Origin of the sequence: Streptomyces sp. NPDC006393, from assembly GCF_040628575.1 — a bacterium.
Taxonomy (GTDB): domain Bacteria; phylum Actinomycetota; class Actinomycetes; order Streptomycetales; family Streptomycetaceae; genus Streptomyces.
Map to the genome: position 1 here is coordinate 1 of NZ_JBEXZD010000043.1, position 56,533 is coordinate 56,533.

General features: G+C 71.5%; 50 protein-coding genes and 2 pseudogenes (1 of these 52 cut by a window edge). 20 read left to right on the forward strand and 32 right to left on the reverse strand.

All coding sequences use genetic code 11. The annotated features are described in order from the left end of the window. A pseudogene (locus ABZ484_RS19420) lies at positions 1–2,133 on the forward strand (AfsR/SARP family transcriptional regulator); the annotation flags it as partial. A gap of 23 nt (positions 2,134–2,156) precedes the next feature. Here the strand turns inward: ABZ484_RS19420 and ABZ484_RS19425 are convergent. The 4 genes from ABZ484_RS19425 to ABZ484_RS19440 form a co-directional block, all read right to left on the reverse strand. Next, positions 2,157–2,996, reverse strand: coding sequence for an ABC transporter permease (locus tag ABZ484_RS19425; protein WP_358867119.1), 840 nt, complete (start codon positions 2,994–2,996; stop codon positions 2,157–2,159). Then, entirely contained in the window at positions 2,993–4,018 is a 1,026-nt protein-coding gene (locus ABZ484_RS19430) for an ATP-binding cassette domain-containing protein (protein ID WP_358867120.1), read from the reverse strand. Before ABZ484_RS19430 ends, ABZ484_RS19425 begins: the two co-directional genes overlap by 4 nt. 509 nt (positions 4,019–4,527) lie before the next feature. Then, positions 4,528–5,367, reverse strand: coding sequence for a phosphatase PAP2 family protein (locus ABZ484_RS19435; RefSeq protein ID WP_358867121.1), 840 nt, complete (start codon positions 5,365–5,367; stop codon positions 4,528–4,530). Between the two features lie 104 nt (positions 5,368–5,471). Then, positions 5,472–6,506 carry a LacI family DNA-binding transcriptional regulator gene (locus ABZ484_RS19440; protein WP_358867122.1) on the reverse strand — a complete coding sequence of 345 codons (1,035 nt, stop codon included), beginning with the start codon at positions 6,504–6,506 and terminating at the stop codon, positions 5,472–5,474. Between the two features lie 434 nt (positions 6,507–6,940). Between ABZ484_RS19440 and ABZ484_RS19445 the strand changes: the two genes are divergently transcribed. The 6 genes from ABZ484_RS19445 (at position 6,941) to ABZ484_RS19470 (ending at position 15,161) form a co-directional block, all read left to right on the forward strand. Beyond that, the gene (locus tag ABZ484_RS19445; protein WP_358867123.1) at positions 6,941–8,215 is read left to right on the forward strand and encodes an extracellular solute-binding protein; all 1,275 of its coding nucleotides are present in this window, start codon (positions 6,941–6,943) and stop codon (positions 8,213–8,215) included. Positions 8,216–8,313: 98 nt separating this feature from the next. Next, complete coding sequence (locus tag ABZ484_RS19450; RefSeq protein ID WP_358867124.1) at positions 8,314–9,318, forward strand: sugar ABC transporter permease; 1,005 nt, start codon at positions 8,314–8,316, stop codon at positions 9,316–9,318. A gap of 19 nt (positions 9,319–9,337) precedes the next feature. Continuing rightward, positions 9,338–10,243: an ABC transporter permease subunit gene (locus ABZ484_RS19455; protein WP_358867125.1), complete on the forward strand. Its 906-nt coding sequence runs from the start codon at positions 9,338–9,340 to the stop codon at positions 10,241–10,243. Positions 10,244–10,405: 162 nt separating this feature from the next. Next, positions 10,406–12,088, forward strand: a complete 1,683-nt coding sequence (locus tag ABZ484_RS19460; protein WP_358867126.1) for a glycoside hydrolase family 13 protein — start codon at positions 10,406–10,408, stop codon at positions 12,086–12,088. 147 nt (positions 12,089–12,235) lie between these two features. Beyond that, on the forward strand, positions 12,236–13,609 hold the full coding sequence (locus ABZ484_RS19465) for an alpha-amylase family protein (RefSeq protein ID WP_358867127.1): 1,374 nt from the start codon (positions 12,236–12,238) through the stop codon (positions 13,607–13,609). Positions 13,610–13,826: 217 nt separating this feature from the next. Then, on the forward strand, positions 13,827–15,161 hold the full coding sequence (locus ABZ484_RS19470) for a hypothetical protein (RefSeq protein ID WP_358867128.1): 1,335 nt from the start codon (positions 13,827–13,829) through the stop codon (positions 15,159–15,161). Here the strand turns inward: ABZ484_RS19470 and ABZ484_RS19475 are convergent. Continuing rightward, the gene (locus ABZ484_RS19475) at positions 15,136–16,221 is read right to left on the reverse strand and encodes a hypothetical protein (protein ID WP_358867129.1); all 1,086 of its coding nucleotides are present in this window, start codon (positions 16,219–16,221) and stop codon (positions 15,136–15,138) included. The two genes, ABZ484_RS19470 and ABZ484_RS19475, sit on opposite strands and share 26 nt — an antisense overlap. A gap of 687 nt (positions 16,222–16,908) precedes the next feature. Between ABZ484_RS19475 and pulA the strand changes: the two genes are divergently transcribed. Continuing rightward, the gene (pulA, locus tag ABZ484_RS19480; protein WP_358867130.1) at positions 16,909–22,323 is read left to right on the forward strand and encodes a pullulanase-type alpha-1,6-glucosidase; all 5,415 of its coding nucleotides are present in this window, start codon (positions 16,909–16,911) and stop codon (positions 22,321–22,323) included. 39 nt (positions 22,324–22,362) lie between these two features. Further along, complete coding sequence (locus tag ABZ484_RS19485; RefSeq protein WP_358867131.1) at positions 22,363–22,719, forward strand: 5-carboxymethyl-2-hydroxymuconate Delta-isomerase; 357 nt, start codon at positions 22,363–22,365, stop codon at positions 22,717–22,719. Positions 22,720–22,742: 23 nt separating this feature from the next. Here the strand turns inward: ABZ484_RS19485 and ABZ484_RS19490 are convergent, their stop codons facing one another. The 3 genes from ABZ484_RS19490 to ABZ484_RS19500 all read right to left on the reverse strand — a co-directional run bounded on the left by ABZ484_RS19490 (position 22,743) and on the right by ABZ484_RS19500 (position 26,048). After that, entirely contained in the window at positions 22,743–23,468 is a 726-nt protein-coding gene (locus ABZ484_RS19490) for a TetR/AcrR family transcriptional regulator (protein WP_358867132.1), read from the reverse strand. A 95-nt stretch (positions 23,469–23,563) separates the two neighbouring features. Further along, complete coding sequence (locus tag ABZ484_RS19495) at positions 23,564–25,480, reverse strand: hypothetical protein (RefSeq protein WP_358867133.1); 1,917 nt, start codon at positions 25,478–25,480, stop codon at positions 23,564–23,566. A 49-nt stretch (positions 25,481–25,529) separates the two neighbouring features. Then, positions 25,530–26,048 (reverse strand): tetratricopeptide repeat protein, encoded by a 519-nt coding sequence (locus ABZ484_RS19500; protein ID WP_358867167.1) that lies wholly within the window; start codon positions 26,046–26,048, stop codon positions 25,530–25,532. Between the two features lie 136 nt (positions 26,049–26,184). Here ABZ484_RS19500 and ABZ484_RS19505 point away from each other — a divergent pair, with 136 nt between their 5' ends. Further along, positions 26,185–26,598 (forward strand): hypothetical protein, encoded by a 414-nt coding sequence (locus ABZ484_RS19505; protein WP_358867134.1) that lies wholly within the window; start codon positions 26,185–26,187, stop codon positions 26,596–26,598. A 104-nt stretch (positions 26,599–26,702) separates the two neighbouring features. On the opposite strand, the gene ABZ484_RS19510 is transcribed toward ABZ484_RS19505, so the two are convergent. The 6 genes from ABZ484_RS19510 to ABZ484_RS19535 all read right to left on the reverse strand — a co-directional run bounded on the left by ABZ484_RS19510 (position 26,703) and on the right by ABZ484_RS19535 (position 33,324). Beyond that, positions 26,703–28,286 (reverse strand): DUF1996 domain-containing protein, encoded by a 1,584-nt coding sequence (locus ABZ484_RS19510; protein ID WP_358867135.1) that lies wholly within the window; start codon positions 28,284–28,286, stop codon positions 26,703–26,705. A 213-nt stretch (positions 28,287–28,499) separates the two neighbouring features. Continuing rightward, on the reverse strand, positions 28,500–29,594 hold the full coding sequence (locus ABZ484_RS19515; RefSeq protein WP_358867136.1) for an NAD-dependent epimerase/dehydratase family protein: 1,095 nt from the start codon (positions 29,592–29,594) through the stop codon (positions 28,500–28,502). Between the two features lie 64 nt (positions 29,595–29,658). Continuing rightward, entirely contained in the window at positions 29,659–30,306 is a 648-nt protein-coding gene (locus tag ABZ484_RS19520; RefSeq protein WP_358867137.1) for a winged helix-turn-helix domain-containing protein, read from the reverse strand. Between the two features lie 330 nt (positions 30,307–30,636). Continuing rightward, on the reverse strand, positions 30,637–31,554 hold the full coding sequence (locus tag ABZ484_RS19525) for a hypothetical protein (protein WP_358867138.1): 918 nt from the start codon (positions 31,552–31,554) through the stop codon (positions 30,637–30,639). An 84-nt stretch (positions 31,555–31,638) separates the two neighbouring features. Continuing rightward, positions 31,639–32,667 (reverse strand): glutamine synthetase, encoded by a 1,029-nt coding sequence (gene glnII, locus ABZ484_RS19530; RefSeq protein WP_358867139.1) that lies wholly within the window; start codon positions 32,665–32,667, stop codon positions 31,639–31,641. Between the two features lie 153 nt (positions 32,668–32,820). Continuing rightward, positions 32,821–33,324: a helix-turn-helix domain-containing protein gene (locus tag ABZ484_RS19535; protein ID WP_358867168.1), complete on the reverse strand. Its 504-nt coding sequence runs from the start codon at positions 33,322–33,324 to the stop codon at positions 32,821–32,823. Positions 33,325–33,478: 154 nt separating this feature from the next. Between ABZ484_RS19535 and ABZ484_RS19540 the strand changes: the two genes are divergently transcribed. Further along, complete coding sequence (locus ABZ484_RS19540; protein ID WP_358867140.1) at positions 33,479–34,336, forward strand: alpha/beta fold hydrolase; 858 nt, start codon at positions 33,479–33,481, stop codon at positions 34,334–34,336. Between the two features lie 11 nt (positions 34,337–34,347). Here the strand turns inward: ABZ484_RS19540 and ABZ484_RS19545 are convergent, their stop codons facing one another. Both ABZ484_RS19545 and ABZ484_RS19550 read right to left on the reverse strand, forming a co-directional pair. After that, a complete protein-coding gene (locus ABZ484_RS19545; protein WP_358867141.1) occupies positions 34,348–35,073 on the reverse strand; it encodes a hypothetical protein in 726 nt (241 codons plus the stop codon). A 190-nt stretch (positions 35,074–35,263) separates the two neighbouring features. Next, positions 35,264–35,629, reverse strand: a complete 366-nt coding sequence (locus tag ABZ484_RS19550; RefSeq protein ID WP_358867142.1) for an arsenate reductase family protein — start codon at positions 35,627–35,629, stop codon at positions 35,264–35,266. A gap of 171 nt (positions 35,630–35,800) precedes the next feature. Here ABZ484_RS19550 and ABZ484_RS19555 point away from each other — a divergent pair, with 171 nt between their 5' ends. After that, positions 35,801–36,115: a hypothetical protein gene (locus tag ABZ484_RS19555; RefSeq protein WP_358867143.1), complete on the forward strand. Its 315-nt coding sequence runs from the start codon at positions 35,801–35,803 to the stop codon at positions 36,113–36,115. A 55-nt stretch (positions 36,116–36,170) separates the two neighbouring features. Here ABZ484_RS19555 and ABZ484_RS19560 read toward each other — a convergent pair whose 3' ends face one another. The 5 genes from ABZ484_RS19560 to ABZ484_RS19580 all read right to left on the reverse strand — a co-directional run bounded on the left by ABZ484_RS19560 (position 36,171) and on the right by ABZ484_RS19580 (position 39,935). Then, the gene (locus ABZ484_RS19560) at positions 36,171–37,355 is read right to left on the reverse strand and encodes a winged helix DNA-binding domain-containing protein (protein WP_358867144.1); all 1,185 of its coding nucleotides are present in this window, start codon (positions 37,353–37,355) and stop codon (positions 36,171–36,173) included. A gap of 74 nt (positions 37,356–37,429) precedes the next feature. Next, positions 37,430–38,071 carry a hypothetical protein gene (locus ABZ484_RS19565; RefSeq protein WP_358867145.1) on the reverse strand — a complete coding sequence of 214 codons (642 nt, stop codon included), beginning with the start codon at positions 38,069–38,071 and terminating at the stop codon, positions 37,430–37,432. Positions 38,072–38,073: 2 nt separating this feature from the next. Further along, the gene (gene htpX / locus ABZ484_RS19570) at positions 38,074–38,997 is read right to left on the reverse strand and encodes a zinc metalloprotease HtpX (RefSeq protein ID WP_358867146.1); all 924 of its coding nucleotides are present in this window, start codon (positions 38,995–38,997) and stop codon (positions 38,074–38,076) included. Between the two features lie 141 nt (positions 38,998–39,138). Next, positions 39,139–39,612 carry a hypothetical protein gene (locus ABZ484_RS19575; RefSeq protein WP_358867147.1) on the reverse strand — a complete coding sequence of 158 codons (474 nt, stop codon included), beginning with the start codon at positions 39,610–39,612 and terminating at the stop codon, positions 39,139–39,141. Between the two features lie 65 nt (positions 39,613–39,677). Continuing rightward, positions 39,678–39,935 (reverse strand): hypothetical protein, encoded by a 258-nt coding sequence (locus tag ABZ484_RS19580; RefSeq protein WP_358867148.1) that lies wholly within the window; start codon positions 39,933–39,935, stop codon positions 39,678–39,680. Positions 39,936–40,203: 268 nt separating this feature from the next. Between ABZ484_RS19580 and ABZ484_RS19585 the strand changes: the two genes are divergently transcribed. Beyond that, positions 40,204–40,563 (forward strand): hypothetical protein, encoded by a 360-nt coding sequence (locus ABZ484_RS19585; protein ID WP_358867149.1) that lies wholly within the window; start codon positions 40,204–40,206, stop codon positions 40,561–40,563. Positions 40,564–40,727: 164 nt separating this feature from the next. On the opposite strand, the gene ABZ484_RS19590 is transcribed toward ABZ484_RS19585, so the two are convergent. Next, positions 40,728–40,850: a hypothetical protein gene (locus ABZ484_RS19590; RefSeq protein WP_358867150.1), complete on the reverse strand. Its 123-nt coding sequence runs from the start codon at positions 40,848–40,850 to the stop codon at positions 40,728–40,730. Between the two features lie 52 nt (positions 40,851–40,902). On the opposite strand from ABZ484_RS19590, the gene ABZ484_RS19595 reads away from it, so the two are divergent. The 3 genes and pseudogenes from ABZ484_RS19595 to ABZ484_RS19605 form a co-directional block, all read left to right on the forward strand. Then, positions 40,903–41,211 carry a hypothetical protein gene (locus tag ABZ484_RS19595; RefSeq protein ID WP_358867151.1) on the forward strand — a complete coding sequence of 103 codons (309 nt, stop codon included), beginning with the start codon at positions 40,903–40,905 and terminating at the stop codon, positions 41,209–41,211. A gap of 239 nt (positions 41,212–41,450) precedes the next feature. Then, positions 41,451–42,020, forward strand: a complete 570-nt coding sequence (locus tag ABZ484_RS19600; RefSeq protein ID WP_358867152.1) for a S1 RNA-binding domain-containing protein — start codon at positions 41,451–41,453, stop codon at positions 42,018–42,020. Positions 42,021–42,382: 362 nt separating this feature from the next. Further along, positions 42,383–42,642, forward strand: a pseudogene (locus ABZ484_RS19605) (hypothetical protein); the annotation flags it as partial. 12 nt (positions 42,643–42,654) lie between these two features. On the opposite strand, the gene glnA reads toward ABZ484_RS19605, so the two are convergent. Continuing rightward, positions 42,655–44,064: a type I glutamate--ammonia ligase gene (gene glnA / locus ABZ484_RS19610; protein WP_358867153.1), complete on the reverse strand. Its 1,410-nt coding sequence runs from the start codon at positions 44,062–44,064 to the stop codon at positions 42,655–42,657. Positions 44,065–44,272: 208 nt separating this feature from the next. On the opposite strand from glnA, the gene ABZ484_RS19615 reads away from it, so the two are divergent. Then, entirely contained in the window at positions 44,273–44,740 is a 468-nt protein-coding gene (locus tag ABZ484_RS19615) for an RDD family protein (protein ID WP_358867154.1), read from the forward strand. Between the two features lie 99 nt (positions 44,741–44,839). Here the strand turns inward: ABZ484_RS19615 and ABZ484_RS19620 are convergent, their stop codons facing one another. From ABZ484_RS19620 to lipB, 4 genes are all read right to left on the reverse strand, one after another. Further along, positions 44,840–45,538, reverse strand: a complete 699-nt coding sequence (locus ABZ484_RS19620) for a DUF4191 domain-containing protein (protein WP_358867155.1) — start codon at positions 45,536–45,538, stop codon at positions 44,840–44,842. Between the two features lie 67 nt (positions 45,539–45,605). Continuing rightward, positions 45,606–45,806 carry a hypothetical protein gene (locus tag ABZ484_RS19625; RefSeq protein ID WP_358867156.1) on the reverse strand — a complete coding sequence of 67 codons (201 nt, stop codon included), beginning with the start codon at positions 45,804–45,806 and terminating at the stop codon, positions 45,606–45,608. A 267-nt stretch (positions 45,807–46,073) separates the two neighbouring features. Then, positions 46,074–47,039, reverse strand: a complete 966-nt coding sequence (gene lipA / locus ABZ484_RS19630; RefSeq protein ID WP_358867157.1) for a lipoyl synthase — start codon at positions 47,037–47,039, stop codon at positions 46,074–46,076. A gap of 115 nt (positions 47,040–47,154) precedes the next feature. Beyond that, entirely contained in the window at positions 47,155–47,952 is a 798-nt protein-coding gene (lipB, locus tag ABZ484_RS19635) for a lipoyl(octanoyl) transferase LipB (RefSeq protein ID WP_358867158.1), read from the reverse strand. A 244-nt stretch (positions 47,953–48,196) separates the two neighbouring features. Between lipB and ABZ484_RS19640 the strand changes: the two genes are divergently transcribed. Continuing rightward, positions 48,197–49,693 carry a regulator gene (locus tag ABZ484_RS19640; protein ID WP_358867159.1) on the forward strand — a complete coding sequence of 499 codons (1,497 nt, stop codon included), beginning with the start codon at positions 48,197–48,199 and terminating at the stop codon, positions 49,691–49,693. Positions 49,694–50,014: 321 nt separating this feature from the next. Here the strand turns inward: ABZ484_RS19640 and ABZ484_RS19645 are convergent, their stop codons facing one another. Then, a complete protein-coding gene (locus tag ABZ484_RS19645; protein ID WP_358867160.1) occupies positions 50,015–51,541 on the reverse strand; it encodes an NAD(P)/FAD-dependent oxidoreductase in 1,527 nt (508 codons plus the stop codon). 159 nt (positions 51,542–51,700) lie between these two features. Beyond that, positions 51,701–52,597, reverse strand: a complete 897-nt coding sequence (locus tag ABZ484_RS19650) for a TIGR01777 family oxidoreductase (protein WP_358867161.1) — start codon at positions 52,595–52,597, stop codon at positions 51,701–51,703. A 58-nt stretch (positions 52,598–52,655) separates the two neighbouring features. Between ABZ484_RS19650 and ABZ484_RS19655 the strand changes: the two genes are divergently transcribed. Next, on the forward strand, positions 52,656–53,153 hold the full coding sequence (locus ABZ484_RS19655; RefSeq protein ID WP_358867162.1) for a GNAT family N-acetyltransferase: 498 nt from the start codon (positions 52,656–52,658) through the stop codon (positions 53,151–53,153). 28 nt (positions 53,154–53,181) lie between these two features. Here the strand turns inward: ABZ484_RS19655 and ABZ484_RS19660 are convergent, their stop codons facing one another. Further along, positions 53,182–54,366 (reverse strand): MarP family serine protease, encoded by a 1,185-nt coding sequence (locus ABZ484_RS19660; RefSeq protein WP_358867169.1) that lies wholly within the window; start codon positions 54,364–54,366, stop codon positions 53,182–53,184. A gap of 239 nt (positions 54,367–54,605) precedes the next feature. Here ABZ484_RS19660 and ABZ484_RS19665 point away from each other — a divergent pair, with 239 nt between their 5' ends. Continuing rightward, the gene (locus ABZ484_RS19665) at positions 54,606–55,421 is read left to right on the forward strand and encodes a peptidoglycan recognition protein (protein WP_358867170.1); all 816 of its coding nucleotides are present in this window, start codon (positions 54,606–54,608) and stop codon (positions 55,419–55,421) included. Positions 55,422–55,554: 133 nt separating this feature from the next. Here the strand turns inward: ABZ484_RS19665 and ABZ484_RS19670 are convergent, their stop codons facing one another. Beyond that, on the reverse strand, positions 55,555–56,073 hold the full coding sequence (locus ABZ484_RS19670) for a DUF4240 domain-containing protein (protein WP_358867171.1): 519 nt from the start codon (positions 56,071–56,073) through the stop codon (positions 55,555–55,557). A 108-nt stretch (positions 56,074–56,181) separates the two neighbouring features. Then, positions 56,182–56,533, reverse strand: the 3' portion of a protein-coding gene (locus ABZ484_RS19675; protein WP_358867163.1) for a WYL domain-containing protein. 620 nt of this gene lie beyond the right edge of the window; the window shows 352 of its 972 coding nt (coding positions 621–972); its start codon lies off the right edge, out of view — the gene reads right to left on this strand; its stop codon occupies positions 56,182–56,184.

Consider the following 56,533-nt stretch of genomic DNA (forward strand, 5'->3'; position numbering starts at 1 on the left):
GAGCACGTCGTCGGCGCCGCCGCGCACCTCGTCGAGGAGCTGCTGGCCCGCTGCCCGCACCTCACCGTCCTCGCCACCAGCCGCGAACCCCTCGGCGTGCCCGGCGAGGTGCTGCGCCCGGTGGAGCCGCTGCCCGAGCCGGTGGCGCTACGGCTGCTGGCCGAGCGGGGAGCGGCCGTACGGCCCGGTTTCCGGATCGACGCGGACGAGGAGACGGCCGCGGCGTGCGCCGAGATCTGCCGGCGCCTGGACGGCCTGCCCCTCGGCATCGAACTCGCCGCGGCCCGGCTGCGCATGCTCACCCCGCGCCAGATCGCCGACCGGCTCGACGACCGCTTCCGCCTGCTCACCTCGGGCAGCCGTACCGTCCTGCCCCGCCAGCAGACCCTGCGGGCCGTCGTCGACTGGTCCTGGGACCTGCTCGACGAGGACGAGCGGGACGTGCTCGGCCGGCTGTCCGTCTTCGCCGGCGGCTGCGACCTGGCCGCCGCGGAGGCCGTGTGCGGGCCCGCCGCCTTCACCGCCCTCGGCTCCCTCGTCGACAAGTCCCTCGTGGTGGCCGCCCCCGGCCCCGACGGGGAGATGCGCTACCGGCTGCTGGAGACCGTCGCCGAGTACGCGGGCGAACGGCTCGACCAGCGGGCCGGCCGCGCCGACGCCGAGCGCGCCCACCTGACGTACTACCGCGAACTCGCCCGCACCACCGACCCGTTGCTGCGCGGCCCCGACCAGCGCCAGGCCATAGCCCGGTTCGAGCTGGAGTACGAGAACCTGCGCACCGCCCTGCGGCACGCCGTCGCCGAACGCGACGAGCAGGAGGCCCTGTGCCTGATCCTCTCGCTCTTCGCCTACTGGCACATGAGGGACGTGCGCATCGAGGCCCGCAACTGGTGTGTCGAGGTGATGGCGCTCGGCCCGGACCCGTTCACCGACCCGGTGCGCCACGCCGCCCCGGTGTGGCGGCCGTGCACGGACACTCCGCCGCCGATGACCGGCGAGGTGCTCGCCGAGGCCCGGCGCGGCGTCCACCTGGCCCATCTGGCCTGCATGGACACCGAACTGGAAGCGTGGGAGACCCCGGCGGCCAAACGCAAGCTCGAGATCATCTCCGAGGTCTACGAGCCCGGGATGCCGCAGACCTGCCGCGCCCCCGGCATGCTGTGGTTCTTCGCCGTGATCATGACCGGCGACACGGACCGGATGCGCGTCATCGCCGACGCCGCCGTACGCACCTGCCGCAGCGCCCCCGGATTCGAATGGGAGCTCGCCAACGCGTTGCAGATGCGCGCGAACCTGCTGGCCAACCGCTCCGACATGGCCGGCGACGCGCTGCGCGACGCCGAAGAGGCGCTGGAGATCCACCGCCGCCTCGGGGACTCCTGGGGGCTGACGGAGGCTCTCTCCGCGCGCGGTGAGGCCTACGAGCGCAGCGGTCAGTACCTCCGGGCCGCCGCCGACTTCGAGGCGGCCATGGAGCACGCCGAACGCCTCGGCGCGCCGTCCCAGGTCACGATGCTCGGCGCCCGGCTCGGCAGCGCCCTGCTGGAGGCGGGCCAGGGCGAACGCGGCGAACGACTGCTGCGCGAGGTGATCGAGCAGCAGGGCGGCGCCGCCGCCAACGAGGCGACGCCCTTCGCCCGGCTCTTCCTGGCCGGCTGGCTCAGCACCCGTGGCCGCGTTCCCGAGGCACGGGAACAACTGCGGCTGCTGCGCGTGGAGTTCACGCTCTCCCACTTCGTCGTCTTCGACGGTTTCATCCTGGGCATGGAGGCGTGGCTGGACGCGCTCGACGGCCGTCACGAGGACGCCCTGGACAAGGCCCGCCGGGCGTTCCGGCGGGCGCAGGAGCCGCTGTCCCTGACCATCGCGCCCCAGATGCGCTCCTCCTACCTGACCGTCGGCGCCCTGGCCCTCGTCGACGCCGACGGCGGCAGCCGCGCCCACGACGCCGCCCGCTGCCTGGCCGTGGCCGACGGGCTGCTGCCGCCCCAGCACATCCCCTCGGTCCTGGAGCGTCACTGCAGGGACCTGGTGGTGGCGCGGATCCGGGGCGTGCTCGGCGAGGGGGAGTACGAGGCCGCGTACGCCGACGGCGGCGGCCTCTCCCCGGAGGAGGCCGCCGCCCTGCTGTGACCCGTACCGGCCCGCGGGGCGCGTCAGGTCTTGGTACGGAACTTGTGGACGGCCACGGGCGCCATCACCGCCGTGATCGCCACCGACCAGCCCAGCGTCACCCACAGGTCGTGCGCCACGGGGCCGCCGATCATCAGTCCGCGCGACGCGTCCGCGAGCGTGGACAGCGGGTTGTAGTCGGTGAAGGCCTGCAGCCAGCCCGGCATCGACTTGGTCGGCGCGAAGATCGACGAGCCGAACTGGAGCGGGAACAGCACCAGGAAGCCCATCGCCTGCACGGACTGCGCGTTCTTCAGGATCACGCCCAGGGTGAGGAACACCCACATGATCGAGGAGGCGAACACCGCGGACAGGCCGACAGCGGCGAACAGACCGCCCCAGCGGTGGATGTCGAACCCGACCAGTACGGCGACGATCATCAGCACGGTGGTCGCGAACAGCATCCGCACCAGCTCCACCGTGATCTTCGCGAACAGCACCGAGCCGCGGCCGATCGGCAGGGACCGGAAGCGGTCCATGACACCGGAGTTGAAGTCCTGGCTGAAGCCGGTGCCGACACCCTGGGACAGCGTCATGCTCATCATCGCGATCATGCCCGGGATGACGTACTGCACATACCCGTCCTGACCGCCGCCCAGGGCCTGCCCGATCGAGCCGCCGAAGACGTACACGAACAGCAGGGTGAAGACGACCGGCATCAGCAGTGCGTCGAACATCGACTCGGGGTCCTGCTTGATCCACAGCAGGTTGCGGCGGATGAGGGCGCCGGTGTGGCGCAGATGCCCGCGCAGCGGGATCCGGACGTCGGCGGCGGTGGCGCCGGCGGGGGCGGTTGCGGTGGCGGTTGCGGCGGTCGCGCTCATACGGTGATCTCCTCGCGGGCGTCGGCGGGCCGGGCGTCCTGCGGGGCACTGGCGCGGTGGCCGGTGAGGGACAGGAAGACCTCGTCCAGGCTGGGCAGTTCGGTGGTGATGGAGGCGATGGTGATACCGCGCGCGGTGACCGCGCCGACCACGGCGGTCAGCTGCTCGTCGCTGAGGATCGGCACGACCAGGGAGCCGGTCTCGGTGTCCACGGTCGTCGAGGCCAGGCCGGTGATGCCCAGCTCGTCGAGCATCGCCGCGAGCGGGCGCAGCTCCAGCGGGTCGGCCGGACGTACGCGCAGGGTGCGGCCGCCGACCTTCGCCTTGAGCTCCTCGATGCCGCCGTTCGCGATGACCTTGCCGCGGTCGACGACGGTCAGCTCGGAGGCGAGCTGCTCGGCCTCCTCCATGTACTGGGTGGTGAGCAGGACGGTGACGCCGTCGCCGACCATCTCCTTGACCTCGTCCCAGACCTCGTTGCGGGTGCGGGGGTCGAGGCCGGTGGTCGGCTCGTCGAGGTAGAGGACGGCGGGCCGGCCGATCATCGAGGCGGCCAGGTCGAGGCGGCGGCGCATGCCGCCGGAGTACGTGCTCGCCGGGCGGCGGGCGGCCTCGGTGAGGGAGAAGCGCTCCAGCAGTTCGTCGGCGCGGGCGCGGGCGTCCTTGCGGGACAGGTCCAGGAGCCGGCCGATCATGTAGAGGTTCTCCCAGCCCGGGAGCTTCTCGTCCACGGAGGCGTACTGGCCGGTGAGTCCGATCACCCGGCGCAGCTGCCTGGGCTGGCGGACGACGTCGTAGCCGGCGACGGTGGCCTGGCCGGCGTCGGGGGCCAGCAGCGTGGACAGGATGCGTACGAGGGTGGTCTTGCCGGCGCCGTTCGGGCCGAGCACGCCCATCACGGTGCCCTCGCGCACGTCCAGGTCGACGCCGTCCAGCGCCTTGGTCTCGCCGTAGTGCTTGACCAGCCCCCGCACGGTCACGGCGTTGCCCGCGCCGCTGGGCTTGTTGTCGATTCGCGTCATGGCAATGACTGTCCCAGCCCCCACCGACAAAGCGCCGACATCCCACCGACAGGCTGCCGACAGCGTCTGCCGTTCCCTGGGGTGGGGCGCCTACGGGGTGTGGGGGGTGCCTGCGGTTCGTGGGCGGGGCGCCTACGGGGTGTGGGGCGCCTGCGGTCCGTGGGTGGGGGCGCCTGCTGTGTGTGGGTGGGTCGGGGGTGTGGGGGTGGGGTCGGCCCGCCGCACACGGACATACGGCCCGGAGGAGTGGGGTGGGCGGAGGAGGGACCGCAGTACGCGGCGGGCCGCGCCCCACCCCCACACCCCGCTCCCGCCGTCGGGCGGGTGCGGGTCCGTGGTGGCGCGCTGCGTCGGCTGCGGCCGTCGTGGTGGCTGCGGGCAGTGCCGTGCCCGCGGAGCTGCGGGCAGTCGTGCCGCAGGGCGGCACGGGTGGGCGCAGCGGCACCCCGCACGCGCGGTGAGCGCTCCCACCCCAGAGCAGCCCCCACTCAGGTGCACCGCCGAGTCGCCTACGCTCTCGCCGGCTGCCAAGCCCTTCGCGGCAGGGCGTGGGGCAGCGCCCCGTACCAGGTTCGGGCGACGGTGAAGCCCACGGCGAGGCACAGCACGCCGCCCACCGCATCGAGCCAGAAGTGGTTGGCGGTCGCGACGATGACGAGGAGGGTGGCCGCGGGGTACAGGACCGCGAGGACACGTACCCAGGGGACGGCGGTGAGGGCGAAGAGCGTCAGCCCGCACCACAGGGACCAGCCGATGTGCATCGAGGGCATCGCGGCGTACTGGTTGGACATGTGCTTGAGGTCGCCGGAGGCCATGGAGCCCCAGGTGTGGTGGACCTGCACCGTGTCGATGAAGTGGCCGCCGGCCATCAGGCGCGGTGGCGCCAGGGGGAAGAGGTAGTAGCCGAGGAGGGCGACTCCCGTGGTGGCGAAGAGGGCCAGGCGCGCCGCCGCGTAGCGGCCCGGGTGGCTGCGGTAGAGCCAGACCAGCACGCCCACGGTGACCACGAAGTGCAGTGTCGCGTAGTAGTAGTTCATGCCGATGATCAGCCAAGTCACCGAGTCGACGGCATGGTTGATCGTCTGCTCGGCGGCGATGCCCAGTTGGTGCTCCACGTGCCAGACCCGGTCCGCGTTGCCCAGCGCCTTCGCCCGCTGTTCCGGAACCGCGTTGCGGATGAGCGAGTACGTCCAGTAACTGACCGCGATCAGCAGGATCTCGAACCACAGCCGGGGGTGGCGGGGGGTGCGCGGACGACGGGTGGGGGCGGGCGGGGTGTCGTCCGTGGCGGGGTGGGGAAGGGCCTGAAGTTCCGGGCCTTCCGGTCGCGTCACCGTCGTGTCACCCATGGGCACAGAGTCTGCCAGAAAAGACTTCTTGCGCAGATCATCCCCCGGCCGGGTCCGGATCGCATGTCCTGGGGGCGGGACACCCCCTGGGGGCGAGACAGGAGCTAGGCGCGGTTGCGGTCCCCTGGGGCCGATGCCGTGGAGCCGCGTACCACCAGCTCCGGCATGAACACGAACTCGCTGTGCGGCGCCGGTGTCCCGCCGATCTCCTCCAGCAGGGTGCGCACGGCCGCCTGGCCCATCGCCGGGACCGGCTTGCGGATCGTCGTCAGCGGCGGGTCGGTGAAGGCGATCAGGGGGGAGTCGTCGAAGCCGACCACGGAGACGTCCCGGGGCACCTCCAGGCCGCGTTGCCGGGCCGCCCGTATCGCGCCCAGCGCCATCATGTCGCTGGCGCAGACGATCGCCGTGCAGTCGCGGTCGATGAGCGCCGTCGCGGCGGCCTGGCCGCCCTCCAGGGTGTAGAGCGAGTGCTGGACCAGTTCGGACTCGACGACGGCCGGGGTCAGGTCGAGTTGGTCCTGCATCGCCCGGACGAAGCCCTCGATCTTGCGCTGGACCGGGACGAAGCGCTTGGGGCCGAGCGCCAGGCCGATGCGGGTGTGGCCCAGCGAGACGAGGTGGGTGACGGCCAGGGTCATCGCCGCGCGGTCGTCGGGGGAGATGAACGGCGCCTGCACCTTCGGGGAGAAGCCGTCCACCAGGACGTAGGGCACGCCCTGGGCGCGCAGGCGCTCGTAGCGCTCCATGTCGGCCGTGGTGTCCGCGTGCAGACCCGAGACGTAGATGATGCCGGCGACCCCGCGGTCCACCAGCATCTCGGTCAGCTCGTCCTCCGTGGAGCCGCCCGGGGTCTGGGTGGCCAGCACCGGCGTGTAGCCCTGCCGGGTGAGCGCCTGGCCGATGACCTGGGCGAGCGCCGGGAAGATGGGGTTCTCCAGCTCCGGGGTGATCAGGCCCACCAGGCCCTCGCTGCGCTGCCGCAGGCGGACGGGGCGCTCGTAGCCGAGGACGTCGAGCGCGGCCAGCACGGACTGGCGGGTGGTGGCGGCGACGCCCGGCTTCCCGTTGAGGACGCGGCTGACGGTCGCTTCGCTCACCCCCGCCTGCGCGGCGATGTCGGCAAGCCGTGTGGTCACAGCACTGGACTGTACCGGTCGCGATCCCCCGTGCCCACCGATCGGGCGCCTGGTGCGTGCCGTTGTACGGCCCGCTGTGGGCTGCTGCGTCATCGCGTTCCCTCGTGTCGTGGTCGGCGTCCGGTCCCGACGTCCGGTCCGCAACGGGATGATTCCCCCCTCGCCACCGTATGGCAAGAGCTTGCAGAGTCTTGCACAAGTGTCCGAGGGGCCGCCGATCCGCGTGAATTCGGGGGCGCGGGGCCGGGACCGGCAGGTCACGGCGGGGTAACTGTCGCGGCTTCTTGCATTTTTTTTCTGCAAGGTCTTTCGCGCCGCTGACAAGCGCGGCTACTCTCACCGTCGCCCGGCGGCCGCAACGGCGCAGTCGGCAAGTCTGCAGGAGCGGGCGGGACCGCTTCCTGTTCACGGGCTTTCACCCTCAAGGAGAACTCATGCGGCGTGGCATAGCGGCCACCGCGCTGGTGGCGTCCCTCGCCCTCGCGGCGACGGCCTGCGGCGGGAGCGACAGCGGCAGCGACAAGTCCGACGGTCCGGTGACCATCACCTGGTGGGACACCTCCAACGCCACCAACGAGGCGCCGACGTACCAGGCCCTGGTCAAGCAGTTCGAGGCCGCCAACAAGGACATCAAGGTCAAGTACGTCAACGTGCCCTTCGACCAGGCGCAGAACAAGTTCGACACCGCCGCCGGCTCCAAGGGCGCCCCGGACATCCTGCGCTCCGAGGTCGGCTGGACCCCCGCCTTCGCCAAGAAGGGCTACTTCCTGCCGCTGGACGGCACCGAGGCCCTCGCGGACCAGTCCCAGTTCCAGCCCAACCTGATCACGCAGGCCCAGTACGAGGGCAAGACCTACGGCGTGCCGCTGGTCACCGACACCCTGGCCCTGGTCTACAACAAGGCCCTGTTCCAGAAGGCCGGCATCACCGAGGCGCCCAAGACCTGGGACGAGCTGAAGTCCGACGCCGCCAAGATCAAGGACAAGGCCGGCGTCGACGGCTACTGGGGCTCCACCCAGGCCTACTACGCCCAGTCCTTCCTGTACGGCGAGGGCACCGACACCGTCGACGCCGCCGCCAAGAAGATCACGGTGAACTCGCCCACCGCCAAGAAGGCCTACGGCACCTGGCTGAGCACCTTCTCCGGCAAGGGCCTGCACAAGGCCGACGCCACCGCCGACGCCTACGCGCACATCCAGGACGCGTTCGTCAACGGCAAGGTCGCCGCGATCATCCAGGGCCCGTGGGAGATCACCAACTTCTACAAGGGCTCCGCGTTCAAGGACAAGTCCAACCTCGGCATCGCCACCGTCCCGGCCGGCTCCACCGGCAAGGCGGGCGCCCCGACCGGCGGCCACAACCTCTCGGTCTACGCCGGCTCCGACAAGGCCCACCAGGCCGCGGCCCTGAAGTTCGTGAAGTTCATGACCTCGGCGAAGTCCCAGGAGACCATCGCCCTGAAGAACTCCACGCTGCCCACCCGCGGCGACGCCTACACCGCCCAGGTCAAGGCCGACCCCGGCATCGCCGGCTACCAGGGCGTCCTGGCCGCCGCCCAGCCGCGCCCGGCGCTGCCCGAGTACAGCTCCCTGTGGGGCCCGCTCGACACCGAGCTCCCCAAGATCGCCGGCGGCAAGGAGTCCCTGGACAAGGGCCTGAGCAACGCCGAGCTCGCGATCGCCAAGCTGGTGCCCGACTTCAGCAAGTGAGCCCGCGTGGCCGCCGGATTCCCCTGTAAGGGGGAAGGATCCGGCGGCCACCGGCCTGTGCCCAGGCCCGCCCCCTGATCTCCCCGAAGGTGTCGAACATGACAGTCGCCATCGACCGCGCCACCGGCAAGCGCCGCGGTGGCCGCGCGCCGCGGCCCGGCCTGGGCCAGCGCCTCAAGAACGGCTTCCACAGGAACTGGTACGCCTACGCGATGATCGCCCCGGTGGTGGTCGTGCTCGGCGTCCTCGTCGGCTACCCGCTGCTGCGCGGCGGCTACCTCACCCTCACCGACGCCAACAGCCTCAACTCGGCGCGCACCATCGGCGTCAACCACATCGACGCCACCTACAAGTTCATCGGCCTGGACAACTACAAGGACATCCTGTTCGGGCCGACGGCGTACGACCGCTTCTGGTCGCACTTCCTGTGGACCGTCTTCTGGACCGCCGCCTGCGTGGTCCTGCACTACACCATCGGCCTCGGCCTCGCGCTGATGCTCAACCAGAAGCTGCGCGGACGCACCTTCTACCGGCTGATCCTGGTGCTGCCCTGGGCCGTGCCGACCTTCGTGACCGTCTTCTCCTGGCGGATCATGCTCGCCGACTCCGGCGTGCTCAACCAGATCCTCGGCCAGCTCCACCTGCCCCAGCCGCAGTGGCTGGAGGACACCTTCTGGCAGCGGTTCGCCGCGATCATGGTCAACACCTGGTGCGGTGTGCCGTTCATGATGCTCTCGCTGCTCGGCGGTCTTCAGTCCATCGACTCCTCGCTGTACGAGGCCGCGGAGATGGACGGCGCGAGTCCCTGGCAGCGGTTCCGGCACGTCACGCTGCCGGGCCTGCGCTCGGTCAGCTCCACCGTCGTACTGCTGGGCATCATCTGGACCTTCAACCAGTTCGTCATCATCTTCCTGCTGTTCGGCAAGAACTCCGCCCCGGACGCCCAGATCCTCGTCACCTGGGCCTACCAGCTGGGCTTCGGACAGCAGCCGCGGGACTTCGCCCAGTCCGCCGCGTACGGCGTGCTGCTGCTGTCGATCCTGACCGTCTTCACCTCCTTCTACTTCCGCTGGCTGAAGCGCAATGACCAGCTCGCCGTCTGACGCCGCAGGAGCCGCCGCCATGAGCACCACGACCCTCGACAAGACAGCGGCCGGGCCGGCCCCCGCCCCGGCGCGGCCACGCCGCACCCGCCGGCGGGGCGAGCGCGGCCCGCTCGGCGCCGCCCTCCTGCACGGCGGCCTCGCCGTCGCGAGCCTCATCGCGCTGGCCCCGGTGGCCTGGCTCTTCTTCCTGTCGCTCGGTCCCGAGAAGGACGACTACCTGCACCCCGGCAAGATCCTGGGCAAGCTCACCTTCTCCAACTACAGCTTCGTCCTCGAGGACACCGCCTTCTTCGACTGGTTCAAGTCGACGATGATCGTGGCCCTCGGCACCACGCTGATCGGCGTCTTCGTCGCCGCCACCACCGGCTACGCCGTCTCGCGGATGCGCTTTCCCGGTTACAAGCAGCTGATGTGGGTCCTGCTGCTCACGCAGGCCTTCCCGATCGCCATCCTGATCGTGCCGATGTACGACATCTTCAGCGATCTGGGTCTCATCGACACCTACTGGTCCCTGATCATCATCAACTGCACCACGGCCGTGCCCTACAGCGCCTGGCTGCTCAAGGGCTACTTCGACACCATCCCCTTCGAGATCGACGAGGCCGGACGCGTCGACGGGCTCACCCCCTTCGGCACCTTCTTCCGGCTGATCCTGCCGCTGGCCCGCCCGGGCCTGGCCGTGGCCGCCTTCTACAACTTCATCACCGCCGTCGGCGAGGTCGCGTTCGCCACCACCTTCCTGCTGGACGACTCGAAGTACACCTTCGCCGTCGGACTGCAGAGCTTCGTCAGCGAGCACGACGCCCAGTGGAACTACATGGCCGCCACCGCGGTGCTGATCGCGATACCCGTGTCGGTGTTCTTCTACCTCGTGCAGAGGAACCTCGTCACCGGCCTCACCTCGGGCGGCACCAAGGGCTGACGCCCCGCCCACCGGAGCAGGACTCCCGCGTGCCCCGAGCGCGCGGGTAGGCGGCCGCGGTGCCCATCCGACCCCGCTGACACCGCGGCCGCCTCGCACCCCCGGCCCGCCCGAGCCGCCGTACCCACGCCCACAATGACCCTGTTACGTACCAAGGACGCCATGAGCCAGCAGCACACTGCAGCCCCGGCCGACGACTCCGCCGTCGCCACCGTCGCCGACCGCCGCGACTGGTGGCGGGACGCGGTGATCTACCAGGTCTATCCGCGCAGCTTCGCCGACAGCAACGGCGACGGCATGGGCGATCTGGAGGGTGTCCGCTCCCGCCTGCCGTACCTGCGCGACCTCGGTGTGGACGCCGTGTGGCTCAGCCCCTTCTACGCCTCCCCGCAGGCCGACGCCGGCTACGACGTCGCCGACTACCGGGCCGTCGACCCCATGTTCGGCAACCTGCTCGACGCCGACGCGCTGATCCGCGACGCCCACGGACTGGGCCTGAGGATCATCGTCGACCTCGTGCCCAACCACTCCTCCGACCAGCACGAGTGGTTCAAGCGCGCCGTGGCTGAGGGCCCCGGCTCCCCGCTGCGCGAGCGCTACCACTTCCGTCCCGGCAAGGGGAAGCACGGCGAGCTCCCGCCGAACGACTGGGAGTCGATCTTCGGCGGACCGGCCTGGACCCGGGTCACCGAACCGGACGGCACCCCGGGCGAGTGGTACCTGCACCTGTTCGCCCCCGAGCAGCCCGACTTCAACTGGGAGCACCCGGCCGTCGGCGACGAGTTCCGCTCGATCCTGCGCTTCTGGCTGGACATGGGCGTCGACGGCTTCCGCATCGACGTGGCCCACGGCCTGGTCAAGGCCGACGGCCTGCCCGACCTCGGCACCCACGACCAGCTGAAGCTGCTGGGCAACGATGTCATGCCGTTCTTCGACCAGGACGGCGTGCACGAGGTGTACCGGCAGTGGCGCAAGGTGCTCGACGAGTACGCGGGCGAGAAAATCTTCGTCGCCGAGGCGTGGACGCCGACCGTCGAGCGCACCGCGAACTACGTCCGCCCCGACGAGCTCCACCAGGCCTTCAACTTCCAGTACCTGGGCACGGACTGGGACGCCGGGCAGCTGCGTACGGTCATCGACCGCACCCTCGAGGCGATGCGCCCGGTCGGCGCCCCCGCCACCTGGGTGCTGTCGAACCACGACGTCACCCGGCACGCCACCCGCTTCGCCAACCCGCCCGGCCTCGGCACCCAGATCCGCACGGCGGGCGACCGCGCGCTGGGCCTGCGCAGGGCCAGGGCCGCCACTCTCCTCATGCTCGCCCTGCCCGGCTCGGCCTACGTCTACCAGGGCGAGGAACTGGGCCTGCCGGACGTCGTCGACCTGCCCGACGAGGTGCGCCAGGACCCGGCGTACTTCCGCGGCGCCGGCCAGGACGGCTTCCGCGACGGCTGCCGGGTGCCGATCCCGTGGACCCGCGCGGGCTCCTCGTACGGCTTCGGCGGCGGGGGCAGCTGGCTGCCGCAGCCCACGACCTGGGGCGAGCTGAGCGTCGAGGCCCAGCAGGGCGTGCCCGGCTCCACCCTGGAGCTGTACCGCTCCGCGCTGAGCGTCCGCCGTGCGCGGCCCGACCTCGGCGCGGGCGACTCGGTCCAGTGGCTGCGCGCCCCCGAGGGCGTCCTGGCCTTCCGGCGCGGCGACTTCGTCTGCGTGGCCAACACGACGGGCGAGTCCGTGACGACCCCGTCCTACGGGCGGGTCCTGCTCGCCAGCGGCGAGTTCACCGAGGCCGACGACGAGACGAAGGTCCCGGCCGACACGACGGTGTGGTGGACCACGGCCTGACGGCCGCTCCGCAAAACTTTTGGCCTCAACTTCCTCCGGCCCGCTGCCCTTTCCGGCAGCGGGCCCTTACCATCTGCGTCACGGAAATTCTTGCTGGAGCTTTCAGCAAGCGCCTTCAACGAGCCTTCAACGGAGAAGGACCCCCACATGGCACGCAGATCCCTTTCCGGCGCCCTCGCGCTCGCGGCGGCCACCATTGTCATGACCCCGACGACCGCCGACGCCTCCCCGCCCGGCACCAAGGACGTCACCGCCGTCCTCTTCGAGTGGAACTACGCCTCCGTCGCCAAGGAGTGCACCAGCACCCTCGGACCGGCCGGCTACGGCTACGTCCAGGTCTCCCCGCCCGCCGAGCACATACAGGGCTCGCAGTGGTGGACGTCGTACCAGCCGGTCAGCTACAAGATCGCAGGGCGGCTCGGCGACCGCGCCTCGTTCCAGAACATGGTCAGCACCTGTCACGCGTCCGGAGTGAAGGTCGTCGTCGACACCGTCATCAACCACATGTCCGCGGGCAGCGGCACCGGCACCGGCGGCTCCTCGTACACGAAGTACGACTACCCCGGCCTGTACTCGGTCTACGACTTCGACGACTGCACCGCCCAGGTCAGCAACTACCAGGACCGCTGGAACGTCCAGCACTGCGAACTGGTGGGCCTCGCCGACCTCGACACCGGCGAGGAGTACGTCCGCAAGACCATCGCCGGCTACATGAACGACCTGCTCTCCCTCGGCGTCGACGGCTTCCGCATCGACGCGGCCAAGCACATCGACGCGGCCGACCTGGCGAACATCAAGTCCCGCCTGACCAACCCGAACGCCTACTGGAAGCAGGAGGTCATCTACGGCGCCGGCGAGGCCGTCCAGCCCACCGAGTACACCGGCAACGGCGACGTCCAGGAGTTCCGCTACGCCTACGACCTCAAGCGGGTCTTCAACAACGAGAACCTCGCCTACCTCAAGAACTACGGTGAGGGCTGGGGCTACCTGAGCAACTCGGTCGCCGGCGTCTTCGTCGACAACCACGACACCGAGCGCAACGGCTCCACGCTCAACTACAAGGACGGCGCCAACTACACCCTGGCCAACGTCTTCATGCTCGCCTGGCCCTACGGCGCGCCCGACATCAACTCCGGCTACGAGTGGTCCGACCCGGACGCGGGCCCGCCGAACGGCGGTCAGGTGGGCGCCTGCTGGCAGGACGGCTGGAAGTGCCAGCACAAGTGGCCCGAGATCATGTCCATGGTCGCCTTCCGCAACGCCACCCGCGGCCAGGCGGTCACCAACTGGTGGGACGACGGCGCCGACGCGATCGCCTTCGGCCGCGGCAGCAAGGGCTACGTCGCCATCAACCACGAGTCGTACACCCTGACCCGCACCTACCAGACGTCCCTCCCGGCGGGCACGTACTGCAACGTGCAGAACAGGACATCGGTGACGGTGAACTCCAGCGGGCAGTTCACCGCCTCCCTCGGCGCGAACACGGCGCTGGCGATCTACGCCGGCAAGCCGAGCTGCTGAACCCGTCCGCGCCCCGGGGCCCACCGCGTCGACGCCGTGGGCCCCAGGGCCGACCGGAGCAACCGCGCGTGCGCGGTCCCGGCTCCGGTCCGAGGCTGGTCGCATGAGCATCCGTCCCTGGGTCGTCGTGGAGGCACCGGACGGCCGTGGCCTTCGCCGGGTCACCGTGGGCGGCGACACCGTGGGCAGTACCTGGTCGCTGCGTGAGCTGCGCGGCATGCTGGACCGTCTCGGTCACCCGGACGTGGACGTGACGGACCCGGCATCGGTGTACTGGCGCGGCGGGGACAGCGGTACGTGGCCCGACCGGGCCTGGAGACGACGCACGGCCGGCCTCCTCGTGCTGGCCGGACTGCTCGCGTCCGCGGTCCTGAGCGGATTGATCGGATGGCCGGACGCCTCCGGCGCGCTGACGTTCGCGCAACGGGTGACCGGGGCCCTGTTCGTCCTGTTCGGTCTGGTGCAGGTCGCGGCGGCGGTCTCGGTGCTCGACTTCTGGGGGAAACGGCAGTCGAGGATGTCCGGTGCGATCGTCCTGCTCGGCGTCCTCATATCGCTGGCCACCGACAGCCTTCTCCTCCTGATGTGGCTCGACGAGAGGCAGTACACGCCCTACCTGGCGGCCTTCGCGCCGCTGTGGTGCTGGTCGGTGTGGGCGCTCGTCCTGCTGCTCCGGGAGAGGCCGTGGAAGGGTGTTCCGCAACCGAGGAGATTCGCCGCCGGAGTGTTCGCATCGGTCCTCTTCACGACGCTCAGCCTTGCCTATTCCACCCTGTACCAGCCCACGGTCGCCCCCATGCACTTCACTCTGAAGGCGGAGTTCGGCACCGCGCGGGCGGACCGCCGACTCCCGTTCGTCCAGGTCCCGCTGAAACTCTCCGTCAAGAACACCGGAGCGTATGCGGTGTACATCATCATCGATGATTTCACGATCTACGGCAGAACCGCCACGTACTCGGAGCAGGGATCCTCGTCGGTGAAGGAGTGGAGGCAGAGTTTCGGCGAGGGGTATGAGGAGGCGGAACGCCACGTCGATCGACTCGCTTTCTCCCGTATGAGCAGCGGGCGATTCTACGAGCCCGGCACTCTGCTCGAAAGCGGGCAGGAAGACACCCGGGAGCACGTGTTCCAGCTCCCCATGGACGCGAAGTACGACCTGCTCGACGTCGAACTCCAGCTCACCTACATGAGAAAGGAACGGGGACGGATCGACGTGGAGGAGTTCAAGAAGAAGCGGGCGTCGTGGAAGGAGAGGAAGGGCACGACGTGCATCGCGAACCAGTGCGGGGACAGGCTCATGTACCTGGGCAGAGTGCGCCACAACAACAACCTGGTCAACGTGACCCGCGGCACGCATTACGTCCTGGCGACCTGGTCGCCGAAGGACGCTCCGGTGTACTCCATTTCCACCTACCACCTCGACGGCAGGGGGATCGACAATGCGGAGGAGAAGGAGGACCTGGCCAGGTTCGGTGTCTCGACGGTCGAAGCGGACTCAGAGGTGTCCCTGGCCGAGCTGATGAGGTCTATTCCTTCTCCTCGGCCTTCTTGACCCAGGTACCCGACTGGATCCCCGAGTCCTTGTCGAGCTGCAGAGCGGCCCGCAGGCAGTGGAGCGCCGGAGTGCCGAGGGTCCCGAAGAGTTCCCTTGCCGGTACCGTTTCGGCGAGCCCGGGAACGAGCCGTTCGACTTCCATCGGGGCGTCGGCGAACGCGTCGTTGCGCAACTGGGTGAGGACGTCGAGGACGTCGTTCCCCTTTTCCTTGGACTTCCAGAAGTCCTTGACGCCTTCCGTGCTCCACTTCTTGGGAAGCAGGGTCTTCAGATTCCTGCCGAGTGTGTCCTGCGGGGCGGAGTCGAAGACGGCGTTGGTGCAGACCTCGGCCGCCTTGCCGAGCGGGACGTCCGGCAGGCCGTGAGCGGAGATCACCTCCTCCAGCTTCCGCTCCATGCTGTCGATCCGCCGGTCCGCCTCTTGCCGGGCCTTGTCCCGTTCCTCGTCCGACGCCGTGGGGTCGTCGGCCTTGTTCACCGACGCGCTTGCCTCGTGCGCGCTCTGCGCCAGTTCCTTCTTCCCGTCGTCGGGCGTGCTCGGGTCGCTGCTCTCGGCCACCACCACCGCCACCGACTGCGCGGCTTCATGTGACTGTCGGGCGGCTTGCCGTAGCTGCTGGGTGGGTTCCCCCGACCGCCGGGCAGGCCGCTGCACGGCGGACAGCGCGCCGCTCGCGGCTCCGGCCAGATCGTTCCGCAGACCGTGCGGCGTCCTGCTGTCGCCGATCGCGCGGAGAGCGGGCGCCGTTCTGTCCGCGACGAAGAAGGCCGTGCGCCGGTCCTCGGGCGCCAACCCCGGGCGGTTCGCCGCGTCCAGTGTGGAGGTCACCTGTTTCACGAGTCCGGTCAGCTGTCCCCGCACCGCGCCAGGAGTCCCGGGATCGGCGATGACCTTCAGTGCGGAACTCACCGCCCGCGCGCTCCGGATGACGGCATCGCGTTCCTGCGGCGGGGTCTTCGGGTCCTGCACCGCCCGCAGACTGGCGGTCAGTTGCCCGACGCTCGGGACCAGCTCCTGGGGAACCTGCTCCTTCTGACGGTCCAGGTCCGCCGTCACCTTGTCGGTCTCTTCCTTCTGCCGCGTCGCGGCATCGGACGCCGAGGTGCCGTTCCCGCTCGGACCGGGCGACTCCTCGGTCTGTGACGTGCCGCCGGGGCTCGGCGTCCCGGTCGGTCGCGAAGGCGTGCCCGACGGCTGGGTCGGCGTCGTCGAGGGCGTGGTGACCGGCGTCGACGGGCCGGGTGGCGGCGTGGCCGGTGGAGCGCTGGGCGTCGGGTTCGCAGGCTCGGGCGAGGGGGGCGCCGACCCCCTGGGCGCGGCCGCTCCGGTCTCGCCGTGGACGTCGGGCGCGGGCCTCGCGCTCACCGGACCTGTGGGTGAGGCGAGTACCGCGGCCAGCGCGGACGCGCTGGTCAGGCGGAGGAAACGTCGCCGGGTGGTGCTGGCCATCATCGATCCGAACGGGCTCTGCGTCGCACTGCTTCGGCCGCCCCCTGCTGTCCACGCTCACTCCTGGAACAGCGTGGCGCAACCCGGACCGCCCGCAGCGGCGGCTGCCGCTTCCCGCAACTCCCTTCCCCCGCCACCTTCACGAGTGCGGTGAAAGTTCTTGCTGGGGCTTTCACGCCTCTTGCTGTAAGGCTTTCGCCAGCGATACGGTCACGCGGCGCGCCCGGCACCGCGGTCGTGCCGCGGCGCGGGGGTCGGACCCAGAAGAGCCGTAATCGCTAGGAGTTACCGCCTGTGATACCGAGATGGCCGGCGCCCCGTACGCGCCGTACCCCGCGAGCGAGAAGGGCAGCGGCCGTCACCGCCGCCGCCCTCGCCGCCGCCCTGATCCAGCCACTGGCGGCCCGGGCCGCCACCCCGCCGGCACCCCCCTCGGACGCGGCGCTCGCCGCCCAGCCCGCCCGGCACGACGACACCCGCGAGCAGTTCTACTTCGTCATGCCGGACCGTTTCGCCAACGGTGACAGGTCCAACGACAAGGGCGGACTGACCGGTTCCCGGCTCGCCACCGGCTACGACCCCACCGACAAGGGCTTCTACCAGGGCGGCGACCTCAAGGGCCTGACCGACCGGCTGGACTACATCAAGGGCCTGGGCACCACCGCCATCTGGCTGGCGCCCATCTTCAAGAACCAGCCCGTGCAGGGCACCGGCAAGGACGCCTCGGCCGGCTACCACGGCTACTGGATCACCGACTTCACCCAGGTCGATCCGCACTTCGGCACCAACAAGGACCTGGCCGGCCTCATCTCCAAGGCGCACGCCAAGGGCATGAAGGTCTTCTTCGACGTCATCACCAACCACACGGCCGACGTCGTCGACTACGAGGGCCAGTCCCACCAGTACCTCTCCAAGGGCGCCTTCCCCTATCTGACCAAGGACGGCCGGCCCTTCGACGACGCCGACTACGCGGTCGGCGGCCGCAAGTTCCCCGCCGTCGACGGCTCTTCCTTCCCGTACACGCCGACCGTTCCCGCCGCGAAGAAGAACCTCAAGGTCCCCTCGTGGCTCAACGACCCGACGATGTACCACAACCGCGGCGACTCCACCTACGCCGGCGAGAACGCCACCTACGGCGACTTCTCCGGCCTCGACGACCTGTGGACCGAGCGCCCCGAGGTCGTCAGCGGCATGGAGAAGATCTACGAGCGCTGGGTGCGGGACTTCGGCGTCGACGGCTTCCGCATCGACACCGTCAAGCACGTGAACATGGAGTTCTGGACCCAGTGGGCGACCGCGCTCGACAAGTACGCCGCCCAGCACGGCCGTAGGAACTTCTTCATGTACGGCGAGGTCTACTCCGCCGACACCTCCGTCACGGCCCCCTACGTCACCCAGGGCCGCCTCGACGCCACCCTCGACTTCCCCTTCCAGGACGCGGCCCGCGCCTACGCCTCACAGGGCGGCAGCGCGAAGAAGCTCGCCTCCGTCTTCGGCGACGACTACAAGTACACGACCGACAAGGCCAACGCCTACGAGCAGGTCACCTTCCTCGGCAACCACGACATGGGCCGCATCGGGTCCTTCCTGGAGCAGGACAACCCGAAGGCGGACGACGCCGAGATCCTCAAGAAGGACGAGCTCGCCAACGAGCTGATGTTCCTCAGCCGAGGCAACCCCGTCGTCTACTACGGCGACGAGCAGGGCTTCACCGGCTCCGGCGGCGACAAGGACGCCCGCCAGACCATGTTCGCCTCCAAGGTCGCCGACTACCTCGACGACGACGAGATCGGCACCGACCGCACCCACGCGAGCGACTCCTACGACACCGGCGCGCCGCTGTACCGGCAGATCGCCGATCTGGCGAAGCTGCGCAAGGACAACCCGGCCCTCACCGACGGCGTCCAGACCGAGCGGTACGCGGCCGACGGCGCCGGTGTCTACGCCTTCACCCGCACGGACGCGAAGAGCGGCGCCGAGTACGTCGTCGCCCTCAACAACGCCGACGAGGACCGGAGCGCCACCTTCGCCACCGGCTCCGCCGACATGGCGTACCAGGGCATCTACGGCACCAAGGCCACCGTGACCTCCGACGCCGCCCGCAAGGTCACCGTCACCGTCCCGGCCGGGTCCGCCGTCGTCCTCAAGGCCGCAGGCCGGCTCGAGGCCCCGGCCGTCAAGCCGGCGATCGGCCTCACGGCCCCGGCCGCCGGAGCCACGGGCACCGTCGACCTGAGCGCCGACGTCACCGGCGGACAGCTGAACCGGGTGGTCTTCGCCGCCCAGGTGGGCGACGGGCCCTGGAAGGTCCTCGGCTCCGCCGACCACGCCCCCTACAAGGTCACCCAGACCCTCGACAAGACCGTGCCGGCCGGCACCGCCCTGCGCTACAAGGCGGTCGTCGTGGACTCGGCCGGGCGCACGGCGAGCACCACCGCGGCCTCCACCACCGGCACCCCGCCCGCCCCCGAGGTCCCCACCGCCTCCTCCCGCGACTACGCGATCGTCCACTACAAGCGCGCCGACGGCGACTACGCGGACTGGGGCCTGTACGCCTGGGGCGACCTCGCCGACGGCGAGGCGACCACCTGGCCCGCGAGCCACCCCTTCACCGGCCGCGACGCCTACGGCGCCTTCGCCTACGTCAGGCTCAAGCCGGGCGCCTCGAACGTCGGCTTCCTGGTGATCGACAAGGACGGGAACAAGGACGTCTCCGCCGACCGGTCCATCGACGTCACCAGGACGGGCGAGGTCTGGGTCGAACAGGGCAAGGAGGCCGTCCAGACCACCCGGCCCGCCGACTACCCCGCGCAGGACACCACCAAGGCCGTCCTCCACTACCACCGCGCCGACGGGAACTACGACGGCTGGGGCCTGCACGTGTGGACCGGCGCCGCGAACCCCACCGACTGGTCGAAACCCCTCCAGCCGGTCAAGACTGACTCCTATGGCGCGGTCTTCGAGGTACCGCTCACCGACGGTGCCACCAGCCTCAGCTACATCCTGCACAAGGGCGACGAGAAGGACCTGCCCACCGACCAGTCCCTGGACCTCACGGCGGCGAACGGCCATGAGGTGTGGCTGGTGAGCGGGCAGGACAAGCCGCTGCTGCCGCAGCCCACGGGCAGCGCCGGCGCCCTGGACCTGTCCACGTCCAAGGCGGTCTGGATCGACCGGGACACCGTCGCGTGGAACGGCGCCGACGGCGCCGCCTCCACCCAGCTGCTCTACTCCGCCGACGGCTCGATCACCGTCAAGGACGGGGCCCTGACCAGCGACGACGAGCGCTGGCTGCGCCTTACGAAGACCACGCTCACGGACGCGCAGAAGGCGAAGTTCCCCCATCTGAAGGAGTACACCGCCTGGTCCGTCGACCCGCGCGACCGCGACCGGGTGCGGCAGGCCCTGCGCGGCCAGGTCGTCGCCTCCCAGCGGGCCGCGAACGGGGCCGTGCTCGCGGCTACGGGCGTCCAGCTCGCCGGCGCGCTCGACGACCTCTACTCGGGCAGCGCCACCAAGGCCCAGCTCGGTCCCGTCTTCCACCACGGCCGGCCCACCCTGAGCGTGTGGGCGCCGACCGCGCAGAACGTGGCCCTGGAGCTGGACGGCCACAGCGTCGCCATGCGCCGCGACGACACCACCGGCGTCTGGTCCGTCACCGGCCCGGCGTCCTGGAAGGGCAAGCCCTACCGGTACGTCGTGAAGGTGTGGGCGCCGAGCGTCCGCCAGGTCGTCACCAACAAGGTCACCGACCCCTACTCGGTCGCCCTCACCGCGAACAGCGAGCGCAGCCTCGTCGCCGACCTCGACGACAAGGCGCTGGCGCCGAGCGGCTGGTCGCACCTGGCCAAGCCGAAGGCCGTACCGCTGCGCGACGCCCAGATCCAGGAGCTGCACATCCGCGACTTCTCGGTCGCCGACAAGACCGTCCCGGCCAAGGACCAGGGCACCTACCTGGCCTTCACCGACAAGGACAGCGACGGCTCGAGGCATCTGCGGGACCTGGCGAAGGCGGGCACGTCCTACGTCCACCTGCTGCCGGCCTTCGACATCGCCACCATCCCGGAGAAGAAGGCCGACCAGGCGGTCCCGGACTGCGACCTGGCCTCCTGGCCGGCCGACTCCGAGCAGCAGCAGGCGTGCGTGGCGAAGACCGCCGCGAAGGACGCCTACAACTGGGGCTACGACCCCTACCACTACACGGTCCCCGAGGGCTCCTACGCCACCGAACCGGACGGCACGGCCCGCACCGTGCAGTTCCGCGAGATGGTGCAGGCGCTCAACCAGGACGGGCTGAGGGTCGTCATGGACGTCGTCTACAACCACACGGCGGCCAGCGGCCAGGCGGACACCTCCGTCCTCGACAAGATCGTGCCCGGCTACTACCAGCGGCTTCTCGCCGACGGCTCGGTGGCCAACAGCACCTGCTGCTCCAACACCGCGCCCGAGAACGCCATGATGGGCAAGCTGGTCGTGGACTCGATCGTCACCTGGGCCAAGGAGTACAAGGTCGACGGGTTCCGCTTCGACCTCATGGGCCACCACCCCAAGGCCAACATCCTGGCGGTCAGGAAGGCCCTCGACGCGCTGACCCCGGAAAAGGACGGCGTGGACGGCAAGAAGATCATCCTGTACGGGGAGGGCTGGAACTTCGGCGAGGTCGCGAACGACGCACGGTTCGTGCAGGCCACGCAGCAGAACATGGCCGGCACCGGCATCGCCACCTTCTCCGACCGGGCCCGTGACGCGGTGCGCGGCGGCAGCCCCTTCGACTCGGACCCGGGCATCCAGGGCTTCGCGTCCGGGCTCTACACCGACCCGAACTCCTCCACGGCCAACGGCACCAAGGACGAGCAGAAGGCCCGTCTGCTGCACTACCAGGACCTGATCAAGGTCGGCCTGACCGGCAACCTCGCCAAGTACCACTTCACGGACACCGACGGCAAGGAGGTCACCGGCGCGGAGATCGACTACAACGGCTCGCCCGCCGGCTACGCGGACGCGCCCGGCGACGCCCTCGCCTACGTCGACGCGCACGACAACGAGTCCCTGTTCGACGCGCTGACCTACAAACTGCCCGCCTCGACGAGCGCCGCCGACCGGGCCCGGATGCAGGTCCTGGCCATGGCGACGGCGACGCTCTCGCAGGGCCCGGCGCTCTCCCAGGCCGGCACCGACCTGCTGCGCTCGAAGTCGCTGGACCGCAACTCCTTCGACAGCGGCGACTGGTTCAACGCGATCCACTGGAACTGCGCGGACGGCAACGGCTTCGGGCGCGGACTGCCCATGGCCGCCGACAACAAGGACAAGTGGCCCTACGCCAAGCCGCTGCTGACCTCGGTGAAGGTGGGCTGCCCCCAGATCGAGGGCGCCTCGGCCGCCTACCGGGACCTGTTGAAGATCCGTACGGCCGAGCAGGCGTTCTCGCTGGGCACGACGGCGCAGGTGCAGTCGCGGCTGTGCTTCCCGCTGTCGGGGAAGGACGAGACCCCGGGCGTGATCACCATGAGCCTCGGTGACCTGGTCGTGGTGTTCAACGCCACGCCCGAGCGGCAGGAGCAGCGCGTCACCACGCTCGCCGGGGAGCACTACCGGCTGCACCCGGTGCAGGCCTCGGGCGCGGACCCGGTGGTGAAGACCTCGTCGTACACGGCGTCGACCGGCACGTTCAGCGTTCCGGCCCGTACGGTCGCGGTGTTCACGAACTAGGCTGAAGTCCAGGTTGCCGTAGAACAGGAGTGTGCTTTCATGCCGCAGATCACCGTCGACTACTCCGAGCGGCTGGCGGACGCCTTCGACCGCCGTGCCTTCGCGCGGGAGCTGCACGCCCGGACGGTCGAGATCGCGGCCGCCAAGCCCCCCGCGTGCAAGACGCAGTTCCGCCGGACCGAGGACACCACCGTCGGCCCGGACGCCGAGGGCCACGCGATCGTGCACGTCAGCATCGGCCTGCTGGCCGGGCGCACCGACGAGACCAAGGCGCGCCTGACGGAGGCCGTCCTCGAGGCGCTGCGCACGCATGTGAAGCCGGTCGAGGGACTGGCGCTGCACGCGTCGGCCGAGGTGCGCGACCTCGACCCGTCCTACCGGAAGTACGACGCCTAGGGCCCGCGTACTGGCGAGACGCTCTAGGAGGCGAGTGCGACGAGCCGGCCGACCAGGTCCCCGAAGGGGCCGTCGGCCGGCTCTTCCTTGAGGACCGGGCCGATCAGCGCGGCCATCTCCTGGTCGTAGGCGGCGCTGACCGATGCCAGCGCGGCGAAGTCGTGCACGAGCTGGAGCTCCAGCTCGGCGCGCGGGATGCGCCGGCCGTCCAGCCAGATCAGCGCCGTCGACTCGACCAGCGAGATCCACGAGCGGACCACCAGTTCCAGTCGTGGGGGCGCCTCGGTGACCCGCAGATGCGTGAGAATCTGGTCGTACGCGGCCTGGCGCACGGAGTCGATCAGCGCGTTGGTCGTGGAGACGTGGTTGACGTGGTCCTTTGAGCGGACTCCGTCCGCGGGGACCGCCGGGCCACCGCGCATCAGCGCCGAGAAGCCGGGTCCGTGCTCGTCCACGAAGTCGAAGAACCGGTGCATCACACGCAGCAGCCGCGCCCCCAGCGGACCCTCGTGCGGTTCCGCGAACCGGGCCGCCAGATCGTCCGACGCGCGCTTCAACGCCGCCTCGTACAGGCTGAGTTTGCCGGGGAAGTAGTGGTAGACCAGCGGGCGCGATATGCCCGCCGCCGACGCGATCTCGTCGATGGAGACGTCGTCGGGCGAGCGCCGGCTGAACAGTTCGAGGGCGACGCCGATCAGCTGCTGCCGCCGCTCCTCGACTCCCATTCTGCGGCGAACCCCGGTGCTCATGCGAACACCTTACCGATCGGATCCGGCCGCGAACCGGCCGGATCCAGCGCCCGGTTCACAGGCGCCGGTCGCAACGGGCAGTGCGCGCCAGGGCCCTAACGGAGCACGCCGAGCGTACGGCCGTCGGCCAGCGTGCCCTTCAGGTCCGCCCGTGCGCCCTGCCCGGCGCGCACGGCGAGCAGGTTGCCCCGGCCGGTGGCGCGCACCCCGCCGGACGCGCTGACCGACGCGGTCGCCTCGTCGCCCGCCGCGAGCAGGTACCAGGAACCCCCCGCCGACTTCCACAGCACACCGGCCAGCACATGCGGGTCGCGCGCGCCGCACGCGGGCACGTCACCGGCCTTCGCCGCGACCGCGCCGTACTTCCCGCCCGGCGCACGGAACTGGGCCAGCACCCGGGGACCGGCGCCGCGCCAGGTCTCGGCCCGCGTGCACACCCACGAGGCCGGACCGCTCGCGTCGGGCAGCGGCTGCTCGGCGTACCGCCAGGCGTTGACCGACCGCACGCCCTGCCCGCGCACCGCGCCCAGCGAGCAGGCGAACGGCGCCCAGGTGCTCAGCCCCGCCGCGCTCGACGCCTCGCCCGGGGCGGCCGGACGGCCCGTGGTGAGGTGGGCGGGTACCAGTTCCCCCAGGTCGCTCAGGATGTGCGTGCCGTCGTCGCCGGTCAGCTGGAGCACGTTCCACCGGGTGCAGGCGCCCGTCTGCTGGGCCGGACCGGCCAGGGGGCCGGTGACGCCGTCCGTCAGACCCAGGTCCACCGGAGCGGCCGTCGACCGCATGAGGTCCCGCCGGGCCGCCTTCGTCACCCAGGGCGCCGTCAGATAGCGGACGTTGCCGTCGGGGCGGTCCAGGACCACGGCGGACGCCTCCGCGCCGGCGGCGCCGTCGACACGGGCGAAGTCCAGGGCGGCCCCGGCCGTGGACCGCTTCGGCTCGGCATAACGGGCGATGCGCAGCCCGTCGTAGAGGACCACCACGTGCGCGTTGTCGATGTCGCCGGCGTAGAGCAGCTGCGGCGGCCCCGCAGGAGCGCCCGACGCGGTGCCCGGGGTGGCCGAGACATGGACGGACCCGCCGGGCCGGGCCCACACCGCGAGGGCCCGGCGCAGCAGCGCCGTGTCACCGGTCAGGTCGCCGCGCGCCGGCCACACGGAGAAGTCCAGACGGGCCGCGGTCCGCCAGGCGGTGGGCGCCGCCCTGGTCAGCTTGGCCGGGTCGAGGGCGGCCTCGGCGGACGGGTTCCGCGCGTAGGCGGGCGCGGCGGCGCCGTCCGGGCCCCACCCGCCGCCGGGCAGCGCGACCAGCGCACCGCACACGGCGAGCGCGGCGGCGGCGGCCAGCGCGGCCTTGGCGTGCTGCCTGCGCCGCACCAGGTCGGTGGGCCGGGCCTGAAGGGAGCAGGGGTCGAACTCGGGGGAGTCCAGCAGCGCGTACTGCGCGGGCACCCGGTCGGCCTGCCGCAGCGCGGCGCCCGGGTCGGCCACGCCCGCCGCCGACAGCACCTGGCCGACGGCGGCGTCCGGCAGCCGCTCCAGCCCGCGCAGCACATAGGCGGCGCGGGCCGGGCCGGACAGCGCCGCGAGCGTCTGGTCCAGGGCCAGTTCGTCGGCGCCGCCCGACCGCGGGAACAGCCTCAGACCCCACACCTGGGGCAGCAGCGGCGGCAGTTGGCCGCGCCGGGGCCACCGGCCGCGCCCGCGCGGACGGTCCGCGTCCAGTGCCGTCCGTACCACCGCCACCCGCAGGAAGGCATAGCCCGGGTCGGCGTCGCGGCCGGCCGGCTGGGCGGGAATCGCGGACGCCGACGCCCGGCCCCGGGGCAGCGCGCGCTGGGTGAGCGAGTGCGCGGTCAGAACGCGACGGCTGCGGCCGAGGCCCGGCGGGAGCACCAGATAGGCGAGCCGGACGAGCCGCGGGTAGTGCTCGACGAGCGCGGCCTCGGCCTGCTCGACGTCGACGACCGGCTCGGAGGAGGACGAGGGGCGCGGGGCGACATCCTGTGACTGCACGTTCAGCAGAACGAGCGAATCGTTGAATGGTCACCGCCAGACGGGTGACTCAGCCGTCCGGACTCACCAGCAGACGGGCGTAGTTCGCCATGGACCGCTGGTAACGCGGCAGGTGGGGTGCGAGGGCGCCCAGGACGAGCGACAGGCCCTCCCGGTCGCGGCCGAGACCGGACAGGCACAGGGCCAGACAGGCCCGCACCGCGTCGTCCAACTCGTCCGACGGGGCGTCCAGTTCGGGCGTCAACAGCTTGACGCCCTCCTCCGGCTGCCCGGTGTTCCGCAGGGAACTGGCCAGCTGGATCTTCGCCCGGCGGCCCCGGTAGCCGTCGAGACCGCGGGCCAGCGCCTCCCGGTACAGCGGCACGGCCCGGTCCGAGTGCCCGGTGGAGTCCCAGGCGCACGCCTGCTCGAACGGGCCGACGGGACTGTCCGCCGGCAGTTCGGCCACGAGCGCGTCGATCACCGCCCGGAACGCGGACGCCTCGCTCTCGGAGCAGTCGTCGAAACGGGCCCATGCGGCGGCCACGCGGTCTTCCCAGTCCTGGTTCACCGGCCCACCCTCGCACACACGTGCCCCCGGGGCCACGCGATTTGAGTGCTGTGCGCGGCAGAGCCGTATCGAAGGGCGGGGCCCGCGCCGGGGCCCTCCGCGGCATGCTCGGGCTGTGTGCCGACGCAAGGGACCGCCGGAAGCGGAGGAACAGATGAGGGTGACCCGACCGATGCTCGCGGCGGCCGCCGCCGTGGCGGCGGTGGCGCTGGCGGGCTGCGGCTCCGGTGGCGACGCGACCGCGAAGGTGCCGCCGGTGGCGACCGGCAGCCTGGAGAGCCTGGCCGCCGAAGTGAGGTGCAAGCCGGACATCCAGACCGACGCCGACACCATCCGGCAGGCCATCTGCACCACCTCCACCGGCAGGTTCGTCCTCGCCACCTTCTCCACCGACCGCGGCCAGCGCGAGTGGATCAACGAGGCCAAGGACTACGGCGGCTACTACCTCGTCGGCCGCAAGTGGGTCGCCGTCGGCGACGACGGCGTGGTCAGGACGCTGCGCGGCACCCTCGGCGGCGACGTGGAGATCGGCACCGACCACCACGCGCACGCCGGCCACGGCGGCTGAGCCCCGGAACAGGCGGAAGGCCGGCAGCGGGATCCCCCTCCGCCGCCGGCCTTCTCGCTTCCTCTTCCTTCACACCCCGCTACGGGTGTGCGGGTGTGCGGGTGTCAGCACCTGCGCCCGGAGTTGATGCAGTTGGCGATCTTGTTCGCCAGGTTGTTGGTCGTGACGCTGATGAAGTCGTCGTGGTCGGTGATCGGCTTGTGCAGCTGCTCCGGGAAGCCGTCGACCGCGTAGGCGTTCTTCACCTGGCCGTCCTCGATCTGCGGCGGCGTCACCGCGTACACCAGCCGCATCGTCAGCTGCGGAATGGCCTTGAAGCCGTTCTGGCAGTTGCCGTTCGCGTCGGCGAAGGCCACGTGCGTGCGGTGGTTGGCGCTGTCGATGTTCTGGCCGTCCCAGCAGCTCTGGAAGGCGAACGTGCGCACCACGTCGCTGCCGTCGGGGCAGATCGGGTACTTGTCGGTCAGCTGGACCTTGTTCTCGAAGCCGGTGCAGCTCCAGTGCGCGTTGGCGTTGGCCGGACCGTTGGTGAATGCCTTGGCGTCACCGGTGATGATCCGCAGGAACTGCGGCATCGCCACGACCTTGCCGGTCGGGCTGCCGACGTACTTGATCTGGGCCGACTTGGGCGTCAGGATCTTGCCGACGTTGCCCTCCTTGCCGCCTCCGTCGGCGTTCTGGTCGAAGTCCTGCGTGCCGTCCTGCACACGGACCACCGGCCAGTAGTACGCCGACAGGTCGTTCTTGTTCTGGCAGCTGGTGCCGCCCTGGAGGAACGTGTCGTTGCTGGAGAACGCGTCGACCTTCTGGTTGCCGACGTAGTCGTGCAGGTGGTGCGCGCCGTTGGTCACGCCGGGCGCCACGATCACGTTGTCGGTGTTGTGGTTCTTGTTGGCGTTCACACCGCAGCGGGTGGTGAAGGTGCCGGTCGAGGCGTTGCGCATCCTGCGGGGCTTGGCCGGGACGTTGGGCTGGACCGTCGTGATGTCGACGAAGTCGTCCGCGGAGGGGCCGTTGCCGGCCTGGCCGCCGCCACCGCCCTGCTGGCCGTCGCCACCGCCCTGCTGGCCGCCGTCGCTGTTCTGGCCGCCGTTCTGGCCGTCACCGTTCTGCTGCTGACCGTCGCCCTGCTGGCCGTCGCCGTTCTGTTGCTGGTCGCCGGTGTTCTGGCCGTCGCCGCCCTGCTGGCCGCCGCCGTCCTGCTGGTTGTTGTCGGCGGGGGTGCCGGTGCACGCGGTGAGGCCGTCCAGATTGCCCGGGGCCCGGCCGCCCGCCCGGTTGATCTCCAGCACGATCCGGTCGACGATCGCCTTCCGCCGGTCCTTCAGCGGCCCCAGGATGGTGTTCTGGACGAAACTCGCGTCCCTGGCCTGGGCGTCCCGCGTGGTCGCCAGGCGCTGGTAGGCCTCGGTGATCTGGCGGTCGAGGTTGGCGAGCTCGCCGTCGACCTCGCCACGGGCCTGGCGGGGCACGTCGTAGAGTTTCTGGCCGATGTCCGGGCAGGAGATCGTCGCCACCTGGGCGCTCGCTGCCTTCGTCCGGTCCCCCCACGCGTCGTTGTGCGACTCGTGCGCGGATGCGTAGAAGTTCGCCCAGATCAGCCCGCCCCCACCGAGCGCTAGGGCCGCCGATGCGGCTATGGCCTTCGTGGCCAGCGGCGTACGGCGTTTTCGTGTGTTGCGTCCCATGGAACTCCTCTGACTTCCTTGCGGGGCAGCATCGAGGCGCCCGACAGGAGTGAAGCGGCTCCCTTCCATACGGATGCCGTCGCAGAGGTGTTCAGCCGACGCACGAATTGCTTCCGGTCCCGCCGGGCATCAGGCGTACCAACTGGGCTTTTCTGGTGACGAGTTGTCGAACCGCCGGGGGTGGTCGTCAGCGGCGGCCCTCATCGGTGGCCGTCAGCGGCCGCGGTCCGGGGCGGGGGCCGCTTCGGCGTCGGTGTCGGGGTCGGCGTCGGGCAGACCGGACCCCGGCAGCCCGGCGCCCAGGAGCTTGGCCTCCAGTTCCGGGGGCAGCCCCACCGGGGGCAGGTCCGGGCGTCGCGGAGCGGAGCCGCCGATGTCGCGCAGCCAGCTCCAGGTGTCGGCGACCGTCTCCGTGACCGGCCGGCAGCGCAGCCCCGTCGCCACGGCCCGGGAGACGTCCGCGCTGTGCAGCGCGTCGTGCCCCTCGCTGCCCGGGGGCACCCACACGGGCAGCTGGGTCCACGGCTCGATGCCCGCGGCGAGGACGGCCTGCGGATCGGTCCAGCGCAGTTCGGCGTCGGAGCCGGTCGCCCGTACGCACGCGTCGAGCAGCGTGCCCATGGTGGCGTGTCCCTGGGGGCTCATCAGGTTGTACGGGCCGCTCAGCTCCCGTTCCACCGCTCCGAGGATCCATGCGGCGAGGTCGCGGACGTCGACGTACTGAAGGGGCAGGTCCCGGGGGCCGGGCGCCGGCACGGGACCGCCCCGGGCGATCCGGTCCAGCCACCAGGGCAGCCGCCCGATGTTCTCGTACGGCCCGAGGATCAGCCCGGAACGCACCAGCAGCGCGCGGTCGGGCCCGAAGGCGCCGGTCGCGGCCAGTTCGCCGCCCCGCTTGTCGCGGGCGTAGTCCGTCGCGTCGGCGTCGGCGTCGGCGCCCTCGACCAGGGGCGCCTCCTCGGTGTAACCGGCGGGCGGGGCCCAGGCGTAGACGGAGCAGCTCGACACGTACACGTACCGGCCGGCCCGGTCCCGCAGCAGCCGCGCCGCGTCGCGGACCGGGCGGGGCGCGGCCGACCAGGTGTCCACGACGGCGTCCCACTCGCCGTCCCGGCCGTTCTCGCCGTCGTGCGCGGCCAGTGCGGCGAGCCCGTCGGGCGCGGTGCGGTCGCCGGTCAGGGACCGCACCCCGGGGACCGGTGTCCGCCGTCCCCGGTTCAGGACCGTCACATCCCAGCCGCGCCCGACCGCCGCCTCGGCGACGGCCCGTCCCGCGAAGTCCGAACCACCCAGCACCAGAAGTCTCATACCGGTGACTGTGCCCGGTCCGGCGGCGGGAGGGAACTCGGATCTGCCGTCAGCAGACGCCGTGTCAGTGGCCGAGGGGAGGGGCGTACTTGTAGCCGACCCGGCGCACCGTCTGGATCGTCCCGCGGTGCTCGGCGCCCAGCTTGCGGCGGAGGCGGGCGACGTGGACGTCGACGGTGCGGCCGTCGCCCACATGGCCGTAGCCCCAGACCGTGGTGACCAGCTGGTCGCGGGTGTGCACCCGGTGCGGGTGCGCGACCAGGTGGGCGAGCAGCTCGAACTCCAGGTAGGTGAGGTCGAGTTGCCGGCCCGCGACGGCGGCGGTGCGCCGCACGGTGTCGATCCGCACCAGCGGCTCGGCGTCCGCCTCCGGGGAGGCCGGCCCGTCCGCCTCCGGGGAGGCCTGCGCGTCCGCCTCCGGGGAGGGCTGCGCGTCCGCCTCCGTCGGTTCCGGCACCGCGACCGGCAGGAACGGGGGCCGCTGGTCCGCGGGGACCAGCACCAGGTAGCCGACCATCGGCGGCCGGCCGGGCAGGGTGGGCAGGGTGTGCTGCGGGGCGGGCAGCCAGGTGCTGCCCGGCGGCAGGATGTCCGCGACGTCGGCCACCTCGTCCCGGTCGACGGCGCGCAGCCGGTGCCGGGCGGGTGCGGCGAGCGGGGAGGCGGGGGAGAGGGAACGGGAGGCGGAGGAGAGGGAACGGTTGGTCGCCATGAGAGGTCAGCTCTTTCGCGCGAGGAGTTCGTCGGACGGGACGGCGGCCGCGAGTCCGTGGTCGGGCGCGCCGAGGGACGTACGTCGTTTCGCGCTGGCCGAAGGCCGGGGTGTACGGCTTTACAGGGCCCGCGCGTTCAGCGCGCGGCAACACACCCGGTCGAAGTCGTGATGCTGACGGGAAGGCCAGAAGGGCTCGAGGTCATGGCGACCCGTCGCGAGGTGCTTCTGGATGCCGACCATGGCTCCATTGAAGCAGACACTGCGCACGGACAGGACCCGTCTCTCACTGGCTGGACGCATCCTGACGCGGAGTCGGCCCGGCACCGCTCAGCCGGTCAGACGTTTGCGCCAGGTCAGGGGCGTGACGGTGACGGCCCGGCCCGGATCGCCGTCCCAGTCCGTGGACAGCCCCGCCGCTTCCAGGGCCGCGACGACCTCGCGTCCGACGGTCGCCGTGGTCTTCTCGGAGCCGTCGAACCCGCCGTAGTGCAGCGTCAGGCCGTGGCCCTCGGCGGCGGCGCGGGTGGACTGGTGGTGGAAGAACACGAAACCCCGGGTCCTGTCCGGGTCCGTCACCTCGCCCCCGATCTCCGCCATGCCGCAGCCGCGGCAGCAGGTGAAGTCCTCCCGGGCGACGATGCCGGCCCGCTCCAGCGCGGCGAACGCCTCCTCCAGACGGTCGGGGTCGGTGGGGCCGTCCCAGCTCTCCTGCTCGGCGACCCGCTCCAGCCACAGCCGCTCGACGATCTCCCTGGCCTGCGCGGCGGAGACGGCGTCCTCCATCAGGTAGACGGTCTCCTCGACCAGACGCCGGATGCCCAGAGAGCCGTCGGCGAGCATCTCCCGCACATGGCCCTCGGCCCGCGCGGCGACCTCCGGACCGAGCGGGGGAACCTCCTCACGCGGCTCCGGCTCCATGGGCTCCCAGTCCACGTCCGCGTCCCAGCCGGGCTCCTGCCGCGCCCAGCCGGTCAGCAGCCGGGCCACCCGCTCGGGGTCCGTGAGCTGCGCGCCGAAGAACGCGTCCGCGTCGCGCCGGTGTTCCAGCCGCCAGTCCCCGCCCGCCTCGTGCCACACCTGAGCGAACACATCCGGCAGGTCCGGTATCCGCTGAAGCACCAGGAAACGGTCGCCGGCATCCCCGATCCGCAGCACCAGCTCCCGCAGCTCGCCGGCCGTAAGGCGCGTACGGACGCGGTCGTCCTCCGTCCTGACCGTGACGGCCAGGCCCCCGTCGATCTCCATGATCCCACTGTGCCACCCGCCACTGACAACGTGAGGGGCGCCCACCTCGGCGGTGGGCGCCCCTCACATGAACCGGGCGGTGGATCAGACCTGGCCGGCCTTCTCCAGCGCGGTGCAGCAGGTGTCGACCATCAGGCGCGTCACGACGTACGGGTCGACGTTGGCGTTCGGACGGCGGTCCTCGATGTAGCCCTTGCCGTCCTTCTCGACCTGCCAGGGGATGCGGACGGAGGCGCCGCGGTCGGAGACGCCGTAGGAGTACTTGTCCCACGGGGCGGTCTCGTGCAGGCCGGTGAGGCGGTCGTCGATGCCGGCGCCGTAGTTCTTGACGTGGTCCAGCGGCTTGGAGCCCTCGCCGAGCGACTCGCAGGCGGTGATGATCGCGTCGTAGCCCTCGCGCATCGCCTTGGTGGAGAAGTTGGTGTGCGCGCCGGCGCCGTTCCAGTCGCCCTTGACCGGCTTCGGGTCCAGGGTGGCGGAGACGCCGAAGTCCTCGGCGGTGCGGTAGAGCAGCCAGCGGGCCACCCACAGCTGGTCGGCGACCTCCAGCGGGGCGAGCGGGCCGACCTGGAACTCCCACTGGCCCGGCATGACCTCGGCGTTGATGCCGGAGATGCCCAGGCCCGCCTTCAGGCAGTTGTCCAGGTGCTTCTCGACGATCTCGCGGCCGAAGATCTCGTCGGCGCCGACACCGCAGTAGTAGCCGCCCTGGGGGGCCGGGAAGCCGCCCTCGGGGAAGCCCAGCGGGCGGGAGCCGTTGAAGAAGGTGTACTCCTGCTCGATGCCGAAGATCGGCTCCTGGGCGGCGAACCGCTCGGCCACCTCGGCGAGCGCGGCCCGGGTGTTGGAGCGGTGCGGGGTGAGGTCGATGTTCAGGACCTCGCACAGCACGAGGATGTCGTCGCCGCCGCGGATCGGGTCGGGGCAGGAGAGGACCGGCTTGAGCACGAGGTCCGAGGAGTGCCCCTCGGCCTGGTTGGTGGAGGACCCGTCGAAGCCCCACAGCGGCAGCTCGCCGCCCTTGGCGTCGTCGCTGAGGATCTTCGTCTTGGAGCGCAGCTTGGCCGTCGGCGCGGTGCCGTCGATCCAGATGTACTCAGCCTTGAAGCTCACGGGCCACATCCTTCGGGGGTGTCACTCGGGCGCACTTGCGGGTGCTGCGGCGCTGCGGCACCGGAGCGCCGCCGTTGATGCCCGCAGCCTGTCAACGCGCGATTTCCCGGCCGTTGCCCGAGTGTGAACCCCGTGTTACCTGGGGCCGCTGTGTCACGTATCACGTGCTGAGCGCCCGGCCGGCGGGGCGGAGGACCGGCTGGGGGACGGGGCGGGGGACGGAACGGGGGACTGCTCCGCCGCGGCGGCCTGCCGTACCCCGCCGAGAAAGCCCCGGATCGCGGCCAGTTGGTGGTCGTCGTAACCGCGTAGCAGCTCCACCGACCGCTCGATCAGCGGTCCGAAGAAGGACCGGCCCAGTTCGACCGCGCCTTCCTCCACCTCGACGACGACCTTGCGCCGGTCGGCCGCCCCGCGCACCCGCCGCACATGGCCGGCCCCCTCCAGGCGGTCGAGCAGCGCCGTCGTCCCGGCCGAGTTGAGTCCGAGCGCGGCCCCCAGCCGTCCGGCGGTCATCTCCTCGCCCGCCCGCCGGGCGTCCATGAGCGCGATCAGGGCCCGGACGTCCGTCGCGTGCATGCCGTTGCGGCTCGCGAACCGGGCGCTGTGCAGGCCGAGTTCGACGGCGACGGCGCGCAGGAGATGGACGATCTCCATCTCCGGCCGCGTGTCCGGCCGCGCGTCAGGCTGCGCTGCCGTCTCGGATTCCGGCTCGGTCTCCGGCTCGGTCTCCGGCGCCACGAGGGAACCTCCCGCGCTATCGTCTCGTTCAGCGAATATCTTGCTCAACGAGATAATAGGGGGTTGTCCCGTGGCCGGATACGACAGCGACGCCTTCCACGCCGCGTACGGCAAGGTGCTGGCCAAGTGGCCGGCGGACCGCGAGGCGCTGACGGTCGCCACGCCCTTCGGCGACACGCGCGTCAACTCGTGCGGCCCGCGCGAAGCGCCCCCGCTGCTCCTGCTGCCGGGCGGCGGCGGGGCGACCTCCCTCTCCTGGTACGCCCAGGCCGCCGACCTGGCCCGCACCCGCCGGGTGCACGCCGTCGACCTGATCGGCGCGCCCGGGCTGAGCGCCCCGGCCGGCGACCGCCACCCCCGTACGGTCGCCGACCTGGCGGTCTGGCTCGACGCGGTCCTCGACCACCTCGGAGCCCGCCGGGTGGACCTCGGCGGGCACTCCTACGGCGGCTGGATCGCCCTGCACTACGCGCTGCACGCCCGCGGCCGGGTCCGCCGCCTGTTCCTCCTCGATCCGACGCGGTGCTTCGCCGGATTCGAGGCGGCGTACCTGCTGCACGCGCTGCCCATGCTGCTGCGGCCCTCACCGCGCCGCGTCCGCGCCTTCCTGGAATGGGAGACCGGCCCGGCCCCACTGGACCCGGAGTGGCTCCGGCTCCAGGAGGCGGCCGCGGGCTTCCCCTCCACCAGGCCGGTGACCGGCCCGCGCCCGGAACCGGGGGCGCTGCGCGCACTGGAGGTGCCGGTCCTGCTGCTCCTGGCCGGGAACAGCAGGACCCACGACAGCCACCGGGTGGCGGCCAGGGCGGGCGCGACGCTGCCGCGCGGGGAGACCGACGTACTGCCGGACGTCTCGCACCACGCGCTGCCGCAGGGCGCGCCGGCCGGGCTGGGCCGCCGCCTCACGGGTTTCCTGGAGGCGGGCTGAGCGTCCTCTCGTCACCCCACCTTCTCGATCAGCGCGTGCCGGATCAGGAACTTGCCGGACTCGCGGACCTGTTCGAAGGCCGCGTTGTTGAGGAGCACGCAACTACCGGACACCGACGTGACCTTCACCGTCGTCGACTTGTTGTTGTCGAGGTTGGTGACCTTCAGCGTCGTACCCGCCGGGAACTGGTTGCTGGACGCCGCCGGGGCACCGCCCTCGCCCGAGAGCGTGACGGTGGAGCCCTGGCAGACCTGCTGCCCGGAGGCAGCGCCCCCGGCGCCGGAGTTTCCCGCCGCACCGGTCTGCGCGGGTTGCGAAGGCTGCGCTGCCTGCCCGCCGCCGGCCTGCTGTCCGCCCTGCTGCCCGTTCTGCGCTTGCTGTCCGTTCTGCGCCTGCCCGCCGGTCTGGGAGTCCTGAGCCGACTCCCCAACCGTGCAGCCGGACGCGGCCTGCTTGCGCTTGATCTCCTCGATGACCGCCTGGCGGTTGGCGATCCGGGCCTCGGACTGGGCGTCCGGGTTGGCCTTCTGCCCGTCGATGAACTTCTGGTTGTTGCCGAGGGCGGTGGCGAGTCCCTGGCAGACGGTCGAGTCCCCGGCGGACAGGGTGCGCGGGCTCTGCGGCTGTGCGGCGTTGGACGTGGCCGCCAGTGCGAAGGCCCCGCCTCCCGCCACCGCCGCCGCGCCGACCAGCAGCGCGATCTTCTTCTTCGTACTGAGGGTTCTCCTGCGCGACATGCGCGCCTCCTGAAGAGGTAGGGGAGCGTACGCCGCTATGTACGAGATGCCGAACGAGGTTACTCAGCGGTTGCGGGAGTCGGTCGAAGTAACGTGCGTCACAAGGAAACTGACGGAGGGCTAAGGAAGCCGACGGAAGGCGAAGGAAGCCGACGGAAGGCGAAGGAAGCCGACGGAAGCCGGAGGCGGCTCAGCCCTTCCGCCCGAGCGCGTCACGCACCGCGTCCTCCGTCCGCGCCACCACCGCCGTGCCGTCGTCGGCCGTGATGATGGGACGCTGGATCAGCTTCGGGTGCGTGGCCAGCGCGCCGATCCAGCGGTCGCGCGCACCGGCGTCCCGCGGCCACTCCTTCAGGCCGAGCTCCTTGGCGTCGGCCTCCTGGGTACGGGTGATGTCCCACGGCTCCAGCCCGAGCCGGTCGAGCACCGCCCGGATCTCGTCCTCGGTGGGTACGTCCTCCAGGTAGCGGCGGACGGTGTAGTCGGCGCCCTCGGCGTCGAGCAGGCTGATCGCGCTGCGGCACTTCGAACAGGCCGGGTTGATCCAGATCTCCATGGCGCCACGGTACGCGAAAACTCGTCTTCCGCCTGCGTCACACCAGCCTCGACAGCCTTGTGGCCAGGGGGTTTTGTCAGTGGCCGGCAGTAGAATAGAAGCAGTGTTCGAGGGTGTCGCCGGGGTCGCCGTGGTCCCCGTGGAGCACCCCCACGCGACAGGAGGATGCCTGTGCCCGCTGCCGCACTGAAGCCGAAGCCGTTGCCGACCCAGTCCACCGCGAAGCGTCCCGTCCTGCTCGACCTGCCGTACGCCCCCGTGGAGAAGCGGCCGTTGCCGGCCGGACGTCCGCGGGAGTGGTACGTCACGCACAACCGCCGCCTGAAGGCCCTGCGGCTCGCCATCGCCCTGCTCGACTCCGGTGTCTATCTGCCGGGTCAGGCGCGCGACGAGACGATACGGAGCACGGCCGAACTCATCGGTGTGCACCCGCCGTCGGACACCACCTGTCACATGGTGCGCGCGCTCATGCGGTACTCCCGCTGAGCCGCCGCCGGCCGGTCCGGGCACTCACCCGGACCGGCCGGCGAACCGAACCTGCCTACGCCGCCAGCTCCTTCTCCAGCGGTGTGCGGAAACGCGGCGTCACCCTGGTCGGGCCGAGCAGCTCCTGGAGGAGGCGGGCCTGCTCGGTGACGGCCGTCTCCGCCTCGCGGCCGGTGTTCTTCGGGTCCAGCAGCCGCCAGGCGATCTCGCCGTCGGGGCGCTGGGCCCAGGCGCCGACCACCCGGCCGTTCCACCACACCGTGGGGCCCACGTTGCCGCTGCGGTCGAAGAGCGCGGGCCGCAGCTCCGGCGCGAGATACCAGTCGCGCTGCTGCCAGCCCATGGCCGTCGGGTCGAGAGCGGGCAGCAGGGCCGCCCACGGTTCCCGGGGGACCGCCACCGGATCCGTGTCGCCGGCGACCACGTACCCCGTGCCCTCGTCGAGGGACACCTCCTGCGCGCCCATCGCCGCCAGCGCGCGCCGCACCTCCGTCACCCGCCAGCCCGTCCACCACTTCAGGTCGGCCTCGGTCGCCGGTCCGCAGGCCGCCAGCCAGCGGCGCAGCAGATCCTTCTGGGCGTCCGCGACGTCCAGCTCGGGATGCTCGGGCGCGAGGGCCCAGCGGAACTGCGTGGACGTCCAGGAACCGAGCGGCCGGCCGCGTACGACCTTGCCCTCGACCCCCAGCAGGCGCAGCAGCCGGGACGACACCGTGTGCACGCCCTCGTAGCTCTTGCCCGGCGCGTACGCGAACTGCTCCCGCAGCCGCGGCTCGTCCTCGGCGAGCTCGGCCGCCGTGGCCTGACCGCGCCGGGCCAGGGCCGCCAGCGTCGACTCCTCGACCTCCTTCAGCCAGGCCGCGTCCGGCGCGCCCACCGCCGCCATGTCCTTGATCAGCTGCGAGCGGGCGCGGGCGGCGACGGCGATTCCGGTGGAGGCGTGCACCACGGCGGTCAGCTCCGCCGGGAACACGAAGACCGTGTGCCGCATGCCGTGCATCCGCACCAGCGCGCGGTCCTCGTACAGCGCCCGCTCCGTCCGCGGCACCGCCGTCACCGGATCGGCCAGACGCGCGGCCACCCCCAGGTACACCGTCGCGGGGTCCGTGCCGTGCAGTGCCACCAGGGACGTCGCGACCTCCTCCGGACCGCCCGCCCGTGCTCCGGCGGCCAGCCGGTGCCGCAGGGCCAGCCTGGCCCGCCGCTCGGCGACGTCGACGTACCGAATCGGATGCCCCATGCGCCCTCCACCCGTCGTCCCGCTCGTACGGGCAGCATCCTCCCCGATCCCACTGACAACCGGCCGGGAGAGGGTCACAGGCCCGGGGCGCCCCAGACCGGGAACCAGCGGCTCAGGTCCTGTTCGACGCGCAGGTCGTTGGCGAGGGTGGCCTTCAGCTGGAGCTCCAGGGCGTTGTCACGCTGGTGCGGGCGGTCGGGCAGCGGGGCGAAGGGGTAGAAGGTGCCCCGTTTGTAGAGGTAGACCAGCGCCAGACGGCGGCCGGAGCCGCCGCCCGCCTTGCTGTCCGCCTCGCCCTTGTTGTCCGCCTCGCCGTCCGCCTCGCCGTCGGCGAAGCCGACCAGGGAGCACAGCAGCTGGGGGCCGAAGCCGTTGACCTCCATCGCGCTGTTCACCGCGTGCAGGTCGTTGACGAGTTCCGGCAGCTGGTCCGGGGCGCGGCGGGAGACCAGCCAGGAGTAGCCGTAGGCGTCCTTGGACAGCTCCACCGGCGGGCCCGTGCGGTCGGTGTCCGCGTCGAGCAGCGCCTGCACCTCACGGTGCGTCTGCTCGAACGCGGCGCCCTCGACCGTGGCGAAGCACACCGCGCCCTGCCCGGTCGGCCTCAGGCCCGCCGCGGCCTCCAGCGTCACCGCCGCCGACGGCAGCCCGAACAACTGGTCCAGGTCCGGCGGAGCCGGTTTCGTACGGCCGAGCAGGATGTCCAGGAGCCCCATGCTCAGCCCGCCCTCCCCGGCGTCGCGGCCTCGCCCAGCTCGGCGGAGATCCGTCCCAGCTGCTCCAGCCGCTGCTCCAGGCTCGGGTGGGTGGAGAAGAACCGGGAGATGCCGGGCTCGGAGCCCAGCGCCGGGGTGAAGTAGAAGGCGTTGAAGGCCTGGGCGGTGCGCAGGTCCTCCGACGGGATCCGGGCGATGTCACCCGTGACCTTGGTGAGCGCGGAGGCCAGCGCGGAGGGCCGCCCGGTCAGCAGGGCCGCCGCCCGGTCCGCGGCCAGCTCCCGGTACCGGGACAGCGCCCTGATCAGCAGGAAGCTGATCGCGTACACGGCCGCGGAGACGCCCATGACCATGGCGAACACGGCCAGGGTGTTCTGGTCCTTGCGGCCCCGCCCGCCGAAGAGCTCCGAGTAGAACGCGAACCGCACGACCAGTCCCGCGACCACGCCGAGGAACGACGCGACGGTGATCACGGCGACGTCCTTGTGGGCCACGTGCGACAGCTCGTGGGCCAGCACGCCCTCCAGCTCGGCGGGCTCCAGCCGCCGCAGCAGCCCGGTCGTGACGCACACCACCGCGTTGTCCGGGTTGCGCCCCGTGGCGAACGCGTTGGGCATGTCGAAGGTGGACACGGCCACCACCGGCTTGGGCATGTCGGCGATGGCGCACAACCGGTCCACGACCGCGTGCAGCTCGGGATACTCCTCCCGCTCCACCACCCGGCCGTGCATCGCGAACAGTGCGATCCGGTCGGAGAACCAGTACTGGGCGCCGAGGGCGACCGCCGCGATCACCACGACCAGCACCCAGGATTTCAGCAGCACGATCAGTGCGGCCACGAACGCCACGTACAGCAGCCCGAGCAGGAACAGCGTGACCCCCATGCGCACGGTCAGCCGTCGGTCGCTCCGGAAGCGGCTCTGCATCTTGCATCACCCCGCAGTCAGGCACTCGTCCCGCCATCCAGTGTGCACCTGAGACCGGCCATGAACGGGTTCCGAACGCCTCCAGCAGAGGCAAAGGACCCTGCGGGGACGGCGGGGCGCGTGGACCGTGCGAGCGCGGCGTCAGCGGTCGAGCCCGGCCTCCCAGGCACGCCGCTCGAGCACGTGGTCGCTGAAGAGACGACGGGCCCGCTCCAGCAGCTCACCTGGTGCGGGCCTGCGCCCGGTACGTCGTACGGGAGCAGGTTCCGCCCAGTCCGCGGCGCGTATCACCACCAGCGGCAGCAGCCCGGGGTGCGCCGCCGCCCGGCGCAGGGCCCGCTCACGCTTCCGGCCGTCGCGGTGGCACAGGGCGAGGGCGAGTCGCGGCTCGTCGAGCAACGCGGGGTCGGCGGGCAGGGGTGCGGCGTGCTCCCTGCGCGGCCCTGGCGGGTGGCCCGGCCGGTACCGGTACCAGTCGGCCTCCCGTACGCCGGCGTCCAGCGCGAGCCAGGCGCGGGGGTCGGCGACGGCGAGGGCGTCCCGCAGCGGTACGCCCTGCGCCAGCCGTTCCGCCGCGGCCTCGCCGCCCTCGATGTCCTCGGTCTCGCGACGCATGCCCCAGGCCCCTTCTCACCGGATGCTCGGACTCCCCCGCCGAACGCTCAGCACGCTCAGGACACTCAGAACATGGCGCTGGTCCGGGCGTAGCCGATCAGGAGGATCAGGGCGGCGACGCAGCCGAGGACCACGGCCGTCGATATCCAGGAGGAACGGCGGGGGGCGGCCGGGTCCGGGTCGGCGCGGAAGGGGACCGGGGCCGGGGGGTTGTCCTTCCAGCGGGCGGCCAGCATCCGGGCCCGGGCGGAGGGCTCCTTCTGCTCGGCGGCGTTCGCCCATCGGTGATCGAACTCGCTCTCGAGGTCGTCGTGTCCGGTCATCCCCGTTACCTCACTCCAGCTCGTCGGCAAAGGATCATCTTCCGTCTGTAGGAGACGCCTGAAGCGCCGGAAGGTTGCACGACGGCGCGGAACGCACGGCTCCCGACGGGGCCGCGACCCGGTGCGCCGCTCCTTCACTCTTTCGGCTCAAGATGCTGCGCGATCGGTGTGCGCTTAGCCTCGTGGGGAGGGTTTGCGCTGCGGCCGTGGCCACCCGCCTCATGCCTCGGAAACCCGCCCGAGCGGTGGGTGGAAGGAAGGTACTCCCATGAGAGCACAACGCGTCAGGCGGCTGTTCGCGATGTCCGCGGCCGGTGTCCTTCTGGCCGGTGGCGCCGCGTTCGGCACGGCGGGTACGGCCTCGGCGGCCTCGTCCGCCACGACGGTCGCCCCGGCCCATGTCGCCGCCCATGGCGGCGGTGACTGCGGTCGCGGCGGTTCGTGGGGCGGCGGCTGCGGCGGCGGCTACGACCGCTATGGCAGCGGCTACGGCGGCTACGGCGGCTTCCTCTACGACGGCATCGGCGGCCTCGGTGGCCTCGGCAGCATTGGCGGTCTCGGTGGCCTCGGCAGCATCGGTGGCCTTGGCGGCCTCGGTGGTCTCGGCGGGCTCTTCGGTCTGCTGTGACGGCATCCCACGCGGCACGACCGAGGGCCGCCACCCGGACTGGTCTCCGGGTGGCGGCCCTCACGGTTCTGCCTCTCTGCCTCGCGACAGCGGCCTGTCACACGTCGAAAAAGTGACCCGCCGGGTCTTTGATCTCTGACGGCGTAGTCGATCAGCGTTGCGACTCACGTGATCAGCTTCTCGACCTGGAAGCCAAGGCGCTGCAACCAGGCGACTGCGTGACCGTTGCCGCCGCTGAACTCGCCGGGCGACAGTGCGCGGCCCTGGTCCCACTTGTGCCCTGACACACGTCGGGCAGTTTGTAGACCTGCCAGTCGACGAGGCTGGCATGATCGCGCCATGTCTGTCGATCTCTTCTCCGTAGCGGGCCACGCGGCTCCGCCGGCTCGCGGCCTGATCCTCGTGTGCGTGTTTGGTGTGCTGGGCGTGCTGTACGGTGGCGCGCTCGTCTTCAACGTCCGAGGCGCAACAGACGCGCTGATCCGCATGCGCCAGGCCAAGTTGGAACGTGAGGCTCAGAAGATCATGAGCTTGACCCACGCCGAGCGGCGTGCGCTGCCGACCTGGTTCTTCCGGGTGCTCGGCGGCATCGTCTTCGCGAGCGGTGTGTTCATGTTGTTCATGGACGTGTTCCTGTACGCGTATTGAGAAGAGTGGACCTGCCCGGTAAAGCACGACGTGGGGGCCATGATCTTCGAGGCTCGCGCCAAAGTGGCTGGCTGAAGTCGCGGAGCCGACCGCCCCAGCCACGACGTGTTCTGACCTCATGCCCCGTGTGCCCGCCCGGAGGAGCGAAGCGACGACGGGTGCTTGATGAGGCAGAGAAAGAGGTAGAGAAAACCGTAACGGGATCTGGTGCTGTGGCTGGGAAGTGAAAAGCTGGGGGCGTGATCGGCGGACAGCCTGAGTACCCAGAGCTCTGGGCGTTTCTGGAGTCACTGCACTGCGGCGAGCTCCTTTCCGGCACCGTCACAGGGGTCGAACGGTTCGGCGTGTTCGTGGCGCTGGACGACGGCCCCGATCACCCAGTCTTCCCCGGCGTCGGGTTCATCACGATCCCGGAATTGTCCTGGCGGCGCTTCGAAGCAGCCTCCGACGTCGTGCAGGTTGGGCAGCGGGTCTCCTGTGAATTCCTTCAGTTTGATACCTGGAACCTGGAGGCCAGACTGTCCTTGCGAGCGACGGGGCCGGATCCCTTCCAGGCATTCGCCAACGGCATCGCGGTCGGGCAGAAACTGCACGGACAGATCACCAAGTTGGTCCCGTTCGGCATCTTCGTCCAGGTCGCCGACGGAATCGAGGGACTGGTCCGCCTACGGGAGCCCACACGGACGTCCGTGGAAACTCGCTCAGAGGTCGTCCAGGTTGGCGACGAGGTCACCGTCGTCGTCACCGAGATCGACCGAGAGCGACGCAGGTTGGTCCTCTCCCGACGACAGGGCTCAACAGACCGTTGATGACACCTCTGCATCCCCGTGACGTTTCCCTTGCGCGAGCGATGCGTAGCGTCTGAGCGCCTGCTCAGCAAACAGGAGGCGCACGCCCCAATCCGGTCCACCTATGTGCTCTCAGCACTAGCTATCGCGGCTCAGCGCGGTCAGGTGATCGAAGTACTCACGGCCAGTCGCCTCGGATGCGAAGTCGCGGTTGACGATGGCTGCAAGCTCTCGGCTGACCATAAGCAGGGATGGCAGAGACCCTGCCCTCGGCGGCACGCTGGGCGCTCGGCAAGTACGGGTATTCGGAGCAGAGCCGATCAGCCGTGATCCGGAGGGCGTCCAACATGGGGTTGTCGACGTCGGATGCCTGCAACCTGCTGATGAAGGCCCTGGCCGAGTACCTCGGGCACTCGGACCCTGCTTCACGCTGCGCACCTACACGCGCCTGCTGCCGAACAGCCGGGATCGGGCCCGCAAGGCCATCGACCAGGCATTCCGAGTGCGCCCCGAGTGCGCCAGGACGGCGCGGCCTGAACAGGCCCCGAGACCCGGAGCCGAAAAGCCGTCGGCCGGCTCTCCCGCGTGGGGAGAACCGGCCGACGGCCCACAGACGGCCCAGGGGAGCGGTTACCCGCTCTGACCTGGGGCGATATCACACGTCGAAGTACAGCTCGAACTCGTGCGGGTGCGGGCGCAGCTGGAGCGGGGCGATCTCGTTGGCGCGCTTGAAGTCGATCCACGTCTCGATCAGGTCCGGCGTGAACACGTCGCCCTGGAGGAGGAACTCGTGGTCGGCCTCGAGGCGGTCGAGGACGGCGCCGAGGGAGGTCGGGACCTGTGCGACGTTGGCGTGCTCCTCGGGGGCCAGCTCGTAGAGGTCCTTGTCGATCGGCTCGGCCGGCTCGATCTTGTTCTTGATGCCGTCCAGGCCGGCCAGCAGCAGCGCCGAGAAGGCCAGGTACGGGTTGCCGGAGGCGTCCGGGGCGCGGAACTCCACGCGCTTGGCCTTCGGGTTCGAACCGGTGATCGGGATACGCATCGCGGCGGAGCGGTTGCGCTGCGAGTACACCAGGTTCACCGGGGCCTCGAAGCCCGGCACCAGGCGGTGGTAGGAGTTCACCGTCGGGTTGGTGAAGGCCAGCAGCGACGGGGCGTGCTTGAGGATGCCGCCGATGTAGTAGCGGGCGGTGTCCGACAGGCCCGCGTAACCGGCCTCGTCGTAGAACAGCGGGTCGCCGTTGCTCCACAGCGACTGGTGCACGTGCATGCCCGAGCCGTTGTCGCCGAAGATCGGCTTCGGCATGAAGGTCGCCGTCTTGCCGTTGCGCCAGGCGACGTTCTTCACGATGTACTTGAACAGCTGGAGGTCGTCCGCGGCGGCCAGCAGCGTGTTGAACTTGTAGTTGATCTCGGCCTGGCCGGCGGTGCCCACCTCGTGGTGCTGGCGCTCGACCTTCAGGCCGGCCCGGTCCAGCTCCAGGGAGATCTCGGCGCGCAGGTCGGCGAAGTGGTCGACCGGCGGGACCGGGAAGTAACCGCCCTTGTAGCGGACCTTGTAACCGCGGTTGTCCTCGAGCGCGCCGGTGTTCCAGGCGCCGGCCTCGGAGTCGATGTGGTAGAACGACTCGTTCTCCGCCGTGCGGAAACGGACGCTGTCGAAGACGTAGAACTCGGCCTCGGGGCCGAAGTACGCGGTGTCGGCGATCCCGGTGGAGGCCAGGTACGCCTCGGCCTTCTTCGCCACGTTGCGCGGGTCACGGGAGTACTGCTCGCCCGTGATCGGGTCGTGGATGAAGAAGTTGATGTTGAGGGTCTTGTCCCGGCGGAACGGATCCACGCGCGCGGTGGACAGGTCGGCGCGCAGGGCCATGTCGGACTCGTGAATGGCCTGGAAGCCACGGATCGAGGATCCGTCGAAGGCCAGCTCCTCGTCGGGGTCGAACGCCTCAACGGGCACCGTGAAGTGCTGCATGACGCCCGGCAGGTCGCAGAAGCGGACGTCGATGAACTTGACGTCCTCGTCCGCGATGAACTTCTTGGCCTCGTCGGCGTTCTGGAACATCCAGCTCCTCCTACTCCCGACCGTCCCGCCGGGGTGGTAGATCGTTCGTGCGGCCAGTGCGGTGGCACACGCTGATGCCGACCCTAGGGACGGGTGATTTCTCGGGCGTGACCCATTTGTTTCGCAGAAGTTAACCGGCCCGGGTGGGGTCACGTCCGCGGACACCCCGGCCGACCCCGTCCTTCCAGCCTCGCAGTACCGTGGACGGGTGGACAACAGGCAAGCAATCGGATCGTGGCTCTCCGGGCCGCGGGCGGCCATGGAAGAAGCGGGTGCCGACTTCGGCTACCGCGGTGAGCAGCTCGGGCTCCCGGAGGAGGGGCCGAACTCGATCGCCCGCCCGGGCCGGCGCATCGGGGCGCTCGTCGTGGACTGGGGCGTGTGCCTCCTGATCGCATACGGTCTGATCACGGACAGCTACAACAAGGCGGCCCAGGTGTGGGCGCCGCTGATCCTGTTCGCCCTGATGGTCCTCACGCTCGGCACCGTCGGCCTCACCCCGGGCAAGCGGCTCTTCGGCCTCCGCGTGGTCGCCCTGAACACCGGGCGGGTGAACCCCTGGCGCGCCCTCCTGCGCACCGTCCTGCTGTTCCTCGCCCTCCCGCCCCTGATCTGGGACCGCGACGGCCGCGGCCTGCACGACCGGCTGGCGGGCACCGTGGAGGTGCGCATCTGAGGTGCGTATCCGAGGTGCGTATCCGAGGTGCGCATCTGAGAGTTACGACGATGGGGGCGCCCGGATCACCGGGCGCCCCCATCGTCGTGACTCAGGAGATCAGCGGGCCTTCGGGCCGCGCGGCATCCGCATGCCCTTGGGCATCGGGCCCTTCGGCAGCGGCATGTTGCTCATCAGGTCGCCCAGGGCGCGCAGCCGGTCGTTGGTGGCGGTGACCTGCGGGCCGGTCAGCACGCGCGGGAGCTTCAGCATGGTGGTGCGCAGCTTCTTCAGCTCGACCATGCCCTCGCCCTGGCCGACGATCACGTCGTGCACCGGGACGTCGGCCACGATGCGGTTCATCTTCTTCTTCTCGGCGGCGAGCAGGGACTTCACCCGGTTCGGGTTGCCCTCGGCGACCAGCACGATGCCGGCCTTGCCGACCGCGCGGTGCACCACGTCCTGGCTGCGGTTCATGGCGACGGCCGGGGTGGTGGTCCAGCCGCGGCCGACGTTGTCCAGCACCGCCGCCGCGGCACCCGGCTGGCCCTCCATCTGCCCGAAGGCCGCCCGCTCCGCCCGGCGTCCGAAGACGATCGCCGTCGCGAGCAAGGCGAGCAGGAGACCCAGGATGCCCAGGTAGATCGGGTGGCTGATCGCGAAGCCGATCCCGAGGAGGACCCCGAAGGTGATGATGAAGACACCCGCCAGGATCAGACCGATCTTCGGATCGGCCTTGCGGGTCATCTTGAACGTCAGGGCGATCTGTTTCAGTCGCCCCGGGTTGGCAGCCTCGGCTGCGGTTTCCTTCCTCGCCATGCCACGAAGTCTACGTGGCCCGGCAAGCGCCCGACGACGGCAGTGTCCGTACCGCCGGGGCGGCCGGTCAGGGGCGGACGGCGGGGAACTGGTCGAGGACGCGCTGGGCCTCGACCCGGTCCTTGGCGCGGCGGCGGTCCTCCAGGACGGAGGTCCAGGCGTTGCGGCGGGCGGTGCGCTGGCCGCCGCTCATCAGCAGCGACTCGACCGCACGCAGTGCGTCGGTGAAGGACGGAATGGCTGTGGCGCGGACGTGCGCGGCCTGCATGGTGGAGGTCCCCCCTCGTAACGGCTCCGGTGTACGTGGCGTGAGTCCAGGGTCACTGTTTGGTGTTACCAGGGCGTGACCCACCGGTCAAACACCGATGAAACCCTGATGGAGCAGGCCGAAAAGGTGACGCGGCCCTGATGGACGCCCTGATCTGGGGCGACGGTCGGGACCGCGTCGTATCGGCCACTACCTGCCGGTAGCTTCTTGTGCGTGAATTCACACGGCTGCCGGTATCCCTTGGCGGGACGCTGGGGTGACGAGGTGTCAGACCGCCTGGACGGCGATGTAGCTGCCGCGCTTCTCCACGGCCATCCGGTACAGGCGCCCGGCGCGGTAGGAGGACCGTACCAGCGGGCCGGACATCACGCCCGAGAAGCCGATCTGCTCGGCTTCCTCCTTCAGCTCGACGAACTCCTGCGGCTTCACCCAGCGCTCCACCGGGTGGTGCCGCACGCTCGGCCGCAGGTACTGGGTGATGGTGACCAGCTCGCAGCCCGCCTCGTGCAACTGCCGGAGCGCCTCGCTGACCTCCTCGCGGGTCTCGCCCATGCCGAGGATCAGGTTGGACTTGGTGACCAGGCCGAAGTCGCGGGCCTCGGTGATGACCTTCAGGGAGCGCTCGTAGCGGAAGCCGGGGCGGATGCGCTTGAAGATCCGGGGGACCGTCTCGACGTTGTGCGCGAAGACCTCGGGACGGGAGTCGAAGACCTCCGCCAGCTGCTCGGGCACCGCGTTGAAGTCGGGGGCCAGCAGCTCGACCTTGGTGCGGCCGCCCTCGCGGTCCGCGGTCTGGGCGTGGATCTGGCGCACGGTCTCGGCGTACAGCCAGGCGCCGCCGTCCTCCAGGTCGTCGCGGGCGACGCCGGTGATCGTGGCGTAGTTCAGGTCCATGGTGACCACGGACTCGCCGACGCGGCGCGGCTCGTCGCGGTCCAGCGCCTCGGGCTTGCCGGTGTCGATCTGGCAGAAGTCGCAGCGCCGGGTGCACTGGTCGCCGCCGATGAGGAAGGTCGCCTCGCGGTCCTCCCAGCACTCGTAGATGTTCGGGCAGCCGGCTTCCTGGCAGACCGTGTGCAGGCCCTCGCTCTTCACGAGGTTCTGCATCTTCGTGTACTCGGGGCCCATTTTCGCCCGGGTCTTGATCCACTCGGGCTTGCGCTCGATGGGGGTCTGGCTGTTGCGGACCTCCAGGCGCAGCATCTTGCGTCCGTCGGGTGAGACTGCGGACACGACCGGCTCCCTAAAGCTTTGATTCCTCGGCGTACCTCAGGGTACGCCCATGATGTTCATGGCCCTCACGGATGGCCAACCCATGGCCATCGGGGTGCATTCCCCGTACGTGCGGTCAGGCGGACGCCTTCTCGATCTCGCGCGGCCTGAGGTCCGCGTTCCCGAGCACGTCCCGCAGATGCTTCTCGGCGATCGGGAGCACCTCTTCGATGGTGACCTCGCGGCCGAGTTCGTACGAGAGGGAGGTGACGCCCGCGTCGCGGATGCCGCACGGGATGATCTTGTCGAAGTTCGAGGTGTCCGGGTTCACGTTCAGCGCGAAGCCGTGCATGGTGACGCCCTTCGCCACGCGGATGCCCATGGCGCAGATCTTGCGGTCCTCGCGGCGCTGGCCGGCGTTCGACGGCGCGTACTCGGGGCCGTTGAGCCGGGGGTCGAACTCGGAGTCGGCGGTCCGCGGGTCGAAGTCGAGCTGGAGCCCGCCCAGCTTGGGACGCTCCTCGACGGGGTCGCCGAGCACCCACACCCCGGCGCGGCCCTCGACGCGCGAGGTCTCGACGCCGAACTCCGCGCACACCCGGATCATCGCCTCCTCCAGGCGGCGCAGATGCGCGACCACGTCCACGGGCCGGGGCAGCTTCTGGATCGGGTAGCCGACGAGCTGGCCCGGGCCGTGCCAGGTGATCTTGCCGCCGCGGTCCACGTCGATGACCGGGGTGCCGTCCAGGGGACGCTCCTCGGGGGCGGTGCGGCGGCCCGCGGTGTAGACCGGCGGGTGCTCGAGGAGGAGGCAGGTGTCGGGGATCTCGTCGGCGAAACGGGCGGCGTGCACCCGGCGCTGCTCGTCCCAGGCGACCTGGTAATCCACCATGTCCGCACCGAATCCCATGCGGACGAACCGCAGCTCACTCACGGCAAGCGCCTCCCTGGAAGGTCGTAAGGCACGAAACATGCCCACGCCACTGTACGTCCGGCCGTCGCGCGTCAGCCCTGCGGGCAATCCTCACACGATCGGATGAATGCCGGGCGAAGATTGCGGTCGGCTGCTCACTCTCCGCTACATTCGCGCCGTTCATGAGGCCATAAGGGCTGCTCACAGGCAATCCGGGCACCACGCGGCCGCGTGCGTGCCCGAAAGGCAGGAGACCGCACCGCAGATGACGGAACGACCCGCGCAGCGCACTCCCAACCGCCAGCTCGCCGCGCTCATCGCAGAAGCGGGGTTCTCCAACGCAGGTCTGGCCCGTCGCGTGGACCAGCTCGGTCTCGAACACGGGCTGGACCTCAGATACGACAAGACGTCGGTCACCCGCTGGCTGCGCGGGCAGCAGCCGAGGGGAACCACACCCGCCCTCATCGCGGAGGTCTTCACCCGGCGTCTCGGCCGCCGGCTGACCGCGCAGGACCTCGGACTGGACGCCTGCGCGCCCGTCTACGCGGGGCTGGAGTTCGCGGCCGCCCCCGAGGAGGCCGTCGACATCGTCAGCGGGCTGTGGCGCAAGGACTCCGGCAGCCACGCCGAACTGCGCAAGATCGCCTTCACCCCGGCCGGTCTCGTGGTGCCCAGCCGGGACTGGCTCATCGGGCGCGCCGACGACCGGGTCGCGCGCGGCGAGGGGCCCGCCGCGCGGGTCCCGGCCCAGGGCCGCCCGGCCGAGGCCGCCGCGCTCGCGGACCGGCAGCCGCAGATCGCCGGGGTGCCCCGCCAGCGCGGCCGGGCCGACCGGGACCAGACCGAGCGGGAGGCCGGGCAGCGGGTCACCTCGGGGGACGTCGCCGCGCTGCGCTCGGTCGGCGAGCTGTTCCGCGCCCTCGACGACATGTACGGCGGCGGCCACGCCCGCCAGGCGCTCGTGCGCTACCTGGAACACGAGTGCGAGCCGATGCTGCGCGGCGCCTACGGCGAGCAGACGGGCCGCCAGCTGTTCGCGGCGGCCGCCGACCTCACCCGGCTCGCGGGCTGGACGTCGTACGACATCGCCGCGCACGGGCTCGCGCAGCGGTACTTCGTGCAGGCGCTCCGGCTCGCCCAGGCCGCCGGGGACCGGCCCTACGGCGCCTATGTGCTGGTCACCATGAGCCGGCAGGCCGTCTACCTCGCGCACGGGCGGGAGGCGGTGCAGCTGGCGCGGGTGGCCCAGCAGGGCATCGGCACCTCGGCGCCGCCGGTCGTCCAGGCGCTGCTGCACGCCGCCGAGGCGCGCGGGCACGCCGTGCTCGGCGAGGTGCGCGCCTGCACGGCCTCCCTGGTGCGCGCCGAGCGCGCCCTGGAGGGCGCCCGGCCGGGCGACGAGGTGCCGTTCTGGGCGCGCCCCTTCGACGAGGCCCAGCTCTCCGACGAGTTCGGGCACTGCCACCGGGACCTTCAGCAGTACCGCGCCGCCGCGCAGCACGCCGAGCGCGCGCTCCAGATGCGCGCCCCGGCGTACGCCCGCAGCCGGCTCTTCTGCCGCGTCGTCCTCGCCACCGCCCGCCTCGGCCTCGGCGACCTGGACCAGGCCTGCCGCCTCGCCGCCGAGGCGGCGGCCCAGGCCGCCGAGATGCGCTCGGTACGCGCCCACGAGTACGTCCGCGACTTCGAACGCCGCCTGGAGCCGTACAAGGACGCGACCGCCGTACGGACGTATCGCGACAAGCTCGCGGCCCTGAACTGAGAGAAATGAGAGAGAGGGCGCGGGGCGACGCGGTGGCGGGAGCGCGTGGCCTGCGGCGCCCCGGACGGGGCCCGTGGCGGCCAGGGCGTGTGCCCGGCCGTGGGAGTCGTCGTCTCTGGCCGGGCCGGGCCCGTCGACGGCGCGTGCGGCCGCGGTGCGTGCGGCCACACGGCGAGTCCGCCGGGCGGCGGACTCGCCGTGTGGTGTGCGCCTCGGTTCCGGTTTGCACGTGTCGGCCGGTGCGTGGCGGACGTCGGCGCGGACATGACTCGGTTGGGACGTGTCCGGCGCATGGGCGGGCGCGTCCGGGCCGGGGCGGTGTCAGGCCGCCGCCGCTCTCGGGGAGGTCGGTTCCGGGTCCGCGCGGTGCAGGGAGCGGCCCGCGCCCAGGTCCGCCAAGAGGGCTGCGCAGGCCCGGTGGGCCGAGTGCAGGGCGCCCTGGAGGGTGCTGGTGTCGCGGTGGTCGCCGCAGACGTACAGGCCCGCCAGAAGGCGTACCGGACGGCGGAGGTCGTGCGGGGGACGCATCGCGGGGACCGCCTCGCGGGTGTGGTGGACGGCGAGCGTCTCCCAGCGGGCGGTCGAGGTGCCGTACAGGCGGGACAGATGGCGGCGTACGGCGGCGTCGACGTCGGCCGGGGGATCGCCCAGGACCGTCGAGGAGACCAGGGCCCGGCCGACGGGGGCCCGGGACGGGTCGACGTGGCTGATCACCGCCGTGTGCGCGACCGGCCCGCCGCGGTCCGAGTCGAGCAGCAGGTGCCCGCCCGTCGCCGGGGGCTCGTCCGTCGTGTGGTGCACCACCGTCACCGGGTGGAAGTCCGGCACGCGCAGACCGGGCAGCAGCTCGGCGGCGGTGCGCGCGTCGGTGGCGACCAGGACCGCGCGGCAGCGGATCTCGCCGTGCTCGGCGGTGGTCACCGAGTTGGTGGCGACGGAGGTCACCCGGACCCCGGTGTGCACCGTGCCCGGCGGCAGCGCCCCGGCGAGCAGCTCCGGCAGGACCTCCGCGCCGCCCTCCGGCAGGCACAGCCGGCCGCTCGCGAAGGCGTGCAAGGCGAGGTCCGCGCAGCGGCTGGAAGTGGTCAGGTCCGGGTCGCACAGCAGGGCGGACAGCAGCGGCCGCAGAAAGCCGTCGACGGTGCGGGCGGGCAGCCCGCGCGTCGCGAGCGCCTGGCCGGCGGGCAGTTCGGGGCGGGCCAGGAGACGTTCGACCGGAGTGGCGGCGATCCGGGCGAGCGCGGTGCGCAGGCGCAGGGGCGCGCCGATGCCGAAGGGCTGGGCGCGGTCGCCCAGTCCGGGCCGGGACCTGCCGGGGGGCGCCGGCCGCGCGGTGCCGGGGAAGGGCGCGTCGAGCCGTGTCGCGGGGGCGGCGCCGGTGTCCGGCGGGGTGTCCGGGCGGAGCCCGGTGCCGGGCGGGACGGGGCGCAGGGCACGGCCCGTCAGGACGCCCCTGGAGGGAGCGGAGGGCCGGGGGGCGCTCGCAAGGGCGCGCACGGCATGAAGTGCGCCCCGTGCGCTCCGTGCGCTCCCTCCACCCGCCGGGGCGCCCGCGCGGTGGTGACGGCCGTCGCTGTGCAGCAGGACCCCCGGTGCGAAGGGGCGCAGCACGAGCGAGTCCAGCCCCGGGCCCCGGCCCAGTTGGGGATAGGACGTGAACAGCAACTGCCCGATCCGGTCGAGCCGGAACCCGTCGACCTTCTCCGTCGACATACGGCCGCCCACGTAAGGGGCGGCTTCCAGGACTGCGGTCGTTACTCCTGCGCTGGTCAGCCGATGGGCCGCCGAGAGCCCGGCGACCCCGGCTCCCACCACGACGACATCCACCTGGTACGCGGGCTCAAGCACGTGCCCCTCCTCGAGGTTGCGCGACCGGTGGAGCTGTGATGCCCTCAACCGGCTTGAGGAATACCCGAGTTCGGCACGAGGTTAGGGTCGTATTCGGTCAGGTGCAGTCGCGCATCGACAGGGCACGGTCGCACGGCGGTCGCATACGGTCGCACCGCATCACAGGGCGGCCCGTACCGCGTCCTCGATCCCCGGGAACGCGAACGAGAACCCCGACTCCAGCAGCCGCTTCGGCACCACCCGCGCGCTGCCCAGCACATCCCCCGCCATCTCCCCGAGCACCACACGCAGCACCGGCGCCGGCACGGCGAACGGCGTCGGCCGGCGCAGCACCCGCCCCATCACCGCCGTGACCTCACGGTTCGTCACCGGCTGCGGCGCGGTGAGATTGACCGGCCCCGACAGGCTCCCGGTGTCGATGAGATGCCGCAGCGCCGCCACCTCGTCGTGCAGCGCGATGAACGACCAGTACTGCCGCCCGTCGCCGAGACGCCCGCCCAACCCCGCCTTGAACAGCGGGAACAGCCGCCCCCAGGCCCCGCCCCGGCGGGCCACCACCAGCCCGGTGCGCGCGAACACCGTCCGGATGCCCGCCTCCTGCGCCGCCGCCGCGGCCTCCTCCCAGGCCACGCACAGCTCGGGCAGAAAACCGTCCCCGGGCGGCGCGCTCTCGTCGACCGCCTTCTCCCCGGTGTCGCCGTAGAAGCCGACCGCACTGCCGCAGACGAACACCCGCGGCGGCGCGTCGAGGGAGGCGACGGCCTCCGCGAGCGCCGCCGTGCCCAGCACCCGGCCGTCCCGCATCGTCTTCTTGTACGCCTCGGTCCAGCGGTGGTCGCCCACCCCGGCGCCCGCCAGATTGACCACGGCGTCGCACCCGGCGAGCCCGGCCGCGTCCACGTACTGCCGCTCGGGGTCCCAGCAGACCTCGTCACGGCCCCGGGCCGCCCGGCGCACCAGGCGCACCACCTCGTGCCCGTCCGAGACCAGGGACCGCACCAGTGCGCTGCCGATGAGACCGGACGCGCCGGCCACCGCGATTCGCGAACGTTCCATGCGCCCATCCTGCCCGCGGCACGGAAATTCCGGGGCGTCCCTCGGCTCCCGCCGTAGAGTGATCTCCATGCCGGCCGTCCACATACGCCCCGCCACACCCGACGACGAAGACCCGCTCGCCCGGCTCGACCGGGCCACCTGGTCCACGCTGCACGCCGTGCAGCCGCGCCCGCAGCCGCCGTACGAGCCCTTCTTCACCGAGCGATCCGGGCCGGACGAGATCCTCGTGGCCGAGCTGGACGGCGCCGTCGCCGGCTACATCCGGCTGGCCCTGGCCACACCGCTGGCGTCCAACGCGCACGTCCGCCAGATACGGGGCCTGGCCGTCGCCCACGAGGCGCGCGGCGCCGGAGTCGGCCGCGCCCTGCTGCGCGCCGCCGTCGAGGAGGCCCGCCGCCAGGGCGCCCGCCGCCTCAGCCTGCGGGTGCTGGGCCACAACACCGCCGCCCGCAAGCTGTACGAGTCCGAGGGCTTCGTCGTGGAAGGCGTCCAGCCGGGGGAGTTCCTGCTGGACGGCGCCTACGTCGACGACGTGCTCATGGGCCGCCTGCTGTGACCGGAACCCCTGACACGTCCCGCGTGACTCAGGCGGACACCAGCGGGCCCGTGTCCACCGCCGTCGTCGCCGTCGCCGCCTGCCGCGCGTCCGAGGCGATCTCGTCCGCCGTCAGCGCGTAGCCCGTCTCGCTGTTCGAGGTGGAGCGGGCGAAGACCATGCCGTAGACGCGGCCGTCGCCGGTCAGCAGCGGGCCGCCGGAGTTGCCGGGGCGGACGGTGGAGCGGACCGCGTAGATCTCCCGGGTGACCGTGGCGGTGTTGTAGATGTTCTGGCCCGTCGCCCGGATCCGGTTCGCCACCGTCGCCGCCTGGAGGTCCAGGCCGCCGTCCTGCGGATAGCCCGCGACCACGGCCGCGTCGCCGCGCGCGGCGGTGCCGTCGAAGCGCAGCACGGGGGCGCGCAGGCCGGGGACGTAGAGCACGGCCACGTCCCGGTCCGGATCGAACAGCACCACCCGCGCCTGGTACGCGTGCCCCACGCCGCCGATCCGCACGGCCGGATCGTCGATGCCCGCCACCACGTGCGCGTTGGTCATCACATGCTCCCGCGCGTACACGAAGCCGCTGCCCTCGCGGCCCTGGTTGCCGGAGGTGCCCAGGATCTTCACCGTGCTGAGCCGGGCGGCGTTCGTGGCGGCGGCCGTCACACTGTCGCCGGAGGGCTTGGCCACGCCCGCCGCCGGCTCGTTCTCGAACGGGTTGAAGACCTGCGGGAAGCCCGCCTCGGTCAGCGCGGAGGTGGCGCGCGAGAACCAGGCCGGCGTGGTGTCCGGCATCGCTTTTTGCACGGCGCCCAGCAGCGTCGAGTCACGTATCGCCGTCGTCACCACCGGGGACGAGGAGGCGCCCAGCACGCTCGCCGCCACCCAGGCCACGATCAGCACCGCCACCGCGTTGGCGGCGGCCCCGCCGATCCCGTCGGCCACCCGCAGCGGCCCGTGGTCCAGCTCGCTCCGCAGCCGCAGCGCGAGCCGTCCCGCCAGCTCGTGCCCGGCCACCGCGGGGACCAGCACCGTGAGCACGGCGGTGACCGTCGCCGTCGTCGTCCCGCGCGTGACGAAGTCCATCACCCACGGCAGCACCCACACGCCGACGACCGCACCGCCCACGAACCCGGCCAACGAGACACAGCCGGCCACCAGTCCGCGCCGGTAGCCGGACGCCGCGTAGAGCAGGATCAGCAGCACCAGCACGAGATCGAGCAGGTCCACGCAGGCCGCCTTTCTCTCGGGCACGCGGATCCGGGATCCGGCCACGTGTACGTGTACCACCAGAAACGACCCCGACCAGGACGATGGTTCCACCAGGTGGCACACCACACATCGCGGACGGACCGGATGGGGGTGACAGTGAGCTCATGCGTGGAGTGGGGAAGGCAGGGCGCACCCCGGGACGGCCCGGCCCGCGAGGCCGGCGCCGGCTCGGCGTGGCGCACCGGTGCCCGGAACGGCTGCGGAGCACCGCCGTGACACTGCTGTGCTGCCTGACGGGCGCCACCGCCGTCGGCGCGGTGCTGCTGGGAGCCCAGAGCGTCGAACACACACTGGCCCTGGAAGCGCCGGACGGGCTGCGCGCCCAGGCGCCGGGCTCGGAGCCCGCGCAGGCCGAGGCGCCGCAGCAGGCCGGCTCCCGGCACACCGCGCCCCGGCCGCGCATCGTGCCGCGGACGGTGTGGCTGGACGCCACGACGCGGCACCGGCAGCCGCCGCCGCGCTACGACGACAAGGTGGTCGCCGTCTTCGTCCACCACACGGACTCGCCCAACGACTACAAGTGCGCCGACACCCCGCGCATCATCCGCTACCTGTACGCGGGCCAGACCGGCGCCCGCAAATGGGACGACATCGGCTACAACTTCCTCGTCGACCGCTGCGGCACGATCTACGAGGGCCGCGCCGGCGGCGTCGACCGCCCCGTCACCGGCGCCCACACCCAGGGCTTCAACCATCGCACGGCCGGCATCGCGGCCATCGGCACGTTCGCGGCCGGTACCCCCGTGCCGCGGGCGATGACGGACGCGATCGCCGCGCTGGCCGCCTGGAAACTGGGCCTGGCCGGGGTCGACCCGCGCTCCTCCGTCACCCTGGTCTCCAGCAACACGCTCAGCCGGTACCCGGTCGGCACCACCGCCCTGCTCCCCGCCCTGGCCGGCCACAACGACGGCTTCCGCACCGACTGCCCGGGCGCGGCCCTCACGGTCCGGCTCCCCGCCATCCGGGAGGCGGCGGCCCGGCTCCAGGGCAGGCTCCAGGGCAGGAGGAGATGAGCGGCGGGGCCGGGGCTGAGGACCTCACTGCCGGGGGTCCGTGACACCGGAATGACCCCCGGGGTCCGTGACACCGGAATGACCCCCGGGGTCCGTGACACCGGAATCACTCCTGGGGCCCGTGTCCCCGGAATCACTCCCGGAACCGGTCCCACAGCCTGGGATAGCGCTGGGCGAGTGCCCGGTCGTCCTCGAAGGCGAGGGGGGAGCCCTCCGGTTCGGGCGCGGCGGGCGCGATGCCGAGGTCGGGGGCGACGGTGCCGGTGAGCTGTTCGTAGGCCTCGTCGGCCGCGTAGCCGAGTTCCTCGCCGTCCCCGTCGATCTCCTCGTCGAAGTCGTCCAGGAGATCCGCGAGCGAGTCCGGGTCGTGCACGGCCCCCTCGAAGACCTCCCGGCCCTGACCGATCAGCCAGCACCGGAAGAAGTCGAACGCGTCGTCGCTCGCCCCGTCCAGCAGCACCCAGGCGGCGCCCCACAGGTCCCAGCGGTAGGCGCGGTTGTACCGCGCCTCGAAGTGACGGGCGAAGTCCAGCACCAGCTCCGGGTCGAACTCGAGCAGCCGTTCCACCAGCAGATCCGCCTGTTCCTCGGGGTCCCCCTCGGCGGCCCCGCGCGTGGCGTCGATCAGCTCCCAGAACTCCGTCTCGTCCATCACGGGTCAAGCATCGGCCCTCGGGCCGGGGCCCGCACGCGGAGTGCGGCGGAGTGCGGCGGATCGTTATCAGGCGGCCTGCCGTCAGCGGTACAGCGCGGTCAGACGTCAGCGGTACAGCGCGGCCAGACGCAGCGCGTCCCGCGCGAAGCGCTCGCGCAGCGAACCGGGGGCCAGCACCTCCACCTCCGGTCCGAGCGAGGTGAGCTGGCCGTGGGCGACCTCCTCGGACTCCACCGGGAGGGTCACCGTCAGCCACCCGTCCGCGTCCGGCGCCCCCGCGGCGGCGAGGGCCTCCCGGGCGGCGGCGGGATCGACGGCGTACGGCAGTGCGCGCATCCCGGCCGGAGACAGCCGTACGACGACCTCGGCCCGCAGGATCGACCGTGCGAACTGCTCGGCGCGCTCCGCCCAGAAGGCGGGCAGCTCGAAGTCCTCGTCGCGCTCGAACCGCTCCTCG

Bases quoted from the DNA above. Each gene is read 5' to 3' on its own strand.
- ABZ484_RS19470 (WP_358867128.1), top strand. From the start codon at position 13,827: ATGCTGGACCGTCTCGGTCACCCGGACGTGGACGTGACGGACCCGGCA.
- ABZ484_RS19505 (WP_358867134.1), top strand. From the start codon at position 26,185: ATGAGGGTGACCCGACCGATGCTCGCGGCGGCCGCCGCCGTGGCGGCG.
- ABZ484_RS19515 (WP_358867136.1), bottom strand. From the start codon at position 29,594: ATGAGACTTCTGGTGCTGGGTGGTTCGGACTTCGCGGGACGGGCCGTC.
- ABZ484_RS19575 (WP_358867147.1), bottom strand. From the start codon at position 39,612: ATGCGTCGCGAGACCGAGGACATCGAGGGCGGCGAGGCCGCGGCGGAA.
- ABZ484_RS19585 (WP_358867149.1), top strand. From the start codon at position 40,204: ATGAGAGCACAACGCGTCAGGCGGCTGTTCGCGATGTCCGCGGCCGGT.
- ABZ484_RS19485 (WP_358867131.1), top strand. From the start codon at position 22,363: ATGCCGCAGATCACCGTCGACTACTCCGAGCGGCTGGCGGACGCCTTC.
- ABZ484_RS19565 (WP_358867145.1), bottom strand. From the start codon at position 38,071: ATGGGGCTCCTGGACATCCTGCTCGGCCGTACGAAACCGGCTCCGCCG.
- ABZ484_RS19425 (WP_358867119.1), bottom strand. From the start codon at position 2,996: ATGAGCGCGACCGCCGCAACCGCCACCGCAACCGCCCCCGCCGGCGCC.
- ABZ484_RS19625 (WP_358867156.1), bottom strand. From the start codon at position 45,806: ATGCAGGCCGCGCACGTCCGCGCCACAGCCATTCCGTCCTTCACCGAC.
- ABZ484_RS19450 (WP_358867124.1), top strand. From the start codon at position 8,314: ATGACAGTCGCCATCGACCGCGCCACCGGCAAGCGCCGCGGTGGCCGC.
- ABZ484_RS19560 (WP_358867144.1), bottom strand. From the start codon at position 37,355: ATGGGGCATCCGATTCGGTACGTCGACGTCGCCGAGCGGCGGGCCAGG.
- ABZ484_RS19445 (WP_358867123.1), top strand. From the start codon at position 6,941: ATGCGGCGTGGCATAGCGGCCACCGCGCTGGTGGCGTCCCTCGCCCTC.
- ABZ484_RS19670 (WP_358867171.1), bottom strand. From the start codon at position 56,073: ATGGACGAGACGGAGTTCTGGGAGCTGATCGACGCCACGCGCGGGGCC.
- ABZ484_RS19650 (WP_358867161.1), bottom strand. From the start codon at position 52,597: ATGGAACGTTCGCGAATCGCGGTGGCCGGCGCGTCCGGTCTCATCGGC.
- ABZ484_RS19580 (WP_358867148.1), bottom strand. From the start codon at position 39,935: ATGACCGGACACGACGACCTCGAGAGCGAGTTCGATCACCGATGGGCG.
- ABZ484_RS19460 (WP_358867126.1), top strand. From the start codon at position 10,406: ATGAGCCAGCAGCACACTGCAGCCCCGGCCGACGACTCCGCCGTCGCC.
- ABZ484_RS19620 (WP_358867155.1), bottom strand. From the start codon at position 45,538: ATGGCGAGGAAGGAAACCGCAGCCGAGGCTGCCAACCCGGGGCGACTG.
- ABZ484_RS19545 (WP_358867141.1), bottom strand. From the start codon at position 35,073: ATGTCGCGCAGGAGAACCCTCAGTACGAAGAAGAAGATCGCGCTGCTG.
- htpX (WP_358867146.1), bottom strand. From the start codon at position 38,997: ATGCAGAGCCGCTTCCGGAGCGACCGACGGCTGACCGTGCGCATGGGG.
- ABZ484_RS19550 (WP_358867142.1), bottom strand. From the start codon at position 35,629: ATGGAGATCTGGATCAACCCGGCCTGTTCGAAGTGCCGCAGCGCGATC.
- ABZ484_RS19510 (WP_358867135.1), bottom strand. From the start codon at position 28,286: ATGGGACGCAACACACGAAAACGCCGTACGCCGCTGGCCACGAAGGCC.
- ABZ484_RS19640 (WP_358867159.1), top strand. From the start codon at position 48,197: ATGACGGAACGACCCGCGCAGCGCACTCCCAACCGCCAGCTCGCCGCG.
- ABZ484_RS19520 (WP_358867137.1), bottom strand. From the start codon at position 30,306: ATGGCGACCAACCGTTCCCTCTCCTCCGCCTCCCGTTCCCTCTCCCCC.
- ABZ484_RS19430 (WP_358867120.1), bottom strand. From the start codon at position 4,018: ATGACGCGAATCGACAACAAGCCCAGCGGCGCGGGCAACGCCGTGACC.
- ABZ484_RS19435 (WP_358867121.1), bottom strand. From the start codon at position 5,367: ATGGGTGACACGACGGTGACGCGACCGGAAGGCCCGGAACTTCAGGCC.
- glnA (WP_358867153.1), bottom strand. From the start codon at position 44,064: ATGTTCCAGAACGCCGACGAGGCCAAGAAGTTCATCGCGGACGAGGAC.
- ABZ484_RS19490 (WP_358867132.1), bottom strand. From the start codon at position 23,468: ATGAGCACCGGGGTTCGCCGCAGAATGGGAGTCGAGGAGCGGCGGCAG.
- ABZ484_RS19595 (WP_358867151.1), top strand. From the start codon at position 40,903: ATGTCTGTCGATCTCTTCTCCGTAGCGGGCCACGCGGCTCCGCCGGCT.
- ABZ484_RS19525 (WP_358867138.1), bottom strand. From the start codon at position 31,554: ATGGAGATCGACGGGGGCCTGGCCGTCACGGTCAGGACGGAGGACGAC.
- ABZ484_RS19455 (WP_358867125.1), top strand. From the start codon at position 9,338: ATGAGCACCACGACCCTCGACAAGACAGCGGCCGGGCCGGCCCCCGCC.
- ABZ484_RS19465 (WP_358867127.1), top strand. From the start codon at position 12,236: ATGGCACGCAGATCCCTTTCCGGCGCCCTCGCGCTCGCGGCGGCCACC.
- ABZ484_RS19535 (WP_358867168.1), bottom strand. From the start codon at position 33,324: ATGGAGATCGTCCATCTCCTGCGCGCCGTCGCCGTCGAACTCGGCCTG.